Source organism: Shewanella sp. 4t3-1-2LB, from assembly GCF_017368415.1.
GTDB classification, from domain to species: Bacteria; Pseudomonadota; Gammaproteobacteria; order Enterobacterales; family Shewanellaceae; genus Shewanella; species Shewanella fodinae.
Window position 1 is genome coordinate 1 of sequence record NZ_JAFNJD010000043.1, and the last position, 40,994, is coordinate 40,994.

Genomic DNA, 40,994 nt, shown 5'->3' on the forward strand with positions numbered 1-40,994 from the left:
ATCACAGTTGCCGAAACATGCGGGAACTTCTTGGCAAGGTATGGCATTTTATGGAAACCGTTTCGCCTTTCCCCGGCAACGGACACGGCATCGCGAAAATGTAGCAGTATTCGGATCAGCTATTTAGGCGTCAAAGCACTTTATGAAAGCCGTGATGGTTCTCGATATGATGCTTCCCGCATCACCGCTCCTGACGAAAATCCACTGCTGCGTAAGTACTACCTAGCTGACCACAACCGCTACGGCGCGGAACTGAGCTTTAGCCATACCCCGTTGTCCTGGCTGACCTTGGATATCAATCTGCGTTATGCCAAAGACGATTACCAGCATACCGAGTTAGGACTATCGGCCTCAGAAGACTACCGCTACGACGCCAATCTATCGCTTGACCCCACTGCAGATTGGCATGTGTACGCATTGGCCAGCCAGCAATGGATTAACTCCGACATGGCGGGTTCCTCCCACTTTGCAACAGCAGATTGGCAAGGGCGGATAGAAGACCGCTTCATCAACCTTGGTGCCGGGTTCAGCTACCGTTGGTCGACCCAACTGACGGTGGGCGGTGACTACCTGTTTGCGAACTCCGAAAGCAACACGGCCATTGATAGCAGTGATTACGGTGACTATTACGACTTCAGCCACAGTCTGGAGCTGTATGGCCGTTATGCCCTGAGCGAACAGATGGGATTCAAGCTGAGCTACCGCTATGAACGTTACTACGATACCGACGATGCTCAGGTGGCCGTGGATGCTATTACCGGCCTGACCACCCTAGGCAAACTGGATCACAACTATAACGCCCACCTGCTGATGTTGAGCTTCAGCTACAAACTGCCCTAGGCCAACGTTATAAATAGACGAGGTTTAAATACAAATGGAACGTAGAAGTTTTTTAAAAATGAGCGCGGCGCTGAGTGCGGCTGCCACAGTGACCGGCTGTAACTCCAGTTCAAAAGATGTGGAAGAGGTGCCTTCCGAGCCAACCACTGAAGAAGCCATTAACTGGTCATCCTGTACATGTAACTGTGCGGCTTCCTGTGCTCTGAAAGTGTTCAGTCAGGACAATATTGTTACTCATATAGAAACCGACGATACAACAGATGATAGTTGGGGCGTGCAGCAAGCGCGGGCATGTCTGCGTGGCCGTTCTAGCCGGCAGAAGATCTATGCATTAGATCGTCTCAAATATCCAATGAAACGCGTTGGTACTCGTGGTAATGGTGATTTTGTCCGTATTACGTGGGATGAAGCTTACTCAACCATTGCGTCAGAGTTGAAGCGAATTATTGACGCCTATGGTAACAAATCCGTGTATTGGAACTATGCATCAGGTACCAACCAATTCCGTGCCGGTGGGCGTGAATCTTCCAAACGGTTGCTAAATCTTGCGGGTGGTTTTCTGAACCAGTACGGCACCTATAGTGCTGCGCAAATTGTTTATGCAGCGCCTTATACGTATGGTTCCTATACGTCCAGTACCTATACGGAAATGAAAAATGCTGATCTATTGGTATTTTTCGGCTTTAACCCATCAGAAACCCGGATGAGTGGTACCGGCGGCGCCTACGATTACAGCCTGTTTGGCGCAGGTAAAGAAGTGATCATCGTTGATCCACGATACTCAGAAAGCGCTTTAGGCAAAGAAAGTACCTGGCTGGCGATCCGTCCAGGGACAGATGCCGCTCTGGTTGAAGGCATTGCATACCACTTAATCAACAATGGGTTGGTAAACGAAAGTTTCTTGAATCAATATTGCGTTGGTTACGATGCCAGCACCCTGCCTGAGTCTGCGCCAGCAAACGGTGATTACAAGTCGTATATTCTGGGTACTACAGACGGTGTACCGAAGACTGTGGCACGTGCTTCCAGTATTACCGGGATTTCAGAAGCACAAATAATCAGTCTTGCTGAAAAACTCGCTGCTGCCAGCAACCCTTTTATTTCCATGGGATGGGGAATACAGCGACAGGCCAACGGTGAGCAAAGCATCCGCGCTGTGTACATGTTACCAATTCTTCTTGGCAAACTTGGTATTGCGGGTACCAATACCGGTAACTGGCCAGGTACTGCTTCAACATCTTTAGGAACATTGCCTATTGGTACCAACAGCGTTAAAGAGTCTATTTCTTGTTTCTCTTGGACCGAAGCTATCATCAATGGCAAGAACATGACGGCTTTAGAGCATGGTGTTAAAGGGGCTGATGTTCTTGGTGCTGACATGAAGTTTATATGGAACTATGCCGGTAACACATTAATTAATCAGCACTCCCAAGCATTTGAAACAGCTAAAATTCTTGCCGATGACACCCTGTGCGAGTTTATTCTGGTGCATGATGTGCAGTACACCCCGTCGGCTAAGTTTGCCGATATTTTGCTGCCGGATGTCATGGATCTGGAGCAGCACGATATTGTGTGTAATACGGGCAGTGATATGGAAACGATCATTGCAATGACTTCTTCCGTGAAACCTATCGCAGACGTTAAGAGCTGTTTTGATGTTTGTAAAAACGTTGCTGCTAATTTGGGGCTCGAAAATGAGTTTACTGAAGGTCGTAGCTATGATGAATGGGTGGAGTACGTATATGAAACATCCCGTACTAAACATCCAGAGTTGCCTGCCTATGCTGATATGGTGAAAAAAGGCATCTACAAGATCACTAAGCCAACCAATTCAATCGCACTGCAATCCTTTGTGGCGGATCCAGCAGGTCATCCACTGGCAACACCTAGTGGCAAGATTGAAATCTATTCAGAACAGTTAGCTGAAATCGCTGCTAGCTGGACTCTGGAAGACGGTGATGTGATTAGCGCGCTACCTAAATATGTCGTCACTTGGGACGGTTATGAAGACAGTGCAACGGCTGAAAAATACCCATTGCAGATCATCGGTCATCATACCAAAGGACGTACGCATTCCTCCTTCCATAATATTCCTTGGCTACGTGAGGCAGTTGAGGATGCAGTATGGATGAACCCGGTGGATGCCAAGAATCGTGGTCTAACTAATGGCGCTTCCGTCAAAATATACAATGACCGTGGAACGATTATTTCCAAAGTTAAGATTACACCAAGAATTATGCCTGGTGTTTGTTCTTTGGCTCAGGGGGCTTGGTTTGAACCAGATCCAAGTCAAAACAACGTGGATATTGGCGGGTGCATTAATAGCATTACGTCACATCGACCAAGCCCGTTGGCTAAAGGAAATCCACAACACACTAACCGCGTACAGATTGAGCAGGCATAACAGAGGTAACCCAAAATGACCGAAGAAGTTCAATACGGATTTTATTTCGATAACAGTAAATGTACTGGTTGTAAAACTTGCCATATTGCTTGCAAAGACCGTCTGGTCGGCAAGTTACGTGGCAAAGATGATATTCAAACCAATGGTGTGGCCAATCTGCCAGGTATTCTATGGCGCCGGGTGTATGAATATGGTGGTGGTGTTTGGAGCGAAAATGGTAATGGCTCATATGAGCAGGACGTTTTTGCTTACTACGTGTCTGTGGGCTGTAACCATTGTTCTAGTCCCGTCTGTGTAAAGGCTTGTCCGACGGGGGCTATGCATAAACGGAAAGCTGATGGTTTGGTACTGGTTGAAGAATCACTGTGCATTGGCTGCGGTAGTTGTTCTCGGGCCTGCCCATATGATGCTCCTCAAATGGATACTGAACGCAAAGTTATGACTAAGTGTGATGGTTGTTATGACCGTTTAGCGGAAGGGAAAAAGCCTGTTTGTGTTGAAGCATGTCCATTAAGAGCCTTGGACTTTGACACTATGGAGAATTTACGGGCGAAATATGGCGACGGTGACGCTCATATCGCGCCACTACCTTCGGCATCGATCACCCATCCAAACTTGTTGATTAAGGCAGGTTCTAAAGCGCAGCCTGCGGGTTCTGGTAGCGGTTCAGTGTTGAATGAAGCTGAAGTGTAATGGTTTACAGGGCGCGTGATGCGCGCCCTGGTTTTATTTTCAGAAAGGAAAATAACAACATGTGTAAGGCACTGAGTAAGGAAGAACTGCAACAATATCAAGCTATAGCTAATATATTGCAGCATATAATATTGGTCGATCCTGACGGTAAAACTGTTAATGCATTCAAACTTGATGCTTTAGCTGAACAGTGGCCTTGTTTGACTGATTCAGTCGCGGAACAGCGAGGCAAGGCTGCTTTAGCGTCATTTTTTGAGGGTTGGACAGGAAGCGACGCAGAAACGTTGGCTTTACGGCTCGATTTTACCCGCTTATTTTGCGGCCCTGATACGCCTTTAGCGGCGCCTTGGGGATCCGTCTATTTATGTGAAAACGAACTTCTCAATGATACCTCTACCCAAGCACTATCTAAGTTCTATAGCGACCATAATATAGAACTGACTTTTACCAGTAATGAGCCCGTCGATCACATTGGTTTGATGTTTGCTGTATTAAGTTATTTGCTGGGCTCAATGGCGGAAGGAAACGCCACGGAATATCAGCAAAAAGTTGTGTCGGATCTGTTACGGTTCCACCTCCTCCCTTTTGCCAATAGAGTGATGGAGTTAACTAATGAACACGCAAGCTCATCTTATTATCAAGGAATGGCGCTACTGGGTAGCGTATTTTTGAATCACCTGAGCGTCAGACTTAATATTATCCCTTTGAAATATAAGCTATATAGATAATCATGGCACTTATTCCTGCTATCGGCCAGCAATGGCATAGGGCGCAATTGGCGGAAAAACTCAGTGCCCAGTTGCAGACCGAATCGATAGTACGTCAGTTGCTCACTGGTGCTACCTCGATCGATACTGTGTGCAATCTGGTGCTCGCTCTGGCCGGTTCTGAGCAAGAACTGAGTGCTGAAGCGTGGGACGATGGGGTGATGGTGACACTGTTTTTCAGTGCTTATCGTTTGCTATTTGTCAAAGCCACCCAGCAGGAACTCAGCCAGGGGGAGGAGTTGATCATCAGTATTGGCAGTAGGCTCAGCCAGTGTGTGCCGCCCACAGTGCTGAATGCCGGACAGCAACAGCAACTGTTATTGATGCAGCAATTGGCACAACAGTTGGTGACCTTGCGTAGCCAACGCCGCAGTCATCAGCGTAATATGTGTTAAGGTCAGTGGCTCATTCTTGGCGATTATTGATCCATTCACTCATGACGACATGGGTCTTGATTTTGCTGATCGCTGGGTTGGCATCGATGGCTTCACGGATTTCGTGAAGCCGCTGCATGGACGGTGTTCTGACATAAACCAACAGATCCATTTCCCCGGAAATTCCATGGCAGGTGACCACTTCCGGTACCGCCTGAAACAGGTGCACGATATCGGCGCAGTTACGACACTGGTGCTGGATCTCAAAGTAAGCACTTACGCCGTCTTTTTGTGATTCACTGAGTAACACCTGATAACCGCGGATCACGCCATTCTGTTCCAGTTTTTTCAGGCGTTCGGATACCGCACTACGTGACAGGCTGACCTCTTCGGCAATTGCCGATACGCTCTTGCGGGCATTTTGCCGCAGTGCGGTGATAATTGCCTGATCAAATTTATCCATTCCTTAATTGTCCCATCATATCGTCGTCAAAGCCGTCATTTTGTCGGCCAATGCTGAATTTATCTTGGTGTATTGACGCAGATTGTCAGCGGTGAAATCGCTATACTGCTGCTATTACATTCGGCGTTAATTTATCAGATGAATCCAACTTCAGGAACTATTGGCCGCTGGCAAGGTGCAGGGTTGATGGCAACCACCTTGCTGGGAACCGGCGTATTTATTTTACCGCAGATGACCGTCAATATGGCGGGGCATGGTGCCATGCTGGCTTGGGCGCTGCTGACGTTGGCGATTATTCCAATCACCATCGTATTTGCACAACTGGGCGCGCGCTTCCCTCATGCTGCTGGCCCAGCATTTTTTGTGGAACAGGCGTTTGGACGGGTGCTGGGCCGGGCGGTCGGATTGAGTTTCCTGCTGATTGTCCCTATTGGTGCTCCCGCTGCCATTATGATGACTTTTCAGTTTTTTCAGGTGATGGTGCCCATTGCGGGATGGGGTAAGCTGGCGTGTGAGTTGTTGGTGTTGTTAGTGCTTTTAGGACTCAATCTGCGCGGCATTCAGGTATCGGCGAAAGCACAGTTTGCTCTGACCTTGTGTATTGTTGCCGTGGTGGTACTGATGTTTGGCAGCGGGGTCAGCCGCGCAACCCAGTATCAGGCACCACAGGAAGTGCTGAATATCCATGGCACATTGCAGGCGATGGGAATCGCTTTCTGGAGTTTTCTAGGGGTCGAAACCATGACCCATCTGACCACGGATTTCCGTAATCCGAGGAAAGATTTTACCCCTGCAATGATGATCGGTACTTTGCTGGTCGGCGCTATCTACTTAGTCTGTACTTGGTTATTGCTGTTGGTGCCTTCTGATGCGCCATTGGCAATGATCAGTGCTTTTGACACGCTGCTGGGTGGGTATGGCACTCAGATCATCGGGATTCTAGGGATTGCCAGTGGACTAGCAACGACCAATGTGTATGCGGCCAGTGTGTCGCGTTTACTTAGCAGCTTCAGTGAACAAGGCATTACGCCGCGTTGGTTTGCGCCGCGTAACCAGCATAACGTACCTGTACGAGCATTAGCGTTTATCCTGTCGTTGATGGCATTGGTGCTACTGGCGAACTTTCTGACCGATACCCGGCTGGATCAGTTAATTTCCTGGGCTAACGGTGTCTTTGTGGTGATTTATCTGCTGTCGATGCTAGCGGCAGTCAGGTTGCTGAGTAAAGGTTACCGTCCTTGGGCCGTGCTGAGCAGCTTGATGTGCCTGGTCCTTGGCGTGGCCTTGGGAAGTGCGATGGTGTACGCCATTACCCTGATGGTGATATTGCTGCCGTTGCTATGGTTACAACTCAAACTACGACGGCCACCGTTGCCACCGATGGCGGCCTCCTAATCTTTGTTACGATCCCTACCGGCAACTTGGCGGTGATCACCTATAGTTAAAGTCGCACTTTTAACGAGGGGAAGTCGCCATGGGAAACACCACTATCATCCAAAAAGTTGAGCAGTTGCCACGGTTACCAAAAGCGTTGAATGAACTTCTGCAAATTGTTAATGATGACGATGCTGAGCTCGGGCTGTTGGCGGAAAAGGTTTCCCACGATGCGCTGATCAGCGCCAAACTGTTGCGGTTGGCAAATTCGGCCCGCTTTGGCCGCAGACGTGAAATCGGTTCTATTGAAGAAGCCGTTATCCGTTTGGGGATCCAACCGTTGCGGATCCTCGTCACCGCTTCTGCGGTAACATCTGCGATACCGCCAGTAAATGGCATCGATTTAGTCAAATTTTGGGGCCGCAGTTTTGAAGTTGCATTTTTTTGCCAGGAGTTGGGAAAAAGGGCGATGTTGCGCCACGACACGGCCTTTACCTGTGGCCTGTTACATAACATTGGTGAGTTGTTGTTGGCACTGATGGAACCCATCAAGTGGCGTCAGGTGCAGGCGGCGGTGGCTGAGGGGGCGGATCAGGCCGAAATCAGCTTGTATCTGCTGGGCGTTGTGCCAGCGGAGGTGGCTGCACAGCTTGCCAGTGAATGGTATTTTTCAGATGAGTTGGTGGCAGGATTGCGCTATCAGGAGGATCCGCCGTCAGCAAAAGCCCCTTCCAAACTGGCGTTAGTGTTAGCGCTGGCAAAATATTTGCCACTGCACTGGGATGACTGTACCGATGCGCAAAGAACCAGTTGGCTGGCACAGCAGACCGAACATTTTAGATTGCGATTGCAGATGGACGGACTGGCAAGCCGACTGGAGAAAATGTTGGGTGCTGGTGAAGAAACCGCGCGGCAGCTGGTTTAGCGCCAGCGCTAATGGTGACGCTGGCGCTCGATGGCTTGGTTACGCAGTTGGATCAGCTCCGAATGCTTCAGGTACAGTAAATCGGCACAGCGGCGGACAATCTGGTCTTCATAATGGCATAGTTCACCATCAGCATAGGCCAACTGCCACATGGACAATACCAATTGCTGTTTTTGTTCCAGCGAGAAGTGTTCATTGACCACTGAAGTGAATTGAAATAAAGACGTTGCGTCGTTTCGATTTCGGCGCGCTTCATCGATTAATTCGCTGGCGTCCTCTGCAGATATGCTCAAATTTTGTTCCAACAGCTGTGGCAACAAACTCGCTTCGGCACCGTCGAGATGTTCGTCAGCATATACCACTTCCAGCAACATGCAGGCAGCTGCCAGATTGATGCTATGGGCCAGTTGCTGCGGATCTGGGGTATCCTGCAACTCTTTAAAAAACTGCTTTAGTCTGGCTATCATTCTGTCATTTCCTTACTTCATTACTAAAACGTTAGAATGACCTGTGCTGTCTGAGTTCCCGAACATAGCTCTTTACAGCAGTGCGCCGAGCCCTTGGGTCAGCAATGAGGCGGTGTTATCTCCACCACTGCTTTGCAGATAATTCTTGAGAATTTCAGCCATTGGGGCGACCAAGTCTTTAGAGATCCCTTGCTTCGAAAAAGCGTCATAAACCATGGCGCTACCCTGCAATGAGCTCCCCAGATTACCCGCTTTGGACAGTAAACCGCTCATGCCCGACTTAGTGTCGGTCGCCGGGACTGCGGATAACAGGCTATCGACATTGGGAATAGTGTCAGCAATCTGAGAAAACTGAGCAGTGCCAAGATTGGATTTTGCCAGACTCAACAAACTCCCCAGCCCACCTTCGGCCTGGTTTTGATTCAGATTCAATTGCGACATTACATTGCTCACCAGACTGGTATTTTGGTTATCTGTAGCCACGGTACTAGCAGTCGTTGTGTTGGCCGTTGCTTGTTGCACCTGTGACTTGAGATTATCCAGCAAGCCAGCATGGGCGGGCAGCGTCAGCAGCAGGGCGGTCAGTGTTAATATTGGCGCTTTCATTCGGATTATTCCTTTGTCATCCTAGTAATGGCACTTATTCTATGCGCAACCGCCGCGATGATGCACGGCTTTCCTTACTCAAAAGCTTCGGTCGCTTGATTTCTGCGGTGCATTAGCAGGCGATTTTGGGTATCCTTAGCGTTGAATCTGATACTGTTATCACCGTTGTTGAGAATGCTGCATGTCCTTGTCTGCGATACTTTCTGAAGCTTTCTATTTTTTCCGCAACCATCTGCTGCAACTGGCTGCATTGGCCTTGCCGATTCTGCTGGTACAAGTCGGTATTCAGTTATGGTTGGGAGCTGAATTTGCGGCGATGGATCCGAAAGCGCCACAAATTGGAACGCCGCATGTACTGGCGGCATTACTACTGTTTTTGGTGTTTTCGTTGCTGATTGCCTCGCTGACGCTGTTCATGGAATTGCGCACTGAGGGTTATCAGCCCAGCATTTTGTCGGTGTTGAAAGACAGCTTACCCTTTTTGCCGTGGTTGATGGTTGCTGGCATATTTTCCGGCATGGCCATTGCTGCTCCGGTGGTGATACTTTCCACATTGGGGCCTCTTGGCGTTATTGGCCTAGGGATCAGCTTGTATCTGTTTGCCCGACTGTCGTACGTTAACTTCATGGTGGTGGTTGAGCGGTTGTCACCATTACAGGCGATTAAAGCCAGTTTTGTCTTTAGTCAACATGTTACCGGTCGCACATTGTTAGTGCTGTTGCTGTACTTCCCGCTGGTACTGTTGGGCAGCGTGATTTCTGCAAGTGTAGAACATGCGCCAGTGATATTGCGGTTAGTGGTAGAAAGCATCACCGGCTTTATCAGTTTGTATGTCAACGTGGCACTGTTCCGGCTGTACCGGGTCAGTCGTCAGTCTGCCTAAATTACAGGGGCCAGAGTGAACGATATCGAGTTCGTCGCTGGTGTCTCGGAGGCTCTGGCCGCAGAATACCGCAATGCCAAGCGTTATGTCAGTGATGTGCCAACACAGTCGTTGCTTCATGTCAGAAGCTTTGCGCATCGGCTGACCGCACTACTGGCAGAACCTACAGCGGTGGTGTTCGACAGTCCCAATCTTTATGACCGGATTGAGCAGCTCAACCGACTGCGACTGATCGATGTCCGTATCACCCGTTTATTGCATCGGCTGCGGGCCGATGGTAATCGCGGCGCTCATCCCGAGAAATACCATTTGGACCAAGTACAGTTACAGCAATTGGCTCGCAAGGCTATTCGCGATCTGCTGAAACTGGTGGAGCTGGTGTATCCGTTGCTACGGCAGTGCTCAGCCCCAGAGTACCAGTTTGACGAATATGATGAACTGAGCGGGCGGGATCTGTGTTTTCGTGCGGTGATGGAAGATGATAGCGAAGCCCAATATCTGCTGGGTATGTCGTTTAAGAGTCAGGCGTTGATGGCAAGACAGCAGGAGCAGGCAATAACTGACGCCGAGCCGTTGCCACGACAGCAACAGGCACAACACTATCTCGCCAAAGCCGCTTATTGGTTTGCTCAGGCCGCTGCGCAGCAACCTCGTGCACTTTTTGAACATGGTGTGGCACTGTTGCATGGGTACAGCGGCAAACCTGACTTGCTCGCCGGACAGCAGTTGATCCGCCAGGCGGCTGAGGTCGGTGTTGTTGATGCGATGGCGCTGCTGGGCTATTTCTATTTGGTTGGCAGTGGCGATATAACAGCCGATCTTGTGTTGGCCGAGCGATATTTGACCGCCGCCGCCGAGCAGGAACATGTGGAAGCGATGGCGAACCTAGGGGTACTTCGTTACCAGCAGGGCAATTTAACAGCGGCGTTTCAGCATATCAGGCAAGCAGCGCAAAGCGGCTATCCTCATGCCCAGTATCATCTATCACTATTGTTGGCTAGAGGCGAAGGTTGTCAGGTGGATCCAGCGGCCAGTGAGCAATGGCTGGCGGAGGCGGCTGAGCAGGGACAGTTAGATGCCATGCTGGCGCGCGCGCAGCACATGTTGAATCAAGAACAAGCTTTTGGCAGCGATATGTCGCAGGCAGAGAATTACTTGCGACAGGTCATTCGCTATGGCCACAGTGTGCCCGCAATGATTGAACTGGCCATTGCATTAACCGATGGTAGTCTAGCAAGGATTGATGTCGTGGAAGCGGCAGCCTGGCTGAAGTTGGCAAAAAAACGCGGTAATGCACAGGAGCAACAGGTGATTGAACCCTTGTGGCAATCGCTGGTGCAACAGATAGAACGGGTATTGACGGTTAGCAAAGATCCAGAGGAACAGCGGTCATTACAACGAGCAAAGGAATTACTTACCGACTAATCTTGATGTTCCAGTATCCGCCCCTTGCCGTGCCATTGATGTGGGTGATCGCGACACACATGGGGGTTGGCATCATATATATCCCGTTTATTGGCACGAAAACGATATTGCTGCATCCTTGCCATATGTTGTTTCAAATAGCGGCGGCCAAACAGACTCAACACTAACAACACGCCAGCCGCTGCCAGTAGCAACAGTGGCAGTATCAGCAGGGCTAGGCAAAATACTAATGCACTCAGTAGCGTGCCAATAATTGCCACGAAACCAGACTTATGGCGCCACACAAACAAACGGGACATAACGTCTCCTGTGATCTCATGGTACGTGGTTTGGCCTGCAATAGGCAAAAGTGACCATGATTTAAACAATAGCGGGCATTATGTCCAACGAGATCTTAAGAAAGCATTAAAATATTGTGAAAGTTGTCAGTATTTCGCGGGAAATGTCGTACAGATGCAGTGGTGCGTGCGGGGGATAATTGTCGATAGATTGGGCAATCAAACATCGCAAAGCGATTTACATTGCGAAATCGTGCCCAGATCACGGCATTCAGACAGCAACAATTTTCTAATGAGCGGGCACCAAAACGAGATCTGGTGTGTCAGGGCTGCCAGCGCATCGCTTTGCAGGGGAGCTATGCAGGAGATTCCTGAAGCTGGCAGCTTTCTGTCTTATGACAAACTACCTAACAACGCGCGCTTGAAAATGCGCGAGGGCGAATTGTTGCGGATGTAGTGGATAACCAAAGAAGAATCCCTGTGCCTGGCCTTCGCCCATATCCTGCAGTACCGCCTTTTGCTGTTCGGTCTCAATTCCTTCCACTACGTAAGACAACTCCAATGCCTGGCTTAACTGTACGATGGCATGGCATAACTTACGACCGCGAGAGCTATCAAGTTGTCCGGCAAACTCACGGTCAATCTTTAAACCATCAATTGGCATATTGCCTAAACGGCTCAGTGAAGAAAAGCCGGTGCCGAAATCATCAATGGTCACTTTCAACCCTAAATTATGCAGGTTCTCCAATGTTTGCCGAGCTTGCTGGGGATAATGCAGCAGTGCCGATTCTGTAATTTCCAGGGCCAACGCATCGGCAGGCAAGGCTGCATTTTTCAACGCCTGTTTAACTTGGCTGACAAAATCAGAATGCTCCAATTGCATCGGCGATACATTCACTGAAATTGTGAAATCTGGATGATCCTCTTTGCGCCACAGCGCTGCTTGGCGGCACGCTTGTTCCAACACCCAATTGCCGACGCTGACAATCAACCCGGTTTCTTCCAGCAAAGGCACAAAATCGGCAGCTTCCAGCAACTCATGTGGGGTTTTCTGCCAGCGCAGTAACGCCTCAGCCCCCAGTAAGTGGTTATCCTTCAGCTTCACAATGGGCTGATAGTAAATGCTGAACTGGCCTAAGCTCATGGCATGGCGTAAATCGCCCAGCAGTTTTAATCGGTGCTCGGCAGCATCGCTCATGCTTTTATCGTAAAACATAATGTGGTCGGCGCTACGTTTGGCACAATACATCGCGGTATCGGCTTGGCTTAACAGCTGTGACGAGCTAATTTTTTCACCATCAAACAGACTGATACCGATACTGGTTCCGAGGTAGAATTTCTGTCCTTCCAGCTCAAATGGTGTATCAAACAACTTGACTATCTGATCAGCAAACCAACGGATCTCTTTGCGGCTCTGACATTCGGTGAGGATCAATGTGAATTCGTCACCGCCCATACGTGCAATGTCGGCCATCTCAATGCAGCCTGCTTCCAGCCGTGCGGCAACCAGTTGCAAAATGCGATCACCCATGGAATGACCAAAACAGTCATTGACGTGTTTAAAACCGTTGAGATCCAGAAACATCAGAGCGCCTAAGCGTTCAGCATCGGCATGTTTATGGTTGAATTCTAACGCTTCACTTAGCAGTTTTTTCATGTGACGGCGGTTTGGCAAACCCGTGAGCACATCGTACATCGCTTGCTCAGTAAGACGATTTTCCAATCTTTTACGATCGCTGATATCACTGAAAATCGTCACCATATATGGTGTGCCATCGGCGATGATGCGACGACTGCTTTGCCATGCAGGGAATTGACAGCCATCGGCTTTCAGCTTGAACATCTCACCTTGCCAGAAATCACGTTCTTTGAGTGCTGTGCTACATTCCTGCTGATGGATGTCGTCAGCCACCTCTAACACCGTCAGTGATTTCCCCAGCAGTTGTGCCGTACTATATCCAGACAAACGACACAACGCTTTATTCACGGCCAGTATTACATTGTGGGCATCGGTGATGGCAACTGCCTCGGCGCTCTCTTCCAGAATGCCGGAAAGCACCCCACGAGGAATCGCGGCAAATTCGTCATTACGGGTTCGTCTCGGTTGGCTGCGGCGATCCAGATGCTGAAACCGTACCAGTACCAGCACATCTTCATGCAATTTCACCGGGTACAGATAAAGGCGGGTGGGCAGCTCTTTACCGTCTCGATTCAGATGCAGCCATTCTTGTACCTGCGGTTTGGCGACCGAGGCTTCAAATAAGCGCCGAGCCTGCTCAATGCTGCTTTGGCCGTTCAGTTGTAGCCGTGGTGCAAAATCATATAATGCGGCATTAATAATTTCGGTGCGCAGACAAGCGAAGTAGTCCAACGCGGCTTGGTTAGCGGCAACAATGATGGCGTTACGGAACAGTGCCAACGGCGTTTCATGTGGTTGTTTCTGCCAGATCTTCAACTGTGGTTGCAATGCGGCATCTGCCTGTAATTGCGCCAATATTTGTGTCCAATCCATCATCCGCGCTGCTCCGCTGCTGTCCCACTTAAAGGACACATCCAATATGCCGATTGCCTATTTTCTGGGTAGCAAAAAATAAACAGTTTTGGCGCATTCCTCAATCAAATTTTTGATTTATTGCAAAAAAGATCATTATTACCTATTTGACCACATAAATGTGTGACTATGATTGTCAGATACAGAGTTTTTTGTCGGAGAAAATATCATGCTAAAACCATTGCTCGGTATATTGCTGCTATTGCCAGGATTATTAGCGGCGGCGGAGTTAAGTCAGGTGGGACAAAAAGCGGCGGAACAAGCAAGTAAAGTGGCACAACAAACAGAAGCGGCGCAACTGCAAAAAGCCCAAGCTGCTGCGGGCGCAACTGCGGCAAGGGAACAGGCAGTGCTAGCTCGGCAGCAGCAAGAGCCGTGGGAGCAGTCAGAGCGACAAAAAGCGCAACAACAGTTTAATGAACGCGGACAGCGGGAAGCAAAGTATCTGCAACAAGCGAAAGAGGCAGCTGCCAAAGATCATCAAATGGAAACGCCCAAGATGAAGATAATTAAACGTAAAGTAGTAAATAATTAAACGCCAAGTCTTTTACATGCTTGTTTACAAAAAGCATCCGGCTGTAACAGCTGTAAACTTGCCATCTTAGTGCCAGCACCACAAGATACCTGAGAACACTTATCTCAGGAGCACACCATGAAGCGTCAACTGACCGCTTTGCTGTTGTCGCTAGGTCTGTTTAGCGCCGCTACAGCACAAGCGACCACCGCCAAGGATATTCAGAGTTTTACTCTGGCTAATGGCATGAAAATTATGGTGTTGGAGGATTCATCCATCCCCAACGCTAACATGTACCTGTTCTGGAAAGTCGGTTCCCGTAATGAACGGCCTGGCATTACCGGTATCTCGCATTTCTTTGAACACATGATGTTTAACGGCTCCAAACACTATGGGCCGAAGATGTTTGACCGCACGATGGAAGCCGCAGGAGGCGCAAACAACGCCTATACCACCGAGAACGTGACGGTATACACCGACTGGTTCCCTGCCAACGCACTAGAAACCATCTTTAAGTTGGAAGCGGATCGTATTGCGAACCTGGACATTGATCCGAAAATGGTTGCCAGTGAACGGGGCGTGGTGGCATCGGAACGCACTACCGGGTTGGAAAACTCAAACTGGCAGGCACTGCAAGGACCGGTGAAAGGTGTAGCATTTCTAGCACATCCTTATAGTTGGCCAGTAATAGGTCATGAGTCAGACATTGCCGCCTGGACACAGCAAGATCTAGTGGATTACCACAAAACCTATTACGCGCCAAACAACGCTGTGGTGGTAATTGCTGGTGATGTGACCCTAGCGAAAGTGCAGCGGCTGGCAAATGAATATTTTGCTCCGATCCCGGCGCAGCAACCGCCTGCACCGATAAAAACGGTTGAACCTAAACAGTTAGGTGAGCGCCGTATTTTTGTCAAAAAGGCATCAGTTAGTACTCCTAACATTATGTTGGCATACCATGTTCCTGCCAGCAGTGATAACGACTACTACGCACTGGATCTACTGACGTCTATTCTCAGTGACGGTAATAGCTCCCGCTTGTACCGTGGGCTGGTGGATCAACAGTTAGCCTTGGAGGCTGAGACCTATATGCCGATGGCATTTGACCCGAACTTGCTGTATGTCCTCGCGGTGGCGGCACCGGGCGTGACTGAAAGCAAGTTGGAACAGGCGCTGCTAGCACAGATCCATCATGTTGCCAGTCAAGGTGTTACTCAGCAGGAGCTCGATAAAGCGAAAAACCTCAAGCTGATGGACTTTTATCGCACCATGGAAACCATTAACGGTAAGGCCAACACCATTGGCACCTATGAACTGTTTTTTGGCAGTTATCAGAAGCTGTTTGATGCGCCAACTGCTTATAACAAAGTGACGTTGGCGGATATACAACGGGTCGCGCAAGTTTATCTCAACAAGGCTAACCGTACTGTCGGCGTACTGGCTGCCGAAGAGGAGGCAGACAAATGAACTATAAAAATATTGCAACACCACTGACACTGCTTGCGGCGACGACATTATTCCTCATGGGCTGTCAGTCTGCTTCCCAGCCAGCCTCTAAAACTGCAGCCGCCACTGTGCAAGTGAGTCAGGATACCGGCAAATTTCAGCTACCAGCTTATGAGACAGTGACACTGGACAATGGCTTGACACTGATGCTGATGCCTCAAAAAGAAGTGCCATTGATTACTGTCAATGCTGTTGTCAGGGCGGGGAGTGTCGATGACAACATCGGAGGGATCGCCAGTATGACGGCGGATTCCTTGTTATTAGGTGCGGGTAAACACAGCAAGCAGCAATTGGAACAACAGATCGATTTTCTCGGTGCCAGTTTAAACACCAGTAGCGGCCGTGAGGGTAGCTACCTCAGTGCTGACTTTATGGCTAAGGATACTGATATCATGCTCGGGCTGGTGGCCGATGTGTTGTTGCAGCCACGGTTTGATAAGCAGGAATTTGCCAAACTGAAGCAGCGCAATATTGCCGAATTGGAACAATCTAAAGAAAGTCCTAAGTCGGTGATTAACCGTTATTTCAGCAAGCTGATATTTGCTGAGCACCCCTATGGCAATGCTACTTCGGGTGATCGTGATTCATTGGCGAAGCTGGCATTGCCAGAGGTGAAAGCGTTTTATCACCAGTTTTACCAGCCAGGCAACACCGCCATCAGCGTGGTCGGTGATTTTGACCCGGTACAAATGAAAGCCAAACTGCAGCAGCTATTTGGTCGTTGGTCATCACAGAAGCCTGCACCTATGCTGGATTTGAGCAAGGGCTTGCCAAGCTTGACGCAATCGCAAGTGCTGCTGGTGGATAAACCGGATGCCATTGAAACGACCTTCCTGATTGGCGGTATGGGGGTGGCCCGTAACAACCCAGACTATATTGGGTTATCCGTGGTGAATACCATTCTCGGAGGGCGCTTTACTTCCTGGCTTAATGATGAGTTGCGGGTAAATTCTGGTCTCACTTATGGCGCGCGTTCCAGTTTTATCAGTTATCGCGACGCTGGCTTGTTTGAAATTAGTACCTTTACCAAAATGTCATCCACTGAGCAGGCAATTGATCTGGCGCTGAAAACCTACCAGCGGTTGTGGGATAAAGGCATTGATGAGGCAACGCTGGCGTCGGCGAAAACTTACGTGAAAGGACAGTTCCCACCGCGTTACGAAACCAACGGTGAGCTGGCGGGGCTGCTCTCAGATATGTATATCTACGGTTTTGATGCGTCGTATATCAACGATTTTCAGAAACGGGTGGACAGCTTGACTGTTGCTGACAGCAAACGCTTGATTGATACCTATTTTCCCAAAGATAAGCTGCAGTTTGTGTTGATTGGTAACGCTGCCAAGATTGCACCGATTGCTGCTAAATATGGGCAGGTAAAACAACTGGATATCAAAGCTGTGGGCTTTGGCGGTTGACTAATCTCTGAGCTGATAAATGCCGGCCATGTGCCGGCATTTTTGTGCCTTGGCTGCGATTCTGTTAGCCATATTGGCTAATCGCTATCACTGCCAGACAGACACAGATTACTGATGTAAGGGCAGAATACTGACGAATTAGGCGGTAGTAGTGGGTAACAGCACTTCACACAGGTTAAGCTGCGTGCCGTTATGCACCAGAAAGTGCTTTTCATCCCAGAAACTCAGGTGCGCTTGGCGTTTGCTGATATCACCGAGATTTTGCCCTGGTGTAAGACTGATCTGATGCTGACTAAGACCAGAGCCAATGGCATAGCAATCTAAACTGCTCTTGCCTTTAGGATGCAACCATAACCATTGATGGTTTTCACTAAAGCAAGCATCTCCGCCAGCAAGTGGTTGCAGACCGGGCTGCAGTAGTAATTCGCGTTTTTGACCCGCACCCAGCAGTTTCGACAGCGAGCCCAACAAGGTTTTTGGCAGCCGATATTGGTAAGGCACCAATACATTCACATTGGCTGTGTGTTGCTTTGCGCCAGTTTGTGGATAACACAAACTCCAGATGGTGCCGTTGTTGACGGCTATTGCCGCCAGCTCAGGTTGTGTTTGCGCAAAAGCGGGTAACTGCAGCACCTCGGTATCGTCGAGTTCTTTAAAACGGTTAACGATATGACTGTTACCGTCTTCGTTAATGAACAGCCAGGAAATTGCTCGGCCATTGCGGTTATTAGCGCCGCTCATTCGCAGTAGTAGTTGCTGTTCATCAAGAGCCACCATTTGTAATGGTGTAAATTGATACTGCTGACCATTGAGTTGCTGCTGCAATACGTCACCGTTGTGCAGTGGGTAAAATTCTGCTTCCTGTTCGGCAATGCTAGGCCAGAACCACAGTCCAGACTTGCCTAACAACGCTAAACCATCGCCCCAGCGACAAAAAATCTGGCTGCCGTCATATTCAGCCAGTGGCAATGACAACAACAGCTGCAAATCTTCTGCGCGGCGAAACTGCAATAAAGGTTGGCTGGCCTGTTGATCCCACAGCCGCAGCACCAGTATGTTGTCGTCAAAAAAAGCGACTGTTTCACAGCTGTAATCACCGTGGAAACTAAGCTGATGCTGGGTTTTGATGCGGCTTTTCAGTTTGCTCATTCCCGCCACTTCCTGAATAGGGAGTCTTGTAATCAGTACCTTATCAAAATCGTAGCGGTCGGAGAAGCACTAGCGGGCAGCTCCGTAATCTTGTTGGCGCCATGCCTCATAACTGATAATTGCCACAGCATTGGACAAGTTGAGACTGCGGCTGCTGGACACCATTGGTATGCGGATACGTTGCTCTGTTGGCAGTGACTCGATAATAGATAATGGCAGACCTCGAGTCTCGGGGCCAAACAGCAGCACATCGCCTGGCTGATAGTGCGCTTCTGAATGCGGGCGACTGCCTTTGGTGGTACAGGCAAAAATACGTTTACCTGTCATGGCACGTAGAAAGGCTTCGAAGTTGGCATAACGCTGCACCGATGTCAGGTCTCGGTAATCGAGTCCGGCGCGGCGCAGTTTCTTTTCCTCTAAATCAAATCCCAGCGGTTCTATGAGGTGCAACTGGCTGCCATTATTGGCGCACAGACGAATGATATTGCCGGTATTCGGCGCGATTTCTGGCTCGTATAAAGCGATATGAAACATGGTAAGTATGGCCGACAGCTAAAAACGCAGGCATTATAAAAGTAATTGTTTACAGGTAACAGCGGCTTGTCAGTTGCGGGCTAAGTACAAAAAGCACCCCAGATTGATCGTAATGAGCAAAACAACAAGATAGGTGTATTGTTAACACATGCACTGCGCCAACCCCACTTAACAGTGATGGCATTTTATCATCTATTGATGACGATATTTTCCTAATCACCTTTCCAGAAACCTTTAAAGCGCAGCGATTGCGCAAAGATAATCGCTGCTATTTTGCCATTGATAACCGGGCGACTCTTGCGTTTGAGGTAGCAATAGTGTGGAACTACAGCATCATTAGTGGCGAGATGTATCAAATTCCTAAGACCTCACCATTATTTGAACAGATCAGGGAACAGTTTATCTGTAAAAATCCTTGGGAAGTGGGCTTTTTTAGCCATCCAGCGGTGGGAATGTACCATTTGCGGCCATTACATGTGGTTTGCCCGCAAATGGCTTGACGCTAGCTCACCAGTGGCAATTTCATGGTGACTTCCAGACCGCCAATGATGCGATTACGGGCACTGATGGTGCCATGATGTGCGGCCACGGCAGCTTCTGTAATGGCCAAACCTAGTCCCCAGCCACCCGTTTCGCGGTCACGTGCGGACTGTGGTCGATAGAAGGGTTTAAAAATAGCTAGCAGTTCTTGTTCTTCAATCCCCGGGCCATCGTCAGCGATAATAATCAGCACTTTATTTTGTTCCACGCTGGCACAGAGCGTTATCTCGGTTTCTGCGTAGCGGATGGCGTTGCGTAACAGATTTTCAATGGCACGTGACAAGGGCCGGGGGTAATGCGGTACTACTAACTCTTCTGGGATCTGAATAAGGATATTCTTTCCCTGCTGTGCCGCTTCAAATTCGGCATCATCCAGCACCTGACTCAAAGATTCGGCGAGACCGACATAGACTTTCTCTTCCGGTGTTTTAAGGGTCACCCGAGATAATTCCAACAGCTCGGCAATCATCTGTCCCAGTTGATCTGCTTCATAGGCTATGCGTTCGGTTTCTTCTCCGGCAAAACCTCTTTTGCGTGCCAGTGCTAGCGCCAGTTGCAATCTGGTTAAGGGGGTACGTAATTCATGAGAAATGTCACTGATCAAGCGGCGTTGGCTGTTGACCATGCGCTCAATAGCATCGGCCATGCTGTTGAAAGCGATGCCCAGTTCTCCAATCTCATCGTGGCGTCTGGAGGTTGCCTCATCCACCCGGTTGGTCAGGTTTCCATGCGCTAGGGCATTGGCCGCTAATTTTAATGACATCAACGGCTTACCTAGATGCCAAGCCAGCAGAGCACATAAGACGCCTGATAATAAAATCGCTAACGACAGTGTCAGCAGTTTGTGTTCAATGAAAAAGAAGAACCACGGAAGCCGATGCGGCCCTGGTAAACCAGCATACAAACGGTAGTTTTCGCCATTAGCGCTAAAGACAATTGGCCCGAAAAACATTTCTTCACGAAAACTAAAAGCACGCGGGCTCGGCCGTTCCAGTGCGGAGATCATCAGCAGATTATTGCGCACTGTCAGCGGCAGTCTCGGACTGTTAATCAGTTGCCCTTGCGCATCAAATATAAACAGATGAAACGGCTGTTCTCCCATGTTCCTAGGACGTTTAGGATCTTCAGCACGGGGTCCGGGAAAATTTATTGTTGGGTCGGCATCTGGCGGAGCCACCAGCGGGCGATGATGGTCAATGTCCGCACCTTCCATCGTCCGAATATTGCGTAATCGTTCCGGCGAACGTTGTAGTTTTTCTGCCACTCGCTGCAGAACATTCATGATAGGCGGAGGGATCTCACCAGCTTCATGGCTCTGTTGTAACAGCGGCAGACTGCCGACTGCCAATATAATTAAACTGCTACACAGCCAAAAACCGATCAGCAGTTTGATGAACAGACGGTTGGGCAAAAAAAACGCTGACATTAAGGGATCCAGATGTAGCCTTTGCCACGAATGGTTTTTACCCGTGGTCGACCATCAGGGCGCTCCGGCAATTTTTTGCGTAGGTTGGAAAGATGCATGTCCAGGCTGCGATCAAATGGCATCAATTTCTTGCCCAGCACTCTTTCACTGAGCTCATCTTTGCTGATCAGGTCGCCTGCTTGCTGTGCTAACGCGAATAACAAACTGAATTCCGTACCTGTCAGCATCAGCAGTTGTTCGTTGCAGTAGGCTTCCTGACGTGTCGGGTCCATTTTGATGTCACCTAACGCCAACTCATTATTGTGGTGGATGTCTTGTGCGATAGTATTGGAACGGCGGATGATGGCACGAATTCTTGCCACCAGTTCCCGATCATTAAATGGTTTTGGCAGATAATCATCAGCACCGCGCTCTAACCCAATCACTCGGTCAATTTCATCGCCCCGGGCAGTCAGCATCAACACTGGCGTTTGTTTTTTACTGCGTAATTCCTGTAATACTGCAAAACCGCTTAACTTCGGCAGCATCACATCCAGCAGAATAATATCAAAATCCTCTGCCAGTGCCATGTTCAGCCCGGTTTGACCATCATAAGCCATTGTCAGCTCAAAGCCTTCCAGCTCCAGCAATTGGCTCAGTAACTCTGCCAGTGCCAAATCATCGTCTACTAACAAAATCCGGCTCATAGTGACTTTTCCCACACGCTTGCCATTATCTATATATTGTGAGCAGTATACCTATTTATCAGTCAATTGTAGTCATGCTGTGTAAGAATGGGTAAAGATGCTAATTTTCAGTGGGATAGCGTGTTATTTACGGTGATTTACTCATTGAGTATCCACTATTACAGTGCAGGATATAAACTTAAGGTATCCACATGAAATCCGTTTGCAAAGTGAGGGACAAAACAATGGTTAAGCAGCTTAAAACAGGTATGTTGGCGCTGGTAGCAGCGTCTAGTCTTTGGGCAACAGGCGCCTTTGCAGCAGATGCTGGCAAGACCGAAAAAGCCGATGTTACTCCGCCGCCAGCGCCCGCTTGTCCATGTCCTCAGTATATGGGGAAAGGTGCAGGTATGATGCGTGGTCAAGGCATGGAACCAGGTATGTCGGGTGGTATGGGGATGCGAGGTGGCTTCTCTCATGGAATGGGCTATGGCATGGACCACATGGGTTTTATGGCTATGCATCACTTGGAGCTTACAGAAGAACAGAAAACTGCTATGAAAAAGCTGTTTGATGCTCAACGCGATAGCATGCAAACTGACCGTATTGCCCGGCACAAGGCGATGCAGGAAGTGATGACCGCGGCGAAGTTTGATGAGTCCAAGGCGAAAAAACTGCTTGAGCAGCAACAGCAATGGCGCACTCAACAGCAACTGCAACGCATGAAGCTTCACAACCAGCTGTATAATCTGTTGACCGAAAAACAGAAGACCGAGCTCAAAAGCCAGCTGGAAAAAATGCCAATGTGGATCACAGACCAGGACGATTGACTCTGTTAACATAGGCTCAGTTAACGTTAATTTTCTGAGCTTGGTTGATGATACAAAGTTCCCATTATGCGTTTTGGGTAAAGTTGGCAAGTCGTGCCGCAATCGCAACTGCCTCTACACTGATCTTGATAAAGTTACTGGCCTGGCTGTGGTCTGGCTCGGCCAGTATGCTGGCGTCTGTGACTGACTCTATTGCCGATGTGATGGCATCGGTGGTTAATTTTATTGCTATTCGCTATGCACTTATCCCCGCGGATCATGATCACCGTTATGGTCATGGCAAGGCCGAACATCTGGCAACGTTGGCGCAGTCGGCTTTTATCATGGGCAGTGCCTTCTTACTCCTATTGCACGGTGGTGGACGCTTAATCACTCCAGAGCCATTGCAACACGCCACAGTCGGGATCGTGGTGTCGGTCATCGCGATTGTGCTGACGTTGGCTTTGGTCATCGTGCAGAAAAAAGCGCTGGATGCAACTTCCAGCAGCGTAGTTGCAGCCGATTCGTTGCACTATAAATCCGATCTATTTCTTAATGCCGCAGTGTTACTGGCGCTAGTGTTGGCACAATACGGCTGGTGGTGGGCCGATGGTCTATTTGCCGTGCTGATTGCGCTTTATATTGGTCATCAGTCTTGGGGCTTGGGATACCGTTCCATCCAAGCGCTACTGGATCGGGAATTGGATGAAGAAACCCGTCAGCAAATTTCAGAAATTGCCTGCCTAGATAAACGGGTGCAGGGAGTCCACGATCTGCGAACTCGGCAGTCTGGTCAGACTGTATTCATTCAGCTACACATGGAATTAGATGGGGCGCTATCATTGCATGATGCACATGAAATTGCTGTAGATGCTGAGAACCGTATTCTTGAATTGTTTCCGAGTGCAGAAGTGATCATCCACCAGGATCCTGATGATGTCGTAGAAGAACGGGCGGTGGTGATTTGAAGGCTCAGGTTGAAGGGTGTATGGGGTAATAGTGTGTTGATCTCTATTAGGCATATTGCATGAGTAATCCACATCAAGCCTAGTTAATGTAATAGTGACTTCACCCAATTTTTTCTTTACGAAATAATCCGCTCTAGGCGAGTTCTTCTAAGTACTTTGACTCAGCCAGATTTGAGCAACGCTAGAATCATCCTCGCAACAACATATATTTTTGTCATATTAGACATGAAAAGCTGGCCCTTTCTGCGTTTATTTAGTCCATAGATAGTTCTTTAAGCTTACGGGTCAAGGTGTTACGACCCCAGCCCAAACGCTTGGCGGCTTCCTGTTTGTGGCCTTGGGTGTGTTCTAAGGCCGTCTCAAGCAAGATGCGCTCAAATGCAGGTTGGATTTCCGTCAGCAGATCGTTTTCTCCCTGAGACAGGCGCTGATCTAGCCATAGCCGTAAAGCACTCTGCCAGTCTTGGGAATTACCATTACCATTTGTCTGAATTACGGGATCTTTAAACAGTTCATGGGGTAAATCCTGAGGCAGTATCTCCTGTCCAGAGGCCATCACTGTCAGCCAGCGACAGGTGTTCTCTAGCTGCCTGACGTTCCCCGGCCATGGCAGTTGTTGTAGTTTTGCAGCGGTCTCCTTGGTGAGAATTTTTGCTTCTACACCAATTTCTTTCGCCGCCTGGGATAGAAAATAGCGCGCTAACTGTGGAATATCTTCGCGGCGTTGTGATAACGGCGGTAGATGAATACGGATGACATTAAGGCGGTGGAATAGATCTTCGCGGAACTGACCTTTTTGTACCAGTAATTCCAGATCCTGGTGGGTGGCAGCAATAATGCGTACATCTACGCGAACCGGAGAGTGACCGCCTATCCGGTAAAACTGACCATCTGCCAGCACTCGTAACAGGCGGGTTTGCACATCTAGTGGCATGTCGCCGATTTCGTCCAGAAACAATGTCCCGCCGTTTGCCTGTTCGAAGCGGCCTTGGCGCACGTTGGCAGCGCCGGTAAACGCCCCTTTTTCATGACCAAACAGTTCAGACTCAATCAACTCCTTGGGAATGGCGGCCATATTCAGCGCGATAAAGGATTGATCTCGGCGAGGGCTGTGTTTGTGCAGTGCTCCGGCTACTAGCTCTTTACCTGTGCCAGACTGACCGTTAATCAATACACTGATGGATGAGCGCGACAAGCGACCAATAGCGCGAAACACCTCCTGCATGGCTGGGGCTTCGCCGATGATTTCCGGGGTGTTGAGCTGAGACTCCACGGGTACCGGTGAATGTTCGGTGGCGTGAGTAATCGCCCGCTCAACCAGCGTAATGGCCTCATCAATATCAAAGGGTTTTGGCAGATATTCAAATGCTCCTGCCTGATAGGCACTCACTGCACTATCCAGATCCGAATGCGCGGTCATGATGATGACCGGAATATGTGGGTAATGGACGTTGATGCGTTCCAACAATGTCAGCCCATCGGTGCCAGGCATACGAATGTCAGACACTATGACGCGCGGCTGGGCAATCTGCAGCGCATCCCACAAAGATTCAGCCGCTGCAAAGCTGCTGCAACTGATTTTGGCACCGCGTAGTGCCCGCTCCAGTACCCAGCGGATGGAGCTGTCGTCATCGAGGATCCATACTTGTTCACTCATGTTGTTCCCTCTTCTGCTGACCTTATAAGTTGTCCTGATCCAGATTGATAGGCAGGGTCAGGCTAAATTCTGTGTGGCCCGGCGTCGAATTACAGTCAATACGACCACCGTGCAAACGTGCAATATTGTGAGCAATGGAAAGCCCGAGACCATTGCCATCCTTACGGCCGGTAACCATCGGGTAAAACAAGGTATCAACTAACTCTGGCGCAATACCTGGGCCGTTATCGATGATCGACAGGATCAGCGCCAACTTGTGGCGTTGTGTGCCAATAGTCACCTGATGTGCCGTACGGGTACGGAGCATAATGTCGCCGGCTTTCTGTTGCTCGAGCGCCTGAATGGCGTTTTGCACTATGTTGAGAATGGCTTGTTGCAGTTGGTCTTCATCCATCGGTAAGTCTGGGATCGATGGATCGTAGTCCTGCCGCAAACGAATGTTTGGTGGTAATGTAACGCTTACCAGATTCAATACTTTCTGGATCACCATGTGAATGTTTAACACTTTGTGCTGCGAAGGTTTTTGCGGCCCCAGTAAACGGTCAACTAAACTACGCAACCGATCCGCTTGTTCAATAATCAGTGTGGTGAACTCCCGCAGATGTTCATCACTCAGTTCTTTTGACAACAGTTGCGCCGCGCCGCGTAAGCCACCAAGCGGATTTTTGATCTCATGCGCCAGATTACGTACCAGAAACTGAGCCGCCTGCTGCTGTGCATCCAGCGTCAGTTGCTGGTGGATGCGCCGTTGTTGGTCCACCTGACGCAATTCCAACAGGCTGCAAGCCGATTGTTCCGCATCATGTTCCATAGGAACCAGTGTTAAATCGACGGTATGGTGTTGCCCATCCAGCGTCACTAATTGTGAGGTATTGACGGTGAGTCCTTGTTGCCCGATGACGGCGTTTTTCAGCACTTTGGCATCGATGGCTAGCATATGCAGACTGTCGGTCAGCGGTTGTTCTTTCAGCTTATGACTGGAAACTCCCAGTAGTTGTTCCGCCGCAGCATTGGCATAGGCCGGGCGTAACTCGCCGTCGATAACCAATACTGCGGTCACCAGATGATTGAGCAGTAAATTCGTGTCCATCGGCATATTCCAGATCGTTGTGCACCATAATAGTGCGCCATTCTGGTGCAAGCCGCAAGTTGCTACCGAATACTAAGAAGAACGCAACTATGTGGATAACACCATGAATTAAAATAGTTATCCATTGGTTCTTTTGACACTCGGTGCTGGAATCGCGGGTTTGATTAGCCCAGCTTGGTGCAGAAAAATGGTAATTTCTGAGCTGGATGCAAGGACTTTGCCGTTTTGCTGGATAACTTTGAGTTGTAGTTTATGTTCGCCCCGATCGATATCCTTCAAAGAAAACAGTGCCGAAGTTTGGGCGTCGGTAGTGGCAATGCCATCGATATATAGCTGTAGGTGATGGCCGGATGCCAGTTGCGGCTGTACATCACCTGTTACCGTAAAGTCGCCGGCGTTGTCACGAATGGTTTCTTCATGGTGGGGGGATAGAATACTGACCTGATATATGGCCTTTTGCTCAGTTACTGCGGTAGCACCGGCAATATTGAGGGGCTTAACCGGAGCCATGCTGACCTGATTATCGGTGTTTTCATTCAACTGCACTTGTTGCGCATTGCTATGCGGTTGATCGCTATAATGAATATTGCCATCCTTGTCCACCCATTTATAGACAGTCGCCTGAGCCACAACAGATAACAGACAAAGTACGATCAGCAAAATACGCATAACCTGTTCCTGCCACTGGTTAATGTCTTGTTAAGACTAGCCGGTTGTTGCTGTTTTGCCCAGCAAAATCAGCGGGTTCATTAATTTGTATCACTGGTGCTTGGGCGTCAGTTGGAAGGGTTGTTGCCAATGCAGCCAGGCATACAGTTGCGCAATATCCTGCAACAGCCATTGATGAACTTCATCACTGACAGTTGTGGCTGGTGGTAATAATGACCATTGAGGTTGCAAACGCCTGCGAAACAACGTTGACCAAGCCGCCAGTTGTTGACAAAAAGGCTTTAGTTGCGATTGCTGGCCTTGTCTTGCCAACACGACTAGCGTGCAGTGCAATGTCAGCCCCAACCACAAAAAACTCTGCCAGTCCTGCAACTCTCTGGCAGAGGTGTTAGGTTCCAGTTTCATGTAACTGACCTCCAGGCTCAGCTGTCGCAATGCGGCATGAGCCTGCCAGCGCAATGCAATGTCAGGCGTTCCATTGGCGATGCTTTGCAACCACTGTTGTTCCAGCTCAATGAAGTGGCAAACGTAGTTATCCAGCCAGCGACGTGTCCAGCTCGGAATAAACAGATACATTGCCAGCACTGATAACACGACTCCGGTCAGCGTATCTAGTGCCCGGTAAAAGGCGATATAAGGTTCGGCTGGCAATAACAAGGTGATAGCAAAAACCATCATCACCGTTAGCCAGAATACATGGATCTCATAGCGAGCTTTATAGTAAGTCGCAAATGCCAGAAATAGTGTCAGACAAGTTGCTGGCAGTAGCCAGGCACCGGTACCGCAATACCACACCAGTGCCAACGCCACTAAAGAACCCAGCAGCGTGCCATAAAAACGGCCCCAGATGCGCAATTGCAACTGCCCAAGTGGTGCCGCCATCAGCAGGATAAACGCCGTTAACGTGACCCAATACCCCTGCTGGAAGGGCAACAGTTCTACCACTAGTTGGCAACAGAATAAGGTGAACAGAATACGCAGACCATGATGCCATTCCCTTGAGCCTTTATGCAGTGCTTTGCGCCATTGGGTTTTTATGCTGTCGGCGTCAGAAGGCCAGATAAGTTTGAGAATTGTGCGCCAATTCGCCGGTAATGGTGTACTGGGCAATAGCGCTTGTTGGATCTGTTGCTCAACGGCAGTTAACGCAGGATGCAGCCCATTTTCCAGCGGCAGATGAGGTAACGGTGCTCCTTGCAGCAAAAAAGCATCAAAGTTAGCTGCAAACTCGTACAGATAGTGTTGCAGTGCCGTCGCATTCGCCATAGAGATTTCATGCTGACGAATACGGCCGATCTCTTCCATTGCCTCTATCAACTGCAGATGTGAGCGCAGCCCGCCAGCGATACGTTTTACGGCACTGTTGTCCGGCATTTCCTGTAGCCAGTGGGCCAGCACCGCAATCGCGTCATCCAACTGTTCGCGCAACGCCAGCCGCTTGCCAACATTAGCCGCATCAGAGTAACCCAGGATAGCGCACCAGTTGACAAATTGTCGGGTCACTTTTGCCAGTAGCTGCTCTCCTTGCTGGATTGACAACCAAGGGCCCGCTAGCACGGCACTGAGCATAGCGCTCCAACTGCCAAAGGCGGTTGACAGTAACACCATTAGCCAAGGCGTATCGGTTTCTAACAGGTGCATGGCACAAATCAGTGAGAAGCCCACATTGTAGGTCAGCAACTGAATATATTTACGTTGGTTGGAACATAAACCATATAGCAGACCGACGAGCATCAGCACCGCAATCCCCAGTAATGGTTGGATCAGACTCAGCATGGACAGTCCGGCACCGACACAACACAAAACCGCCGATAAGCTCAATAAGGTCAGGCGTTTAGGATAGGCAATATTCCGGCCCTGGACGCCCACCAACCAAGCACAGATCAGCGCATTGACACCGCTGGTGGTATCCCCGACCGCTGAAAATAACAATAAGCCCGCCATCATTGGCAGACCAATACGCAGTCCTTCTGGAAGATCAGATCTGTCCGGTAACCAGTGCAGCACCAGCATTACTATTTTGGAAAACATTGGGATCAAACAAGGGGATGGATTAACTGTTACATATTTTAATCCATTCCCCGTGGGTATTTCAGCGGTTACTAACAGATATTTTTCTGTTTTTTCAAATGAACATCCCGCCCGATGCCTCGATACGTTGGGCGGTGATCCAGCGTGCTTCCTCTGAGAGTAATAACGCAACGGCATCACCAATATCCGTTGGCAATCCCACCCGTCCCAGCGCAGTCTGCGAGGCGAGATATTGATTCATTTCTGGATTATCACGTACCACACCACCACTGAAATCGGTCTCGATGGCACCAGGAGCCAGCACATTAACTCGGATCTGGCGCGGTCCCAGTTCTTTGGCCCAGTAGCGAGTTAGTACCTCAATGGCACCTTTCATCGCCGCATAAGCGCCAGCACCGTTGATGGCAAAGCGTGCCAGACCACTGGAGATATTCAGCACTGAACCGCCATCACTTAGCAACGGCAGTAATGCTTGCGTCAAAAACATTGGACCTTTCAGGTGGATACGGTACAGCTCGTCAAATTGCGCCTCTGTGGTTGCCGCTAATGGCTGGTGCAGACCGATACCTGCGTTATTCACCAGATGATTCAATGCTGCCCCTTGCCAATGTTGCTGCAGCAGTGCGGCGACGGTTTTGGCAAAGTCGGTAAAAGTATTGCTGTCTGCCACGTCCAATGGCAATAGTTCAGCCTTGCGACCAAGTGTCGCCACCTGTTGCTGGACCTCGGCAGCAGCGCTAGCGTTATGTTGGTAGGTGAGGATTAGATCGTGTCCGCGAGCGGCAAGCGCCAGCGCCATATGCTTACCAAGGCCACGGCTACCGCCGGTAATCAGGGTTATCTGTTGCATGAGTTGTCTCCGTTATCACATGAGTTGATGTTGGTATCAGCATATTGATTTGCATTTTGTGGATAAACCTACATATAAAGGATAGATATGTTCCAAATTAGGGATAATCAAAATGCAAGACAGGTTAGAAGCGATGCGTATTTTCTTGCGCGTGGCGGAGTTAGGCAGTTTTACCGGCGCCAGTGATAGTCTAGGAATATCCCGCACTCAAGTGTCTAAAACGGTGCAACAGTTGGAACAGCAATGGCAAGTACGCTTGTTGCAGCGTACTACACGCAAAGTACGGTTAACGCTAGACGGCGAACAATGTCTACAACGCTGTCAGGCGCTGCTCAGTGACTATAGTGAACTGGAAGAGCTGTTTTTGCGTCGGGAACGGTCTCTCAGTGGCCGGATCCGTATCGATATGTCGCAAGGCTTTGCCCGTCATTTGCTATTTCCAGCATTACAGGCATTTATGGCGCAGCATCCGCAACTGATATTGGAGATCAGCAGTACCGACCGTAAAGTGGATATTGTGGCTGAAGGTTTTGATGCGGTGTTGCGTATCGGCAAACTGGAACAGGAAGGCGTTGTAGCGAAAAAGCTGGGTTATTTGCAACAAGTGAGTGTAGCTTCCGCCTCCTACATTCAACGTTGTGGTATTCCGCAAACGCTTAGAGATTTAGCGCAGCACCAGTTAGTGCAATATGTCACCACTTTCGGTGACCCAGGCGGTTTTGAATATCTTGATGGGCAGACACTACAAATGTTGCCGATGCCGACAAGCGTGTTTGTCAATAACAGTGATGCTTATGTCGCGGCTTGCCGTGGCCATCTTGGCATTATCCAGTCGCCATTGCTGGGCCTGAACCAGTATCTTAAAATGGGCGAGTTACAGCAGATTTTGCCAGATATTATGGTGCCAAGTATGCCGGTGTACTTGTTGTATCCGCATCGCCGTCACTTATCACAGCGGCTGCGATTACTGAGTGACTGGTTAACGCAACTGCTCGCTACCGGAGAAGGCATAGTGTTAAGCCGCTGAATATAGGCAGGGTGGCAAAATAAGTGCCCCGGGATAAACCCGGGGCTTTATTTTTATACTCCGATGGCTTGACTCATCGGGTTGATTGCAGGGCAATTCTTACAGGCTGTAATACAGCTCAAATTCTACTGGGTGAGTTGTACGGTTAACTTTCTCTGATTCTGCAGTCTTCAGTGCGATGTAAGAATCGATGAAGTCATCAGAGAATACCCCGCCTTTGGTGAGGAAGTCACGGTCAGCATCCAGTGCCGCCAGTGCAATGTCCAAGGACTCAGAGACGGTTGGGATAGCCAGTGCTTCTTCAGCTGGCAGATCATACAGGTCCTTGTCCATGGCATCGCCAGGGTGGATCTTGTTCTGGATACCATCCAGGCCCGCCATCATCAGTGCCGCGAAAGCCAAATATGGGTTAGCGGCTGGATCTGGGAAGCGAGTCTCGATACGACGTGCTTTTGGTGATGGTACTACTGGAATACGGATAGAAGCACTACGATTACGGGCAGAGTAAGCCAGCATTACCGGGGCTTCAAAGTGTGGTACCAGACGCTTGTATGAGTTAGTACTTGGGTTGGTGAAGGCGTTCAGTGCCCGAGCGTGCTTGATGATACCGCCGATATAGTACAGACAGGTTTCAGACAAGCCAGCATATTTGTCACCGGCGAACAGGTTAACACCATCCTTAGACAAAGATTGATGTACATGCATACCGCTGCCGTTATCGCCCATGATGGGTTTTGGCATAAAAGTGGCGGTTTTGCCGTAGGCATGGGCCATGTTGTGTACAACATATTTCAGCGTCAGGATTTCGTCCGCTTTGGCGGTCAGCGTGTTAAAGCGAGTTGCAATTTCATTCTGACCAGCTGTTGCCACTTCATGATGGTGCGCTTCAACTTTCAGACCCATCTCTTCCAGTACCAGACAGGTCGCACTGCGCCAGTCTTGTGATGAATCGACTGGAGGTACAGGGAAATAACCACCTTTCACCATTGGGCGGTGACCAGTGTTACCTTCTTCATATTCGTTAGCAGAGCTCCAAGCCGCTTCTTTGGCGCCGATTTTGTAGAAGTTGCCGGACATATCTGAACCGAAACGCACATCGTCAAACACGAAGAATTCTGGTTCTGGGCCAATCAGTACTGTGTCAGCAATACCGGTAGACTTCAGATATTCTTCCGCTTTCTTGGCAATAGAACGTGGGTCACGGTTGTAACCCTGCATGGTGGCAGGTTCGAGTACGTCACAACGGATAATGGCAGTGGTTTCTTCGGTGAACGGGTCCAACACAAAAGTAGACGCATCTGGCATCAGCACCATGTCAGATTCATTGATACCTTTCCAGCCTGCAATAGAAGAACCGTCAAACATTTTGCCGTCTTCGAAGAAATCAGCATCTACTTGATGAGAAGGTACTGATACGTGCTGTTCTTTACCCTTGGTATCAACAAAACGCAAATCGACAAACTTTACTTCCAACTCTTCAAGCTGTTTTAAAACAGATTTAACTGATGACATTCTCAAGCCTCCGGGTAGGGTATGGTTTATGCCCTTTGTCAACTTTTGTATAAGCTCTGCGCTGGGCGCCGCCTGTAATTAGGGCTTCTATAAGCCAGAGCTGTGCCAGATCTTTAACACGCTGAAATCAAAGGGTATGTTCGAATATGGCGCAAATAAAACAGTTAAGTATGCACATTTATGGTGCAATGTTGCCATTTTTTGGTGCGGGCCACGTTCTGACACATTAATGACGGAGCCTTGGAATTTCGCCGAAGGATGACCACTTACACTGCTACCTGCCTCGGTTAGAGTAGAGCGCTATTAAGGGTAAATCAACCGTTATTGTATTGTTGTAAAGATCTTAAATTTCTGCAGGTTTTTCCTGTAAACCAAGGGCTTTATGTGAATTAAACTTTTGAGAAATTGATAACGTCGGTGCAGCCAAAAAGGCCATATAGATTAGCGAACAACCTCAGCCAGGTGTTGCCTACACAACAAACATTTCGTCTATAGAGAAAATGTCCATCGCTATGCTAGCAGTGTGACGAATACTATCGACTTGCCCCAACTTGGTGATATATCTGCCCAGAAAAAAACGCACGAACTTTTCTGACGTTCTCGGGACACAGATGCGATAAGCAAATTGTATAAATTAATATCAATGACACATAGCTCAGTGTATAATCGCCGCCTTTCCGCAAGAATTAACGTATCCGGCGGCGAAAATTTCTGCCCGCTGGCATGCAGTCCCCGATGCAAACAAAGGCGTCACAAGTAAAATGTCGAGTGAACTCAATAAATTAAGAAACATCGCGATTATCGCGCATGTTGACCATGGCAAAACTACCCTCGTGGATAAGTTGTTGTCGCAGTCCGGCACACTTGCCTCCCGTGGTGAAGCGGTTGAGCGAGTCATGGACTCTAACGATCTTGAAAAAGAGCGTGGTATTACCATTTTGGCGAAAAACACTGCCATTCGCTGGCAGGACTATCGCATCAATATCGTAGATACCCCCGGGCACGCTGACTTCGGTGGTGAAGTGGAACGCGTATTGTCCATGGTTGACTCGGTATTGCTGCTGGTAGATGCAGTTGATGGCCCGATGCCACAGACTCGTTTTGTTACCAAGAAAGCCTTTGCTCAGGGACTGAAGCCCATTGTCGTCATTAACAAGATTGACCGTCCAGGGGCTCGTCCTGATTGGGTGATTGATCAGGTGTTTGACCTGTTTGTGAACTTAGGTGCGACCGATGAGCAACTGGATTTCCCAATTGTTTATACCTCGGCACTGAATGGGTACGCGTCACTAGATCCTGCCACTCATAGCGATGATATGACACCGCTGTTCCAGACCATTATCGACAAAGTCTCGCCACCAGATGCTGACGATGAAGGTCCGTTCCAGATGCAGATTTCACAGCTGGACTATAGCTCCTACGTTGGGGTGATTGGCGTTGGTCGTATCAAACGCGGCAGTGTCAAAACCAACCAGCAGGTGACTGTGGTTGGCGCCGATGGCAAAACTCGTAATGGCAAAGTCGGCCAGGTCTTGGGCTATCTCGGACTGGAGCGTAATGAAGTTACTGAAGCTGATGCTGGTGACATCGTCGCGATAACTGGTTTGGGTGAACTGAAAATTTCTGACACCGTTTGTGCCACTAATAATGTGGAAGCGTTACCACCTCTGAGTGTTGACGAACCCACAATGACCATGACCTTCCAAGTAAACACTTCACCGTTTGCCGGCAAAGAAGGTAAGTTTGTGACTTCTCGTAATATTCTTGAACGTCTGCAAACTGAACTGGTGCACAACGTAGCGTTGCGCGTTGAAGAAACTGATAGCCCCGATCGCTTCAAAGTGTCCGGTCGTGGTGAGTTGCATCTGTCTATCCTGATCGAAAATATGCGTCGTGAAGGTTACGAGTTAGCGGTTTCTCGTCCAGAAGTGATCCTCAAAGAGATCGATGGAGTTAAATGCGAACCCTATGAACAACTGACCGTGGATGTTGAAGAACAGCATCAAGGCACTGTTATTGAAAAACTCGGTATCCGTAAAGCGGATATGAAAGACATGCAACCAGATGGCAAAGGCCGTGTGCGCATTGATTTTATGATCCCGAGTCGTGGCTTGATTGGTTTCCAGACCGACTTTATGACGTCGACTTCTGGTACCGGTCTGCTGTATCACTCTTTTGATCATTACGGTCCTTATAAAGAAGGTGATATCGGCCAGCGTGCTAACGGCGTATTGATCTCCAACGCCACCGGTAAAGCACTGACATATTCACTGTTCTATCTCCAGGAACGTGGCCGGCTGTTTATTGGTCATGCGGCTGAAATCTATGAAGGCCAGATCGTGGGTATCCACAGCCGTTCCAACGATCTGACAGTGAACTGTCTGAAAGGAAAACAGCTGACCAACATTCGAGCTTCCGGTACTGACGAAGCACAGACGTTGACACCTCCAATTGTGATGACGCTGGAACAAGCGCTGGAATTCATCGATGACGATGAGCTGGTGGAAGTCACACCGAAGAGCATTCGTTTGCGTAAGAAGTACCTGACTGAAATGGATCGTAAACGCGCTTATCGTCAGGGTTGATCTCTGCGGATAATCGATAGATATCCAACTAAAAAATCCCCCATTATTGGGGGATTTTTTTTATTGCCAATATTCAACTTCTTCATCACAGGAGATCTACTCAGGCTGGCAGATTTGACCCGCAATAATGGCGCGTACCGTTTTAACCACTAACCAGATAATGATGACGCTCAACAACATCAGCAAGACTTGAGACAACGGGTAGAAAATACTGCCGGGTAATAGCTGACCCATTTTAGCGGTGGCGATAGTCAGGGCCGCCAGTGGGAAGGAGTAAGCCCAAGAGGAGAGGAAAAACGGGACTTTGACAAAACGCATGATGTTTGAGGCCAGTAAAATTCCCAGAAACAACGCCACGTAATAGAGGACTCGGCCGAAGTTATCGAGTCCGCCGCTCAGACCGGTATAGGCGATAAAACCTACTGAGGGTGGTGCTAGCAGAATGAACAGCATGGGTGTCAGACGCAATGGCAGCGGTTCATGAAAAAACAGCCGATAGAGCACAATGGTCAGCAGCACTAACCAGAACAATATGCCAACGCTGAAGAGAAACCAGCTTAGCTCATAATATCCGAGTCCGGTCCCGGTTATTGGAGCAATAATATTACCCACCACCGGAATGAACCAACTGGGGTTGGCATGAGCCAAAGTGTAATGGGTGTGATGGATCCAACTCCCCATGACGTACAGCGTCAGTGAAATATGGCAAGTCACGCCACAGAGCCACAACCATTGGCAGACGTCAGGAACATCGTGCCAAACCACAGACAGCAGCATCAGGCTGATAGAAAAAGCCGGGGAAAAATTCAATCTAACAGGATGATGAAATTCTTGTTTTACATCAATTGGATAACGTATTGCTTTCAGTAAGTATATCAAAGTGATTAACAGCATTAATACACTGGCGATACAGCCCAAAACCCAGGAAAGATAAGGGAGCAGCGTTGTACCAGCACTTCTCCAGGCAATACTGAAGCCACTAAGTCCCATGATCATCGCGAAGAAAGAGATAGGAAAAAATCTGAGCTTGGAAGCCGTGGCAATGTTCACTAAGGGGTCTGATAGTTCATTCATGGTAAGTCCACCAATAAGATTTGCTGTCGTTTTCCAGTGACTACGACATGTTTTTAGCATAAGCCAATTATATGGTGATTGCATGAAAAAAATCTAATATTTTGTTGTCAGTCTTATGATGGATTACTAACACGTTGATCAATAATGACGATTGCCTTTTTTGGGGGGGATAGCCGATACAAAAAAAGCACCATTAACGGTGGTTAATGGTGCTTTGGCAGCGCGTCAGCACGGTTTCACACTATGCCAGCGACTGATGGATTACTTGTGGTCTTCCTCTTCTAGCATCATTGGATGGTGCTTTTTCGCCCAAGCTCTGGAAACTTTCCCATAAAGCATGCCTGTAATGGAACCTTCAATCCAAGTGGCCATCCATACATGTACCACCAGTGCAATTAACATTAGGATGCCGCATGCAGAGTGGATCAGCGTTGCCCAATTCACGGTTTCTGGTGAGAACAGTGGTGCAAAGTAAGGCTGCCACATCATGACACCAGTGATCACAAACGCCAGAACAAAGATCACGAAGGCACGGAACAGCATTTTCTGACCTGGGTTATAGTGACCAACCGGCGGAATGTTGTCTTCTTTTTGCAACAGTACCCAAACCACTGCTTTCATCCAGGGTAAGTCATACTTGTTCCATTTGTTGTGGTGGTAATAGCGGATCAGCATTAACGCCAGCAGCAAACACATCGCGATACCAAAAAACGGATGCATCACTTTCGCCAATTGCGGCGTACCAACAATACCACTCAACCATTGGAAAGATGGGAAGAAGAAGGAAAACCCGGTGAGAAATGTCACCAGTCCTACAACTACAATCGTCCAGTGGCACAGGCGGTCAAAAAGCTTGTGACGCACAATCATCTGTTGCGGTTTCATTTGTCTGCCTCCTCATGGTTATCTTCTGGCACATAACCTGGTTGATCTTCTTCCACAATGTTGCGACCAACAGTCACCCGATGCATCAGTGCAAATGCAGCGGTTGCCAGCAATCCTGCAGTTCCCAGCGGTTTCAGCCAATCCTGACGGATCTCAGTGGCCGCAGGGATTTGCGGATCCTTAGGCATGCCGTAGGTTTCAGCTTTATTGATGTCATGTAGGATCATCATGTAATGGGTGCCGCCAACGCCTTCTGGGTTATACAGCCCCGCGTTGTGATAGCCACGCTCTTTCAGCTGTTGTACTCGCTTTTCGGCGTAAAACAGCATGTCTTCACGGGTACCATAACGCAACGCACCTACCGTACAAGTTTTCACACAAGCAGGTTCTAGGCCCACGGCTAAGCGGTCAGAACATAAAGTACATTTATAGGCTTTATTGTCCTTCTTGCTGATTTTGGGCACGTTGAACGGACAGGCGCTAGCGCAATAGCCGCAACCAATACACTTGTCTGAGTCAAAATCCACTGTACCGTTCGCATGTTGCACAATGGCACCAGCCGTTGAACAGGCTTTCAAACACGCTGGGTCAGCGCAGTGCATACATGCAGTGTGGGTGAACTGCCAGCGCAGTTTGTTATCATCCATCACTTCGTGGTACTGCATGATGTTCCAGCTTTCTGGCGACAGGGTCATTGGGTTCTGATAGCTGCCTTGAAAAGTACCTACTTCATCACGCAGGTCATTCCATTCAGAACACGCTACCTGACAGGCTTTGCAGCCGGTACATTTAGTGGCATCGAACAACTTAGTTACCTGCTTCACCGCACCGATACGGGCTTGTGACGCGGGGGTAATGTCGGTGGTGCCAGAGCGACGAATAATATCTTGAGTAGCCATAATTAGAAGCCCTCCGCTTTAGCAATATTCACAAGGAATGCCTTGTACTCAGGCGTTTGCGTGTTAGCGTCACCCACTGCGGAGGTCAGCTCATTGACGATATAACTCTTCTGAGTCAGCGCTTCGTAGCTACCATGGCGCGGAATACCAATGGTGTGCACTGGTTTACCTTGTACCATCATGGGTTGCAGACGTTTAGTCACATACGCTTTGGTGATGATGTGTGAACGTTTCGAGGTCACTTTCACCCAATCACCGTTGGCAATGCCTTTCTCTGCCGCCAGGGTTTCATCGATCTCGATGAAGTGTTGTGGCTGAGTAATCGCGGCCAAACGACAATGAGTGGTCCAGTTGTTGAAATGTTCGGTCATTGAATAGGTCGTCCCTACATATGGGAACTCTTCATTCGTACCAAAAGTTTCACGCATGCCTTCGAATATGCGCGCAACCGGGTTATTGGTCACTTTGGGATGCAGCGGGTTGCTAGGCAACGGTGACTCAAACGGCTCATAGTGTTCAGGGAACGGACCATCTTTCAAATCACGCAAGGCGAACAGGTGACCCACACCGTCAGCTTGCATAATGAATGGATGGGCTGAGTCTTCGGCATTCAACTTGGCGTTAAAGTCAGGTACGTCGATACCTTGCCATTTGCCCTCTTTGTACTCCAGCAGCACGCGGCTTGGGTCACGTGGCTTACCATGCACGTCACATGAGGCACGGTTGTATAGAATACGGCGGTTAGCAGGCCATGCGAACGACCAGTTAGGCGTAATGCCTTTACCCGATGGATCACTGTTGTCACGGCGCGCCATCATGTTGCCTTTTTCAGTCCACTGACCGCTATAGATCCAGATACCACAAGAAGTTGAACCATCGGCTTTCAATTCAGAGAAACCGTTCAGCAGTTTGCCGGTGGTGAGGTCATAACCGTTCATCTCTTTCGCCAGTTCTTCCGAGCTTGGTTCATGCGCGATGGCATAGTCCCATTTAATAGCTTCGATAGGTTCTGGTAGACGGCCGCCTTCTTCACGATATAAGCGTTTCAGCTCCAGCATGATGCCAGAGAGAATCGCAGGATCGGACAAGGCTTCACCCGGTGGGTTCGCCCCTTTCCAGTGCCACTGTAACCAGCGACCTGAGTTCGCGATTGAACCGCTTTCTTCAGCAAAACAAGTGGTTGGTAGACGGAATACTTCAGTCTGGATATTAGCAGTATCAACGTCGTTGAACTGCCCAGCGTTACGCCAGAAGGTTGAAGTTTCGTTAGCCAGTGCGTCCAGAATCACCAAGAATTTCAGCTTTGATAAACCTTTAGATACTTTCTGTTTATCTGGCTGTGAGTTCAGGGTGTTAATCCCTTGGATGAAGTAACCGTTAACTTCACCATGAACCATCATGTCGATCTGTTTATTGATATCGTACTGTTGGTCCCATTTTGGTAACCAGTCGTACCCGAAGTCATTTTCAGCGGTTGCATAGTCACCGTAGAAAGATTTCAGCAGTGACACAGTAAATGCTGGGTAGTTATGCCAGTAGTTAGTTGAGTTAGGACGCAGTTGCTTAGGCGTGTAGTGCTTTAAGTAGGCTTCAAGGTTGATATCTTGATCTTGTGGCAGCTTCAGGTAGCCGGGCAGTCCCTGACATAATAGTGCTAAGTCAGTCGCACCTTGTACGTTGGAGTGACCACGCAGTGCGTTAACTCCACCGCCCATCACGCCCATATTGCCCAGCAACAACTGGATCATGGCCATGGTGCGGATGTTTTGAGCCCCGACACTGTGTTGCGTCCAACCCAGTGCATACAAGAACGTTGCGGCTTTGTTATCTACGTGAGTCGCACCAATCTGTTTACATATGTCTAAGTACGTCTCTTTAGGGGTACCTGTGATGCTGGAAACAGTATCAGGGTCGTAGCGATCAACGTGTTTTTTCAACAAGTTCAATACGCAACGAGGGTGGCTCATAGTTGGGTCAACTTTAGCGTAGCCTTCGTCATCCAACTCATAGAACCAAGAAGATTGGTCGTAAGTGTTAGTGGTTTCATCAAAACCACTGAACAAACCTTCGTTGAAGTCAAAATCTCCGCGTACGATAAATGGGGCGTTGGTATAGGCTTTTACGTATTCAACGTTGATCTGTTTGTTTTCTAACAGATAACGAATCATCCCCAGCAGGAAAGTGATGTCAGTACCTGAACGCAGTGGTGCGTAGGTATCAGCCACAGCCGCACTACGGTTGAAACGTGGGTCAACCACAATCAAGCGAGCGTTGTTGTGTTCCATCGCTTCAGTGACCCAACCAAAACCTACCGGGTGGGCTTCTGCAGCATTACCGCCCATCACAATGGCGAGGTCGGTATTTTTCATGTCGGCCCAGTGGTTGGTCATTGCACCACGGCCAAAAGTCGGCGCCATTGCGGCAGGGGTTGGCGCGTGACATACGCGGGCGATGTTATCTAAGCCCAGCATGCCGATAGCACGGCCGAATTTATGGGTCATGAAACAACCTTCGTTAGCCTGAGCTGACGAGGTCATCATGCCTAAACTGGTCAAACGGTTAACGGTTTGGCCTTTGGCGTTCTTCTCAACGAGGTTCGCATCACGTTCATCTTTTACCAGACGAGCGATCCGTTTAAATGCTTCATCCCAACTGATACGTTGCCATTCATTGCTGCCTGGTTTACGCACTTCAGGATATTGCAGTCGATGGGGGCTATTAACGTAATCCACCAACCCTGCGCCTTTAGGACATAAGGCGCCGCGGTTGATTGGGTTATCAGCGTCACCTTCAATATGGAAAATGTGTTGTTCGGCATTTTTGCCATTGCTGCTGTGGCTATACATCAGCAAACCGCAGCCAACTGAACAATAACAACAGTTATTGCGAGTTTCTTTGGCCCTGATGAGTTTAAATTCTCGGACTGCGGCAAACGCTTTGTCAGACATCAGACCCAAGGCGGAAATGGCTGATGTGGCTGCTCCTGCGGCACACAGTTTGAAAAACTGTCGTCTGTTCATACTTCACTCTCACACGCTTGTTGTTATGAGTTGTGGCACGCTGCCCTAATAGCGGCAGCGTTTAGTAGTAGGAGTAAACCCTACTTAGCGTGCGATTATTTTTTAAATGACTTTAAATA

36 protein-coding genes are annotated in these 40,994 nt (G+C 49.0%); 17 read left to right on the forward strand and 19 right to left on the reverse strand.

The genetic code is table 11. The features are described from left to right. Positions 1 to 114 precede the first annotated feature (114 nt). Genes J3L11_RS14760 through J3L11_RS14780 form a run of 5 tightly spaced genes read left to right on the forward strand, consistent with a single transcriptional unit; the run spans position 115 to position 5,099 of the window. A complete protein-coding gene (locus tag J3L11_RS14760; protein ID WP_347566517.1) occupies positions 115 to 840 on the forward strand; it encodes an MtrB/PioB family outer membrane beta-barrel protein in 726 nt (241 codons plus the stop codon). Between the two features lie 34 nt (positions 841 to 874). Beyond that, complete coding sequence (locus J3L11_RS14765; protein ID WP_207571512.1) at positions 875 to 3,244, forward strand: DMSO/selenate family reductase complex A subunit; 2,370 nt, start codon at positions 875 to 877, stop codon at positions 3,242 to 3,244. Between the two features lie 15 nt (positions 3,245 to 3,259). Continuing rightward, positions 3,260 to 3,937, forward strand: a complete 678-nt coding sequence (locus J3L11_RS14770; protein WP_207571513.1) for a DMSO/selenate family reductase complex B subunit — start codon at positions 3,260 to 3,262, stop codon at positions 3,935 to 3,937. Between the two features lie 59 nt (positions 3,938 to 3,996). Beyond that, positions 3,997 to 4,665, forward strand: a complete 669-nt coding sequence (locus J3L11_RS14775) for a molecular chaperone TorD family protein (RefSeq protein WP_207571514.1) — start codon at positions 3,997 to 3,999, stop codon at positions 4,663 to 4,665. Between the two features lie 2 nt (positions 4,666 to 4,667). Further along, positions 4,668 to 5,099 (forward strand): hypothetical protein, encoded by a 432-nt coding sequence (locus tag J3L11_RS14780; RefSeq protein WP_207571515.1) that lies wholly within the window; start codon positions 4,668 to 4,670, stop codon positions 5,097 to 5,099. A gap of 10 nt (positions 5,100 to 5,109) precedes the next feature. Here J3L11_RS14780 and J3L11_RS14785 read toward each other — a convergent pair whose 3' ends face one another. Then, entirely contained in the window at positions 5,110 to 5,541 is a 432-nt protein-coding gene (locus J3L11_RS14785) for an Lrp/AsnC family transcriptional regulator (protein WP_133040026.1), read from the reverse strand. Between the two features lie 138 nt (positions 5,542 to 5,679). On the opposite strand from J3L11_RS14785, the gene yjeH reads away from it, so the two are divergent. Both yjeH and J3L11_RS14795 read left to right on the forward strand, forming a co-directional pair. Beyond that, the gene (gene yjeH / locus J3L11_RS14790; RefSeq protein ID WP_207571516.1) at positions 5,680 to 6,936 is read left to right on the forward strand and encodes an L-methionine/branched-chain amino acid transporter; all 1,257 of its coding nucleotides are present in this window, start codon (positions 5,680 to 5,682) and stop codon (positions 6,934 to 6,936) included. A gap of 79 nt (positions 6,937 to 7,015) precedes the next feature. Next, entirely contained in the window at positions 7,016 to 7,840 is an 825-nt protein-coding gene (locus J3L11_RS14795; RefSeq protein WP_207571517.1) for an HDOD domain-containing protein, read from the forward strand. Positions 7,841 to 7,848: 8 nt separating this feature from the next. Here the strand turns inward: J3L11_RS14795 and J3L11_RS14800 are convergent, their stop codons facing one another. Next, positions 7,849 to 8,307 carry a TerB family tellurite resistance protein gene (locus tag J3L11_RS14800; protein WP_207571518.1) on the reverse strand — a complete coding sequence of 153 codons (459 nt, stop codon included), beginning with the start codon at positions 8,305 to 8,307 and terminating at the stop codon, positions 7,849 to 7,851. A gap of 72 nt (positions 8,308 to 8,379) precedes the next feature. Continuing rightward, complete coding sequence (locus tag J3L11_RS14805; RefSeq protein ID WP_207571519.1) at positions 8,380 to 8,913, reverse strand: DUF2780 domain-containing protein; 534 nt, start codon at positions 8,911 to 8,913, stop codon at positions 8,380 to 8,382. A gap of 181 nt (positions 8,914 to 9,094) precedes the next feature. Here J3L11_RS14805 and J3L11_RS14810 point away from each other — a divergent pair, with 181 nt between their 5' ends. After that, positions 9,095 to 9,796 (forward strand): hypothetical protein, encoded by a 702-nt coding sequence (locus J3L11_RS14810; RefSeq protein WP_207571520.1) that lies wholly within the window; start codon positions 9,095 to 9,097, stop codon positions 9,794 to 9,796. Between the two features lie 15 nt (positions 9,797 to 9,811). After that, on the forward strand, positions 9,812 to 11,221 hold the full coding sequence (locus J3L11_RS14815; RefSeq protein ID WP_347566516.1) for a DUF4145 domain-containing protein: 1,410 nt from the start codon (positions 9,812 to 9,814) through the stop codon (positions 11,219 to 11,221). Here J3L11_RS14815 and J3L11_RS14820 read toward each other — a convergent pair. Both J3L11_RS14820 and J3L11_RS14825 read right to left on the reverse strand, forming a co-directional pair. Continuing rightward, positions 11,218 to 11,520 (reverse strand): hypothetical protein, encoded by a 303-nt coding sequence (locus tag J3L11_RS14820; protein ID WP_207571521.1) that lies wholly within the window; start codon positions 11,518 to 11,520, stop codon positions 11,218 to 11,220. The two genes, J3L11_RS14815 and J3L11_RS14820, sit on opposite strands and share 4 nt — an antisense overlap. A 382-nt stretch (positions 11,521 to 11,902) precedes the next feature. Further along, positions 11,903 to 14,014: an EAL domain-containing protein gene (locus tag J3L11_RS14825; RefSeq protein WP_207571522.1), complete on the reverse strand. Its 2,112-nt coding sequence runs from the start codon at positions 14,012 to 14,014 to the stop codon at positions 11,903 to 11,905. 205 nt (positions 14,015 to 14,219) lie between these two features. Here J3L11_RS14825 and J3L11_RS14830 point away from each other — a divergent pair, with 205 nt between their 5' ends. The 3 genes from J3L11_RS14830 to J3L11_RS14840 all read left to right on the forward strand — a co-directional run bounded on the left by J3L11_RS14830 (position 14,220) and on the right by J3L11_RS14840 (position 17,485). Beyond that, positions 14,220 to 14,585, forward strand: a complete 366-nt coding sequence (locus J3L11_RS14830; protein WP_133040017.1) for a hypothetical protein — start codon at positions 14,220 to 14,222, stop codon at positions 14,583 to 14,585. Positions 14,586 to 14,702: 117 nt separating this feature from the next. Then, positions 14,703 to 16,031, forward strand: coding sequence for a pitrilysin family protein (locus J3L11_RS14835; RefSeq protein WP_207571523.1), 1,329 nt, complete (start codon positions 14,703 to 14,705; stop codon positions 16,029 to 16,031). Further along, positions 16,028 to 17,485: a pitrilysin family protein gene (locus J3L11_RS14840; protein WP_207571524.1), complete on the forward strand. Its 1,458-nt coding sequence runs from the start codon at positions 16,028 to 16,030 to the stop codon at positions 17,483 to 17,485. The genes J3L11_RS14835 and J3L11_RS14840 overlap by 4 nt, the downstream gene beginning before the upstream one ends. A gap of 138 nt (positions 17,486 to 17,623) precedes the next feature. Here the strand turns inward: J3L11_RS14840 and J3L11_RS14845 are convergent, their stop codons facing one another. Further along, positions 17,624 to 18,634 carry a hypothetical protein gene (locus J3L11_RS14845; RefSeq protein WP_207571525.1) on the reverse strand — a complete coding sequence of 337 codons (1,011 nt, stop codon included), beginning with the start codon at positions 18,632 to 18,634 and terminating at the stop codon, positions 17,624 to 17,626. A 69-nt stretch (positions 18,635 to 18,703) separates the two neighbouring features. Further along, positions 18,704 to 19,168: a tRNA (uridine(34)/cytosine(34)/5-carboxymethylaminomethyluridine(34)-2'-O)-methyltransferase TrmL gene (gene trmL, locus J3L11_RS14850; RefSeq protein WP_133040013.1), complete on the reverse strand. Its 465-nt coding sequence runs from the start codon at positions 19,166 to 19,168 to the stop codon at positions 18,704 to 18,706. A 248-nt stretch (positions 19,169 to 19,416) separates the two neighbouring features. On the opposite strand from trmL, the gene J3L11_RS14855 reads away from it, so the two are divergent. After that, the gene (locus tag J3L11_RS14855; protein WP_207571526.1) at positions 19,417 to 19,668 is read left to right on the forward strand and encodes a hypothetical protein; all 252 of its coding nucleotides are present in this window, start codon (positions 19,417 to 19,419) and stop codon (positions 19,666 to 19,668) included. A 2-nt stretch (positions 19,669 to 19,670) separates the two neighbouring features. On the opposite strand, the gene J3L11_RS14860 is transcribed toward J3L11_RS14855, so the two are convergent. Beyond that, entirely contained in the window at positions 19,671 to 21,134 is a 1,464-nt protein-coding gene (locus J3L11_RS14860) for an ATP-binding protein (RefSeq protein ID WP_207571527.1), read from the reverse strand. Beyond that, positions 21,134 to 21,820, reverse strand: coding sequence for a response regulator (locus tag J3L11_RS14865; protein ID WP_133040010.1), 687 nt, complete (start codon positions 21,818 to 21,820; stop codon positions 21,134 to 21,136). The genes J3L11_RS14860 and J3L11_RS14865 overlap by 1 nt, the downstream gene beginning before the upstream one ends. A 224-nt stretch (positions 21,821 to 22,044) precedes the next feature. Here J3L11_RS14865 and J3L11_RS14870 point away from each other — a divergent pair, with 224 nt between their 5' ends. Both J3L11_RS14870 and J3L11_RS14875 read left to right on the forward strand, forming a co-directional pair. Continuing rightward, a complete protein-coding gene (locus tag J3L11_RS14870) occupies positions 22,045 to 22,629 on the forward strand; it encodes a Spy/CpxP family protein refolding chaperone (protein ID WP_165900160.1) in 585 nt (194 codons plus the stop codon). A gap of 47 nt (positions 22,630 to 22,676) precedes the next feature. Continuing rightward, complete coding sequence (locus tag J3L11_RS14875; protein ID WP_207571528.1) at positions 22,677 to 23,576, forward strand: cation diffusion facilitator family transporter; 900 nt, start codon at positions 22,677 to 22,679, stop codon at positions 23,574 to 23,576. Between the two features lie 253 nt (positions 23,577 to 23,829). Here J3L11_RS14875 and glnG read toward each other — a convergent pair whose 3' ends face one another. The 5 genes from glnG to J3L11_RS14900 all read right to left on the reverse strand — a co-directional run bounded on the left by glnG (position 23,830) and on the right by J3L11_RS14900 (position 29,873). Further along, entirely contained in the window at positions 23,830 to 25,233 is a 1,404-nt protein-coding gene (gene glnG, locus J3L11_RS14880) for a nitrogen regulation protein NR(I) (protein ID WP_133040007.1), read from the reverse strand. A 22-nt stretch (positions 25,234 to 25,255) separates the two neighbouring features. Continuing rightward, positions 25,256 to 26,323, reverse strand: coding sequence for a nitrogen regulation protein NR(II) (glnL, locus tag J3L11_RS14885; protein WP_207571529.1), 1,068 nt, complete (start codon positions 26,321 to 26,323; stop codon positions 25,256 to 25,258). A 117-nt stretch (positions 26,324 to 26,440) separates the two neighbouring features. Further along, on the reverse strand, positions 26,441 to 26,992 hold the full coding sequence (locus J3L11_RS14890) for a DUF4124 domain-containing protein (RefSeq protein ID WP_207571530.1): 552 nt from the start codon (positions 26,990 to 26,992) through the stop codon (positions 26,441 to 26,443). Between the two features lie 90 nt (positions 26,993 to 27,082). Continuing rightward, complete coding sequence (locus J3L11_RS14895; RefSeq protein ID WP_207571531.1) at positions 27,083 to 29,023, reverse strand: FUSC family protein; 1,941 nt, start codon at positions 29,021 to 29,023, stop codon at positions 27,083 to 27,085. Positions 29,024 to 29,117: 94 nt separating this feature from the next. Further along, a complete protein-coding gene (locus tag J3L11_RS14900) occupies positions 29,118 to 29,873 on the reverse strand; it encodes an SDR family oxidoreductase (protein WP_207571532.1) in 756 nt (251 codons plus the stop codon). A 112-nt stretch (positions 29,874 to 29,985) separates the two neighbouring features. Here J3L11_RS14900 and J3L11_RS14905 point away from each other — a divergent pair, with 112 nt between their 5' ends. Next, the gene (locus tag J3L11_RS14905; RefSeq protein WP_207571533.1) at positions 29,986 to 30,900 is read left to right on the forward strand and encodes a LysR family transcriptional regulator; all 915 of its coding nucleotides are present in this window, start codon (positions 29,986 to 29,988) and stop codon (positions 30,898 to 30,900) included. Between the two features lie 99 nt (positions 30,901 to 30,999). Here the strand turns inward: J3L11_RS14905 and glnA are convergent, their stop codons facing one another. Beyond that, positions 31,000 to 32,412, reverse strand: coding sequence for a glutamate--ammonia ligase (gene glnA / locus J3L11_RS14910; protein ID WP_133040001.1), 1,413 nt, complete (start codon positions 32,410 to 32,412; stop codon positions 31,000 to 31,002). A gap of 761 nt (positions 32,413 to 33,173) precedes the next feature. On the opposite strand from glnA, the gene typA reads away from it, so the two are divergent. Further along, positions 33,174 to 34,997 carry a translational GTPase TypA gene (gene typA / locus J3L11_RS14915; RefSeq protein WP_133040000.1) on the forward strand — a complete coding sequence of 608 codons (1,824 nt, stop codon included), beginning with the start codon at positions 33,174 to 33,176 and terminating at the stop codon, positions 34,995 to 34,997. A 96-nt stretch (positions 34,998 to 35,093) separates the two neighbouring features. On the opposite strand, the gene J3L11_RS14920 is transcribed toward typA, so the two are convergent. The 4 genes from J3L11_RS14920 to fdnG all read right to left on the reverse strand — a co-directional run bounded on the left by J3L11_RS14920 (position 35,094) and on the right by fdnG (position 40,875). Next, positions 35,094 to 36,071, reverse strand: coding sequence for an SLAC1 anion channel family protein (locus tag J3L11_RS14920; RefSeq protein WP_207571534.1), 978 nt, complete (start codon positions 36,069 to 36,071; stop codon positions 35,094 to 35,096). 261 nt (positions 36,072 to 36,332) lie between these two features. Then, on the reverse strand, positions 36,333 to 36,956 hold the full coding sequence (locus J3L11_RS14925) for a formate dehydrogenase subunit gamma (RefSeq protein ID WP_133039998.1): 624 nt from the start codon (positions 36,954 to 36,956) through the stop codon (positions 36,333 to 36,335). Continuing rightward, on the reverse strand, positions 36,953 to 37,855 hold the full coding sequence (gene fdxH, locus J3L11_RS14930) for a formate dehydrogenase subunit beta (RefSeq protein WP_133039997.1): 903 nt from the start codon (positions 37,853 to 37,855) through the stop codon (positions 36,953 to 36,955). The genes J3L11_RS14925 and fdxH overlap by 4 nt, the downstream gene beginning before the upstream one ends. Before the next feature lie 2 nt (positions 37,856 to 37,857). After that, on the reverse strand, positions 37,858 to 40,875 hold the full coding sequence (gene fdnG / locus J3L11_RS14935) for a formate dehydrogenase-N subunit alpha (RefSeq protein WP_133039996.1): 3,018 nt from the start codon (positions 40,873 to 40,875) through the stop codon (positions 37,858 to 37,860). Positions 40,876 to 40,994 lie beyond the last annotated feature (119 nt).

Excerpts from the sequence above, each read along its gene's own strand:
- J3L11_RS14925 (WP_133039998.1), bottom strand. The coding sequence starts at position 36,956 with ATGAAACCGCAACAGATGATTGTGCGTCACAAGCTTTTTGACCGCCTG.
- J3L11_RS14775 (WP_207571514.1), top strand. The coding sequence starts at position 3,997 with ATGTGTAAGGCACTGAGTAAGGAAGAACTGCAACAATATCAAGCTATA.
- J3L11_RS14810 (WP_207571520.1), top strand. The coding sequence starts at position 9,095 with ATGTCCTTGTCTGCGATACTTTCTGAAGCTTTCTATTTTTTCCGCAAC.
- J3L11_RS14800 (WP_207571518.1), bottom strand. The coding sequence starts at position 8,307 with ATGATAGCCAGACTAAAGCAGTTTTTTAAAGAGTTGCAGGATACCCCA.
- J3L11_RS14770 (WP_207571513.1), top strand. The coding sequence starts at position 3,260 with ATGACCGAAGAAGTTCAATACGGATTTTATTTCGATAACAGTAAATGT.
- J3L11_RS14835 (WP_207571523.1), top strand. The coding sequence starts at position 14,703 with ATGAAGCGTCAACTGACCGCTTTGCTGTTGTCGCTAGGTCTGTTTAGC.
- J3L11_RS14860 (WP_207571527.1), bottom strand. The coding sequence starts at position 21,134 with ATGTCAGCGTTTTTTTTGCCCAACCGTCTGTTCATCAAACTGCTGATC.
- J3L11_RS14785 (WP_133040026.1), bottom strand. The coding sequence starts at position 5,541 with ATGGATAAATTTGATCAGGCAATTATCACCGCACTGCGGCAAAATGCC.
- J3L11_RS14920 (WP_207571534.1), bottom strand. The coding sequence starts at position 36,071 with ATGAATGAACTATCAGACCCCTTAGTGAACATTGCCACGGCTTCCAAG.
- yjeH (WP_207571516.1), top strand. The coding sequence starts at position 5,680 with ATGAATCCAACTTCAGGAACTATTGGCCGCTGGCAAGGTGCAGGGTTG.
- fdxH (WP_133039997.1), bottom strand. The coding sequence starts at position 37,855 with ATGGCTACTCAAGATATTATTCGTCGCTCTGGCACCACCGACATTACC.
- fdnG (WP_133039996.1), bottom strand. The coding sequence starts at position 40,875 with ATGAACAGACGACAGTTTTTCAAACTGTGTGCCGCAGGAGCAGCCACA.
- J3L11_RS14765 (WP_207571512.1), top strand. The coding sequence starts at position 875 with ATGGAACGTAGAAGTTTTTTAAAAATGAGCGCGGCGCTGAGTGCGGCT.
- J3L11_RS14805 (WP_207571519.1), bottom strand. The coding sequence starts at position 8,913 with ATGAAAGCGCCAATATTAACACTGACCGCCCTGCTGCTGACGCTGCCC.
- glnA (WP_133040001.1), bottom strand. The coding sequence starts at position 32,412 with ATGTCATCAGTTAAATCTGTTTTAAAACAGCTTGAAGAGTTGGAAGTA.
- J3L11_RS14845 (WP_207571525.1), bottom strand. The coding sequence starts at position 18,634 with ATGAGCAAACTGAAAAGCCGCATCAAAACCCAGCATCAGCTTAGTTTC.
- J3L11_RS14865 (WP_133040010.1), bottom strand. The coding sequence starts at position 21,820 with ATGAGCCGGATTTTGTTAGTAGACGATGATTTGGCACTGGCAGAGTTA.
- J3L11_RS14820 (WP_207571521.1), bottom strand. The coding sequence starts at position 11,520 with ATGTCCCGTTTGTTTGTGTGGCGCCATAAGTCTGGTTTCGTGGCAATT.
- J3L11_RS14795 (WP_207571517.1), top strand. The coding sequence starts at position 7,016 with ATGGGAAACACCACTATCATCCAAAAAGTTGAGCAGTTGCCACGGTTA.
- J3L11_RS14830 (WP_133040017.1), top strand. The coding sequence starts at position 14,220 with ATGCTAAAACCATTGCTCGGTATATTGCTGCTATTGCCAGGATTATTA.
- glnL (WP_207571529.1), bottom strand. The coding sequence starts at position 26,323 with ATGGACACGAATTTACTGCTCAATCATCTGGTGACCGCAGTATTGGTT.
- glnG (WP_133040007.1), bottom strand. The coding sequence starts at position 25,233 with ATGAGTGAACAAGTATGGATCCTCGATGACGACAGCTCCATCCGCTGG.
- typA (WP_133040000.1), top strand. The coding sequence starts at position 33,174 with ATGTCGAGTGAACTCAATAAATTAAGAAACATCGCGATTATCGCGCAT.
- J3L11_RS14875 (WP_207571528.1), top strand. The coding sequence starts at position 22,677 with ATGATACAAAGTTCCCATTATGCGTTTTGGGTAAAGTTGGCAAGTCGT.
- J3L11_RS14890 (WP_207571530.1), bottom strand. The coding sequence starts at position 26,992 with ATGCGTATTTTGCTGATCGTACTTTGTCTGTTATCTGTTGTGGCTCAG.
- J3L11_RS14895 (WP_207571531.1), bottom strand. The coding sequence starts at position 29,023 with ATGTTTTCCAAAATAGTAATGCTGGTGCTGCACTGGTTACCGGACAGA.
- J3L11_RS14825 (WP_207571522.1), bottom strand. The coding sequence starts at position 14,014 with ATGATGGATTGGACACAAATATTGGCGCAATTACAGGCAGATGCCGCA.
- J3L11_RS14900 (WP_207571532.1), bottom strand. The coding sequence starts at position 29,873 with ATGCAACAGATAACCCTGATTACCGGCGGTAGCCGTGGCCTTGGTAAG.
- trmL (WP_133040013.1), bottom strand. The coding sequence starts at position 19,168 with ATGTTTCATATCGCTTTATACGAGCCAGAAATCGCGCCGAATACCGGC.
- J3L11_RS14905 (WP_207571533.1), top strand. The coding sequence starts at position 29,986 with ATGCAAGACAGGTTAGAAGCGATGCGTATTTTCTTGCGCGTGGCGGAG.
- J3L11_RS14780 (WP_207571515.1), top strand. The coding sequence starts at position 4,668 with ATGGCACTTATTCCTGCTATCGGCCAGCAATGGCATAGGGCGCAATTG.
- J3L11_RS14840 (WP_207571524.1), top strand. The coding sequence starts at position 16,028 with ATGAACTATAAAAATATTGCAACACCACTGACACTGCTTGCGGCGACG.
- J3L11_RS14870 (WP_165900160.1), top strand. The coding sequence starts at position 22,045 with ATGGTTAAGCAGCTTAAAACAGGTATGTTGGCGCTGGTAGCAGCGTCT.